General features: G+C 35.8%; 44 protein-coding genes. 15 read left to right on the forward strand and 29 right to left on the reverse strand.

What is annotated here, in order from left to right; genetic code table 11:
• From C9E89_RS16925 to C9E89_RS16940, 4 genes are all read left to right on the forward strand, one after another.
• Positions 1-261, forward strand: a 261-nt coding sequence (locus C9E89_RS16925; protein WP_213069649.1) for a hypothetical protein, incomplete at its 5' end; no start/stop codon positions are given.
• Positions 261-863, forward strand: coding sequence for a DUF551 domain-containing protein (locus tag C9E89_RS16930; RefSeq protein WP_107009512.1), 603 nt, complete (start codon positions 261-263; stop codon positions 861-863). The genes C9E89_RS16925 and C9E89_RS16930, both read left to right, overlap by 1 nt.
• Positions 863-1,207, forward strand: a complete 345-nt coding sequence (locus C9E89_RS23850) for a hypothetical protein (RefSeq protein WP_228199057.1) — start codon at positions 863-865, stop codon at positions 1,205-1,207. Before C9E89_RS16930 ends, C9E89_RS23850 begins: the two co-directional genes overlap by 1 nt.
• Positions 1,207-1,491, forward strand: coding sequence for a pyocin activator PrtN family protein (locus C9E89_RS16940; protein ID WP_107009513.1), 285 nt, complete (start codon positions 1,207-1,209; stop codon positions 1,489-1,491). The genes C9E89_RS23850 and C9E89_RS16940 overlap by 1 nt, the downstream gene beginning before the upstream one ends.
• Before the next feature lie 997 nt (positions 1,492-2,488).
• Here C9E89_RS16940 and C9E89_RS16945 read toward each other — a convergent pair.
• The gene (locus tag C9E89_RS16945; RefSeq protein WP_107009514.1) at positions 2,489-2,722 is read right to left on the reverse strand and encodes a hypothetical protein; all 234 of its coding nucleotides are present in this window, start codon (positions 2,720-2,722) and stop codon (positions 2,489-2,491) included.
• A 677-nt stretch (positions 2,723-3,399) separates the two neighbouring features.
• On the opposite strand from C9E89_RS16945, the gene C9E89_RS16950 reads away from it, so the two are divergent.
• The 3 genes from C9E89_RS16950 to mutS all read left to right on the forward strand — a co-directional run bounded on the left by C9E89_RS16950 (position 3,400) and on the right by mutS (position 8,188).
• Positions 3,400-4,560, forward strand: coding sequence for a DUF1615 family protein (locus tag C9E89_RS16950; RefSeq protein ID WP_228199058.1), 1,161 nt, complete (start codon positions 3,400-3,402; stop codon positions 4,558-4,560).
• Positions 4,527-5,174, forward strand: coding sequence for an HAD-IB family hydrolase (locus C9E89_RS16955; protein ID WP_107009516.1), 648 nt, complete (start codon positions 4,527-4,529; stop codon positions 5,172-5,174). The genes C9E89_RS16950 and C9E89_RS16955 overlap by 34 nt, the downstream gene beginning before the upstream one ends.
• A gap of 383 nt (positions 5,175-5,557) precedes the next feature.
• On the forward strand, positions 5,558-8,188 hold the full coding sequence (mutS, locus tag C9E89_RS16960; protein WP_107009517.1) for a DNA mismatch repair protein MutS: 2,631 nt from the start codon (positions 5,558-5,560) through the stop codon (positions 8,186-8,188).
• A 59-nt stretch (positions 8,189-8,247) separates the two neighbouring features.
• Here mutS and C9E89_RS16965 read toward each other — a convergent pair whose 3' ends face one another.
• Both C9E89_RS16965 and C9E89_RS16970 read right to left on the reverse strand, forming a co-directional pair.
• Positions 8,248-9,813, reverse strand: a complete 1,566-nt coding sequence (locus C9E89_RS16965) for a fatty acyl-CoA synthetase (protein WP_107009518.1) — start codon at positions 9,811-9,813, stop codon at positions 8,248-8,250.
• A gap of 287 nt (positions 9,814-10,100) precedes the next feature.
• Positions 10,101-10,661 carry a hypothetical protein gene (locus tag C9E89_RS16970; RefSeq protein ID WP_107009519.1) on the reverse strand — a complete coding sequence of 187 codons (561 nt, stop codon included), beginning with the start codon at positions 10,659-10,661 and terminating at the stop codon, positions 10,101-10,103.
• 412 nt (positions 10,662-11,073) lie between these two features.
• Between C9E89_RS16970 and fdxA the strand changes: the two genes are divergently transcribed.
• The 3 genes from fdxA (at position 11,074) to C9E89_RS16985 (ending at position 13,075) form a co-directional block, all read left to right on the forward strand.
• Positions 11,074-11,397, forward strand: coding sequence for a ferredoxin FdxA (gene fdxA / locus C9E89_RS16975; protein ID WP_107009520.1), 324 nt, complete (start codon positions 11,074-11,076; stop codon positions 11,395-11,397).
• A gap of 134 nt (positions 11,398-11,531) precedes the next feature.
• A complete protein-coding gene (locus C9E89_RS16980) occupies positions 11,532-12,254 on the forward strand; it encodes a M15 family metallopeptidase domain-containing protein (protein ID WP_107009521.1) in 723 nt (240 codons plus the stop codon).
• Positions 12,255-12,409: 155 nt separating this feature from the next.
• Positions 12,410-13,075, forward strand: coding sequence for an O-methyltransferase (locus tag C9E89_RS16985; RefSeq protein ID WP_107009522.1), 666 nt, complete (start codon positions 12,410-12,412; stop codon positions 13,073-13,075).
• 333 nt (positions 13,076-13,408) lie between these two features.
• On the opposite strand, the gene C9E89_RS16990 is transcribed toward C9E89_RS16985, so the two are convergent.
• The 9 genes from C9E89_RS16990 to C9E89_RS17030 form a co-directional block, all read right to left on the reverse strand.
• Positions 13,409-14,251 carry a universal stress protein gene (locus tag C9E89_RS16990; protein WP_107009523.1) on the reverse strand — a complete coding sequence of 281 codons (843 nt, stop codon included), beginning with the start codon at positions 14,249-14,251 and terminating at the stop codon, positions 13,409-13,411.
• Positions 14,252-14,384: 133 nt separating this feature from the next.
• On the reverse strand, positions 14,385-14,999 hold the full coding sequence (locus tag C9E89_RS16995; RefSeq protein ID WP_107009524.1) for an acyltransferase: 615 nt from the start codon (positions 14,997-14,999) through the stop codon (positions 14,385-14,387).
• Positions 14,992-15,588, reverse strand: a complete 597-nt coding sequence (locus C9E89_RS17000) for an IMPACT family protein (protein WP_107009525.1) — start codon at positions 15,586-15,588, stop codon at positions 14,992-14,994. The genes C9E89_RS16995 and C9E89_RS17000 overlap by 8 nt, the downstream gene beginning before the upstream one ends.
• 147 nt (positions 15,589-15,735) lie before the next feature.
• Positions 15,736-16,482, reverse strand: a complete 747-nt coding sequence (gene lptB / locus C9E89_RS17005) for an LPS export ABC transporter ATP-binding protein (RefSeq protein ID WP_107009526.1) — start codon at positions 16,480-16,482, stop codon at positions 15,736-15,738.
• Entirely contained in the window at positions 16,482-17,048 is a 567-nt protein-coding gene (lptA, locus tag C9E89_RS17010) for a lipopolysaccharide transport periplasmic protein LptA (protein ID WP_107009527.1), read from the reverse strand. The genes lptB and lptA overlap by 1 nt, the downstream gene beginning before the upstream one ends.
• Positions 17,035-17,580 (reverse strand): LPS export ABC transporter periplasmic protein LptC, encoded by a 546-nt coding sequence (gene lptC, locus C9E89_RS17015; protein ID WP_107009528.1) that lies wholly within the window; start codon positions 17,578-17,580, stop codon positions 17,035-17,037. Before lptC ends, lptA begins: the two co-directional genes overlap by 14 nt.
• Positions 17,581-17,623: 43 nt before the next feature.
• A complete protein-coding gene (locus C9E89_RS17020) occupies positions 17,624-18,163 on the reverse strand; it encodes a KdsC family phosphatase (RefSeq protein ID WP_107009529.1) in 540 nt (179 codons plus the stop codon).
• A gap of 3 nt (positions 18,164-18,166) precedes the next feature.
• On the reverse strand, positions 18,167-19,144 hold the full coding sequence (locus tag C9E89_RS17025; RefSeq protein WP_107009530.1) for a KpsF/GutQ family sugar-phosphate isomerase: 978 nt from the start codon (positions 19,142-19,144) through the stop codon (positions 18,167-18,169).
• A 202-nt stretch (positions 19,145-19,346) separates the two neighbouring features.
• Positions 19,347-20,210 (reverse strand): Hint domain-containing protein, encoded by an 864-nt coding sequence (locus C9E89_RS17030; RefSeq protein ID WP_107009531.1) that lies wholly within the window; start codon positions 20,208-20,210, stop codon positions 19,347-19,349.
• Between the two features lie 185 nt (positions 20,211-20,395).
• Between C9E89_RS17030 and cysS the strand changes: the two genes are divergently transcribed.
• Positions 20,396-21,817, forward strand: coding sequence for a cysteine--tRNA ligase (gene cysS, locus C9E89_RS17035; RefSeq protein ID WP_107009532.1), 1,422 nt, complete (start codon positions 20,396-20,398; stop codon positions 21,815-21,817).
• Positions 21,818-21,910: 93 nt separating this feature from the next.
• On the opposite strand, the gene tauD is transcribed toward cysS, so the two are convergent.
• From tauD to C9E89_RS17075, 8 genes are all read right to left on the reverse strand, one after another.
• On the reverse strand, positions 21,911-22,765 hold the full coding sequence (gene tauD, locus C9E89_RS17040; protein ID WP_107009533.1) for a taurine dioxygenase: 855 nt from the start codon (positions 22,763-22,765) through the stop codon (positions 21,911-21,913).
• A gap of 63 nt (positions 22,766-22,828) precedes the next feature.
• A complete protein-coding gene (gene tauC / locus C9E89_RS17045) occupies positions 22,829-23,713 on the reverse strand; it encodes a taurine ABC transporter permease TauC (protein WP_107009534.1) in 885 nt (294 codons plus the stop codon).
• Positions 23,710-24,498 (reverse strand): taurine ABC transporter ATP-binding protein, encoded by a 789-nt coding sequence (locus C9E89_RS17050; protein ID WP_107009535.1) that lies wholly within the window; start codon positions 24,496-24,498, stop codon positions 23,710-23,712. The genes tauC and C9E89_RS17050 overlap by 4 nt, the downstream gene beginning before the upstream one ends.
• A gap of 12 nt (positions 24,499-24,510) precedes the next feature.
• Positions 24,511-25,539, reverse strand: coding sequence for a taurine ABC transporter substrate-binding protein (gene tauA, locus C9E89_RS17055; protein WP_107009536.1), 1,029 nt, complete (start codon positions 25,537-25,539; stop codon positions 24,511-24,513).
• A 300-nt stretch (positions 25,540-25,839) separates the two neighbouring features.
• Complete coding sequence (locus tag C9E89_RS17060; protein ID WP_107009537.1) at positions 25,840-27,075, reverse strand: dihydroorotase; 1,236 nt, start codon at positions 27,073-27,075, stop codon at positions 25,840-25,842.
• Between the two features lie 16 nt (positions 27,076-27,091).
• Positions 27,092-28,108, reverse strand: a complete 1,017-nt coding sequence (locus C9E89_RS17065) for an aspartate carbamoyltransferase catalytic subunit (RefSeq protein ID WP_107009538.1) — start codon at positions 28,106-28,108, stop codon at positions 27,092-27,094.
• A 262-nt stretch (positions 28,109-28,370) separates the two neighbouring features.
• Positions 28,371-28,637 carry a YeaC family protein gene (locus C9E89_RS17070; protein ID WP_107009539.1) on the reverse strand — a complete coding sequence of 89 codons (267 nt, stop codon included), beginning with the start codon at positions 28,635-28,637 and terminating at the stop codon, positions 28,371-28,373.
• Between the two features lie 2 nt (positions 28,638-28,639).
• Positions 28,640-29,554 carry an NAD(+) kinase gene (locus tag C9E89_RS17075; RefSeq protein WP_107009540.1) on the reverse strand — a complete coding sequence of 305 codons (915 nt, stop codon included), beginning with the start codon at positions 29,552-29,554 and terminating at the stop codon, positions 28,640-28,642.
• A gap of 554 nt (positions 29,555-30,108) precedes the next feature.
• Between C9E89_RS17075 and mrcB the strand changes: the two genes are divergently transcribed.
• Both mrcB and C9E89_RS17085 read left to right on the forward strand, forming a co-directional pair.
• Positions 30,109-32,508 (forward strand): penicillin-binding protein 1B, encoded by a 2,400-nt coding sequence (gene mrcB / locus C9E89_RS17080; RefSeq protein WP_107009541.1) that lies wholly within the window; start codon positions 30,109-30,111, stop codon positions 32,506-32,508.
• Between the two features lie 12 nt (positions 32,509-32,520).
• A complete protein-coding gene (locus C9E89_RS17085) occupies positions 32,521-33,078 on the forward strand; it encodes a tetratricopeptide repeat protein (RefSeq protein WP_107009542.1) in 558 nt (185 codons plus the stop codon).
• 27 nt (positions 33,079-33,105) lie between these two features.
• Here C9E89_RS17085 and C9E89_RS17090 read toward each other — a convergent pair whose 3' ends face one another.
• Entirely contained in the window at positions 33,106-34,008 is a 903-nt protein-coding gene (locus C9E89_RS17090) for an NUDIX domain-containing protein (protein WP_107009543.1), read from the reverse strand.
• A 137-nt stretch (positions 34,009-34,145) separates the two neighbouring features.
• On the opposite strand from C9E89_RS17090, the gene hemP reads away from it, so the two are divergent.
• Positions 34,146-34,313 carry a hemin uptake protein HemP gene (hemP, locus tag C9E89_RS17095; RefSeq protein ID WP_107009544.1) on the forward strand — a complete coding sequence of 56 codons (168 nt, stop codon included), beginning with the start codon at positions 34,146-34,148 and terminating at the stop codon, positions 34,311-34,313.
• Positions 34,314-34,382: 69 nt separating this feature from the next.
• Here hemP and C9E89_RS17100 read toward each other — a convergent pair whose 3' ends face one another.
• From C9E89_RS17100 to C9E89_RS17135, 8 genes are all read right to left on the reverse strand, one after another.
• The gene (locus C9E89_RS17100) at positions 34,383-34,784 is read right to left on the reverse strand and encodes a hypothetical protein (RefSeq protein WP_107009545.1); all 402 of its coding nucleotides are present in this window, start codon (positions 34,782-34,784) and stop codon (positions 34,383-34,385) included.
• 11 nt (positions 34,785-34,795) lie between these two features.
• Entirely contained in the window at positions 34,796-36,145 is a 1,350-nt protein-coding gene (locus C9E89_RS17105; protein ID WP_107009546.1) for a sensor histidine kinase, read from the reverse strand.
• Between the two features lie 13 nt (positions 36,146-36,158).
• A complete protein-coding gene (locus C9E89_RS17110; RefSeq protein WP_107009547.1) occupies positions 36,159-36,818 on the reverse strand; it encodes a response regulator transcription factor in 660 nt (219 codons plus the stop codon).
• Positions 36,819-36,969: 151 nt separating this feature from the next.
• Positions 36,970-37,359, reverse strand: coding sequence for a NirD/YgiW/YdeI family stress tolerance protein (locus tag C9E89_RS17115; protein ID WP_107009553.1), 390 nt, complete (start codon positions 37,357-37,359; stop codon positions 36,970-36,972).
• A gap of 137 nt (positions 37,360-37,496) precedes the next feature.
• Positions 37,497-38,474, reverse strand: coding sequence for a PIG-L family deacetylase (locus C9E89_RS17120; RefSeq protein ID WP_107009548.1), 978 nt, complete (start codon positions 38,472-38,474; stop codon positions 37,497-37,499).
• Between the two features lie 233 nt (positions 38,475-38,707).
• On the reverse strand, positions 38,708-40,465 hold the full coding sequence (locus C9E89_RS17125) for a GspE/PulE family protein (protein WP_107009549.1): 1,758 nt from the start codon (positions 40,463-40,465) through the stop codon (positions 38,708-38,710).
• A 184-nt stretch (positions 40,466-40,649) separates the two neighbouring features.
• Positions 40,650-40,973, reverse strand: coding sequence for a DUF4951 domain-containing protein (locus C9E89_RS17130; protein WP_378228125.1), 324 nt, complete (start codon positions 40,971-40,973; stop codon positions 40,650-40,652).
• 115 nt (positions 40,974-41,088) lie between these two features.
• A complete protein-coding gene (locus tag C9E89_RS17135) occupies positions 41,089-43,620 on the reverse strand; it encodes a TonB-dependent receptor plug domain-containing protein (protein ID WP_107009551.1) in 2,532 nt (843 codons plus the stop codon).
• Between the two features lie 220 nt (positions 43,621-43,840).
• Here C9E89_RS17135 and gloB point away from each other — a divergent pair, with 220 nt between their 5' ends.
• Complete coding sequence (gene gloB, locus C9E89_RS17140) at positions 43,841-44,572, forward strand: hydroxyacylglutathione hydrolase (RefSeq protein ID WP_107009552.1); 732 nt, start codon at positions 43,841-43,843, stop codon at positions 44,570-44,572.
• Positions 44,573-44,664: the final 92 nt, after the last annotated feature.

Here is a 44,664-nt window from a genome sequence, read left to right on the forward strand (position 1 = left end):
GTTTGGAGTTTGGAGTTGGTGATGGGATTAACAAACAAGCAGCGCGTTCAACGTAAAAAGAAACCTAGAACATGTGCCTTTTCTTCACATGTCAGCTTATCAACAGCGCGTTCTTATTTTGTGTCAAATGGTGTGGTTTATTACGATGATCATTACTCGTATGGCTTAAAAAAGGCTCATATGACTTTAGAGCAGTTTTTGGGGAATCCAAGTATTTTAACCAATGCTGAGTTTAAGCAACTTGATGGAAAGGTGGCGTAATGGATATTCAAAAAATTAAAGAATTGGCTCTGGCAAATGGTTTCTCATTAAAAGAGCAAGCTAGTGGCAATATAGATCTACACTCTTATGTGTATGAATTTGCTCAAGCAGTTAAAAATGAAGTCTTGGCGCAAGCTCGCAGTGTTTTTAATCAAGAAGCTGTAACTATAAATGATACTGAATTTTTGGATGCTGAAATCACTCAAATTTCAAATTCAATGTCTGAGAATCATTTTTTGGATTATGAAGAATCAGAAGAGTTGGAGATGCTTGTTGCTAAAGCAATGAAACTTGGTGAACTTTATGAGCGTAAAAAGTGGCAAGAAGCCCAAGCCATTCCTGAATGGATTGAAACTTCTGAACGTATGCCGAATGAGGGTGAAGAAGTACTAGTGCATCACTATGGGCATGTAGTCCAAGCAACTAAGGATAAAAAATACTCTGGCGGATTCAAGCAAAGAAATTGCTATGGGTGGGAAGCTGTTAGTTCATACATATCACACTGGATGCCTAGGAATATCGAACTACCTGAAAGCTGTCATTTTTATTATGAAAATGATGCAAAACAGAAAGCAATGATCGAAGCACAGGAGCAATTATGATGGATATTAAAAATACAGCTATTACAGCAGCAATGGTTATCCAATCTCTTGTGAAACTTCTTGAAAATGAAGATGTTGATATTTCTTCGGTGAAATTCAAAGTAGGCTCAGAAGGCAATGATTATGAAAGCCCTGAATTTGAGTTAGAAAAATTGATTGATCTAGCTGTTAATAGTTTGGATGAAATAAAGCAAGCAAATGGTGTGCCTGAAGGTTTTATTTTGGTGCCAATAGAATGTACTGACGAAATAGCTGAAGCTATAGCATTTGGTACACATGTTTGTGGAGGTGTTGCAAATGATGTTTATGAGTCAATTATTAAGGTAGTGAAGGAGCAAAAATAATGGGAGTAAAGCCAAATATTGAAGATCCATTTGACACTTTATGGTTACTTCAAATGAAATATCGTAAACCTGTTGTAGCTATAGAAGAACTCTTAGCTGACTACTTGCCACACTTATCACTCATTCAAGCTAATAAACGCGCATGCAAATGTGACTTACCCTTTCCTGTATTTAAGCCAGACGGTAAATACTCCCCTTGGTGTGCACATTTAAGTGATGTTGCTTTATGGTTGACAAGTGCTCGACAAGAAGCTAAAAAAGATTGGCATGCGATGAAAAGTTAAAGTTCATTTCTAATAAAACATGAGTGGTTGCACCTCCATTGCACCTTGCACCACTCAAATCAATATAAAATATTGTTTATTATAATTATTTATAAATAATCTATCCCACCTGCCATCGGGGCAACAAAAATTGGCGAATGCTTTGATCTATCAAACAATTCTTCAATTACTTTGTTTTTACTCAATTTTATGTTTCCCATATTCCAAAGGTTTTGTACAACATTTTTACGATTTTAACACCTCATTTGCGCCATCATTATCACTGTGGTGCAAATTATATCTGTGGCGTAAAATAGAAATCATCGCAGATAAACTACAGTAAATGATAAAACTCGCTACAAAGCTTAAATACGAATGACTCGTAAAGGATTACCACTATTGATTAAAACAAGAATATTTCCAAAAGAGCCATGAGCCAAAAAATAGCTTAAATGGCTTAAAGCAAAGATCCTTGTTAATCTGGCTATTCTAAATCCTGAAGCTGCCGTTGTGTCAAAAACTTTGGAGCAATTCATCATTCAATATTTAAATAAAATCAGTGATAAGTTTCTGAAACGACGGATTCAACTAAAACCGCAGCATTAAAAAAATATTTATCTATCACAACCAACAATCACTTTTCTTTCTTAAAATAGAATGAGTTACCACCAAATGCTCTAAAATCAACCAAATAAACATTCTTTTTAAGAATGATTACTTAATTAATTTATAAAAAATATTTATTTTACTTTGATATATAATTTAAAAATCAACACTCTAGCTAAAACCAACCAATTAACTATGTTTTATTTTATAAAACAATAGCTTACTTGAGTTTTATTTTATTATCGCTATACTCAAAACCAATAACTATGAAAAATAATAAACACACCTACAGGTTCTTTTATTGGGGAAATTTGGGGAAAAGAATTTGTAGGTGTGTTTTAAAATAAGAGACTTTGCCTCGCTAGAATAAAAAAAACTCCAAAATAGGAGGCTTAATCATCTTATGAAATTTTTATTCTAAAGCTTGCTTGACTTTGTCCAGATAAATTTTGATCTTTTCATTTGCTTCCAAATGACTTAGATCATCTGCGATCCAAAAAACATACATTTCTTCTCCAACTTTCAAAACTGCTCTCTCATATGTGGTTGGCTTACCAGTGACTTTATCCTTTGCAAGAAAATAGCCATTTTCCTCATCTTTGAGTAATTTACTACCATGCCAACAACCGCCTATACATATATTCATCTTACCGCCTTCAATAAATTATTATAAAGTATTAACCATATAGTAAAAAAAACCTGCAGCCAAAAGACGCAGGTATAAAAAGTTATGTAGATAATTGGGGATTATCTACATCAATGTTATAGTATTCTATTTTCCGACAAAACGGTTTAACAAAAAATACCAAGTTAAAATAGGTCGCATTTTAATCAATAAAAATTTACATTTGATCTATTTTTTTTAAAACGAATTTAAAATCCAGCAATAAAAACACACAAACATCTGATTATTAACATATTAATTCAAGACAAAAAATGATATTAATGTTTTATTCAAGAATAAAATACTAAAAAATTAAATACGACAATATTTAAATATACTAAACAAACAGTTTAATTCATCTATCAATAAAAAAACATCCGTTCATCTCTGATTTATTCTTTAATAAAACTAAAGAATAAATCATCTATATATTTTAAATTATTGTACCTTTTGAAATTATTTTATATTCATCATTCACTACGTGTTAGGGCTATAGCTCACTGTATTACTGCCAGATGCGTATACAATATATATTCATACATTTTAACTAAGACATAGTATAATTTGCTGCTTCACCCTGCTCATCCATTTCTAAGCGTGTTTTCGTTAGTATGAAAAAAATTGCTCGACAAAAAAACTTTCTTCGCTCTGCAAGTTTAATGGTCTTAGTACTGGGGCTCAGCGCTTGTGGCAATGGCTCTTGGTGGTCACATGATGATGAACCAGAACTCGAAAGTGAGCAAATTCGTAAATTGATTCCTAACCGAGTCAATGATCGAAAATCTTGGGCTCAAGACATTTTTGATATCACTGAAGAATTAAAAATTCCACGCAATAAGGAAAATATTTGTACAATTATTGCGGTTGTTGATCAAGAATCAAACTTTATTGCAAATCCGAATGTACCCGGTTTAGGTGATAAAGCCGTCAAAGAAGTCAGTACGCGTTTACAAGAAAAATTTGAGGACAAGCTAGGAACTACAATTGGTGGACCTATCGCTAATTATTTCCAAGATGTTCTAAAAAACCAACCGACACCTGAAGATAACTATCTTAAACAAATGAGTCGTGTCAAAAATGAAAAAGAGCTTGATGTTCTTTATCGTGAAATTTTTGACTATATGACAAAACATTATCATATCAGCGCTTTGACAGGGGCTGCAAAATTGGTTGGTCAGGATTTCGCTGAAAAATTAAATCCAATCACCACATTGGGTTCGATGCAAGTTCATATCAACTATGCCAAAGAACATAAACGCACAAGCATGAACACCAATGCTTTACGTGATAACCTTTATACTGAATTTGGTGGCTTATATTATGGTATACATCGATTAATGATTTACCCTACAAATTACGACAACCCAATTTATCGTTTTGCAGACTATAATTCGGGAATGTATTCAAGTCGTAATGCAGCTTTCCAAAAAATGATTGAAAAATCATCTGATATTAATTTAGATCTAGATGGTGACTTACTTTCTTATGATAAAAATGGTGATCCTCGTTCTACAATGACGACAACAGAAAAAGCCATTATCACTTTATTTTCAAAAAACAATATTTTAGTGACACCGCGCCAACTGCGTAGTGATCTGAAAAAGGAAAAAGAGAAAAGTTTTGAAAAAACACAAACTTATATTGCTGTTTCTAAACTTTATCAAGATAAAACAGGAAAAGAGCCAATCTATGCTATTATGCCTGAAGTAGTCATTTCTGGTCCAAAATTGAGCCGTGATTATAATACCAACTGGTATGCAAGCCGCGTAAACGGACGATATGAAACATGCATGCAACGAGCAAAACGCATAAAAACCTAGCCTTATTTGATTTTGATGGAACCTTGTGTAAAAAAGACAGTTTCACAGGGTTTATTTTCTATGCTTTATCAAAACGACATATTGTTAAACAAGGTATTAAGATTTTGCCTTGGATTCAAGCCTACTATTTAAAGGTTTATCCTGCCGATGCAATGCGCCCAAAACTCTTTAAAGCCATGTTTAAAGATGCCGATGCTGATGAAATTTTAGAATTAGCAGAAGAATATTCAACGCGTTTAATGGCTCAACTTGACCCTGCAATCTATCAACAATTATTAATCCACCAAGAAAATGGCGATGATGTTGTACTTGTTTCAGCATCCATTGATATTTATCTTGAGGCAATTTGTCAAATTTTAAATATCGATTTAATTTGTACAGGTACTGAGATTAAAAATGGTCTATTTACTGGATCATATTCGACACTGGACTGTAGTTGCGACCAAAAAAGACTTAGAGTTTTAGAAAAATATGATTTAAATCAATATAATAAAATTTATGCATATGGCAATAGTGATGAAGATTTAGACATGCTTAGTCTGGCAGATTTTAAATATATGGTGGGCGTAAATTCTAAATTACCCTATATTAAAGAAGAAAAAAAATTTGCTTAGAGATCATGTAAAACGATTTGAGTGAAAATATAATCAAAATAATATCTCTCAAAAGCCAAATTCGATCATTCACGGATCATTAGATTTTGAGTATTCACATCTAAAAAATTAGGCATATTTTATAAAGAATAAAAGTTTTCTTCACCCCACTTCGTACAAGTATTTTTTTCATCTTCTATCTGAATGCGCAAAGTCAACTTAATCCTTAGAGAAAGTCTGCATTGTTTGTTATCCTTTCAAGTTGCTCATTTTACAATATTGATCAAAAATGAGGGCTTGTTTAAAATTAGACAGGTCATACTTTCAAATCTCCTCTTAACTCTTGGATTATCTATTTATGCTAAATATTTTTAAAGACATTGAAAATAAAGGAATTAATAACAATGATTGATAATAATATCATAGCGAATATCCAATCCCATACTCCAATGATGCAGCAATATCTAAATTTAAAAGTACAGCATCCACACGCATTAATGTTTTATCGTATGGGTGATTTTTACGAGTTATTTTTTGATGATGCCAAAAAAGCTGCAAAAATATTAGGCATCACCCTCACCCATCGTGGAAAAACCAATGGTGACCCCATTCCAATGGCAGGTGTACCTTATCATGCTGCTGAAGGTTATTTAGCACGCTTAGTTAAAAAAGGTGAAACGGTTGTTATTTGTGAACAAGTCGGTGAAGTTACAGGAAAAGCACCTGTTGAACGTGCCGTCGTGCGTATTATTACCCCGGGAACTTTAACAGATGATGCCCTGTTAACTGCACATCAAAGCTCAAATTTACTGGCTTTGTGTGTTCAACAAAATCAAATGGGAATTGCCCTGCTCGACTTAAGCGCAGGTATTTTTAAAGTTCAACAACAAGAATATAAACCTGAAACCCTACCTTTAGAATTAGCACGTTTAATGCCAAGCGAAATTTTAATTGATGAGGATTTAGTTGACACACAAATTATTGAATCAATAAAAAAACAAATCGAATGCCCAATCACCAAGCGTCCAAACGTAGATTTTAATCTGAATAATGCACAGAAAACATTATGTGATCAGTTTGCCGTTTCTACCTTATCAGGTTTTGGAATTGATCATTTACCACTTGCAAAAGCTGCTGCTGCATCTTTAATTCATTATGCCAAAGAAACACAAAAAACAGCTTTACCTCATATCCGTTCAATAAAGCTTGAACAAAGTACTGATTTTATTGCTTTAGACCCTGTAACTCGCCGTAACTTAGAAATAATTGATCCATTATTTGAACATGGTACTTCATTATTTTCCTTAATTAATGATACCCAAACGGCAATGGGTGGGCGTTTGCTCAGTCGTACGTTAATGCAACCTCTGCGTGATACAGCAGTTTTAGATGCGCGCTTAGATGCAATAGAAATACTCATCAAAGGTTATCATGAGTCACCAGTACGTTTAGTTCTCAAAGACATTGGCGATATCGAGCGAGTTTTAAGTCGTGTTGCTTTAGGCAGTGCTCGCCCACGTGATTTAGTACAATTACGTCAAGCTTGTGCACAAATCCCATTGTTAAGACATGCACTTCAACCCATTTTAACAGCACCTCAAACATCTCTTATTCAACAACTTAATGAAGAATTGGGGGATTTTAATGGCTTACATCAACACTTAATGTCTGCAATTGTTGAACATCCACCTGTTTTATTACGTGATGGCAATGTTATTGCTGAAGGTTTCGATCCTGAATTAGATGAACTACGTCAAATTCGAGATCATGCAGGTCAATTCTTGATTGATCTTGAAATCCAAGAGCGAGAAGCCACAGGGATTAATACTTTAAAAATTGGTTATAACCGTGTAAGTGGTTATTATATCGAACTTTCTCGTGCCCAAGCAGAACAAGCACCTGAGCATTATATTCGCCGACAAACCTTAAAAAATGCTGAACGCTACATTACCCCTGAACTAAAAGCATTTGAAGATAAAGTCTTATCAAGCGAATCACGCGCACTTGCTCGTGAAAAAATGCTATTTGAAATGTTACTTGAACAATTACGTGATGATATTGCTAACTTACAAATGATGAGCAGCGCTATTGCTCAAATTGATTTATTAGCAAATTTTGCTCATCAAGCACGTTTAAATCATTGGAATCGCCCAGAATATAGCCCTGAAATTGGGGTAAATATTATTGCGGGTCGCCATCCTGTTGTAGAGTCGTTGAGTAAAACACCATTTACACCGAATGATACACATTTAGACTTTAATCATCGTATGGCAATTATTACGGGTCCAAATATGGGTGGTAAATCGACTTTTATGCGCCAAACTGCCTTAATTAGCCTACTCGCCTATTGCGGTAGTTTTGTACCTGCAAAGTCAGCACAACTCGGACCGATTGACCGTATTTTTACCCGTATTGGTTCAGCCGATGATTTATCTTCAGGGAAATCAACTTTTATGGTTGAAATGACTGAAACATCTCAAATTTTACATCATGCGACCAATCAATCTTTGGTTCTGATGGATGAGGTTGGGCGTGGTACGAGCACCTATGATGGTTTGTCATTGGCATGGGCATGTGTGCTTGATTTAACTAAGCGTATCAAATGTTTATGTTTATTTGCGACGCATTATTTTGAACTCACAGAATTGGCACAAGAAAATGCTATTGATAATTATCACGTGACTGCAAAAGAGCTTAATGGAAATTTAATTTTACTGCATAAAGTTCAAAAAGGTCCTGCAAGTCAAAGTCATGGTTTACAGGTTGCCAAACTGGCAGGCATTCCTGAGAGTGTCATCAAAGATGCACAAAAACGCTTAAAAATCTTGGAAAAACAGCAGCAACAGCACAATAGCAGTGTCCAAAATGATTTATTTAGTGATATGAATACTGAACCTGATGTGATTGAGAAAGTCATTGAAATCGAAAAATCATCTCCTGCTTTAGATGCTTTGGCACATTTAGATGTCGATAATCTCACACCACGTGAAGCACTTGCTCAACTCTATCAATTAAAAGAGTTACTCAATACTTAATAGACCAATAAACAAAACAGACCTTATCTAAGGTCTGTTTTTTATGCAAAAAATTATTGTTAGGATTGAAATTGTTGTTTTAGCTCTCTTTTCAAAATTTTACCACTGGCATTTTTTGGTAAAACATCATCAAAATAAATCATTTTAGGCATCTTATAAGCAGATAAATGTTGCGCACAAAATTTCATAATCATTTTTTCATCTAATTGAACATTTTGATGTGGAATAACGACAGCAGTCACAGCCTCAATCCAACGTGGATGTGCCGTTCCAAATACAGCCACCTCTTTTACGCCTTCAATACGATAAATGACTTCTTCTACTTCACGTGTTGATACATTTTCACCACCTGATTTGACCATATCTTTAATACGATCAACAACATATAAATAACCTTGCTCATTAAAATAACCTAAATCTCCACTATGAAACCAACCATATTTAAAGCTTTCAGCATTTTTCTCATCATTTTGGTCATATCCTACGGTTAAATGAACACTACGATGTACGATCTCTCCAATTTCACCTTGTGGAAGAATCACGCCATGTTCATCCATAATTTGTGTTTCAACATTAAATGCAGGTTTTCCAACAGAATCAGCGTATTCAAAATGATCTTCTGGATGTAATACTGTAGCGACAGGTGCCATTTCAGTTTGACCATAAAACTGCCAAAAACCAATATGTGGTAATTTTTCAAGTAATGTTTCAATCACAGCTTTCGGCATTGCTGAAGCACCATAATAAGCTTTACTTAATGATGTTAACTCAACAGGATTAAATTTTTCAGCATTTAAGAGTGCAATCCAAGCGGTTGGAGGACAAAATAATTTGGTAATTTTTTCTTTTGAAATCATTTCCAATACAGCATCTGGCTCAAAACGTCTAAAAATATAACTGGTTGCACCTAAAATCAGATCTACATTTAAAAAAGCATCGAGCTGCGCACAGTGATACATTGGAAAAGCATGAATTTCTCGATCATTTGAACTCATTTTCCCTTCAACCATACAACTGGTATATTGTGACATTAAAGCCTCACTACTCAGTAAAACACCTTTCGGTAAAGACTCTGTACCACTGGTATACATCATACGAATTGCATCATCAGCATGTAGTTCAACATCAGGTAATTTAATTTCAGTTTGAACCAAATATTCCTCAAAATTTTTCCATTGAGCAGATATAGTGCGTTGATTTAAATCAAGAACCACTTGCTTTGGTCGTGTAAAGTCAATTTTTTCTAAAGCCTGTTCCATCACCTCACACAAATCATCTTCAACAACCAACATTTTAGGTTGGGCATGTTGCAACAGATAATGTACTTCTTTTACATTCAACATAAAGTTAATGGGCACTCCAATGACACCGAGTCGTGCCGCTGCATATAAAATTGCAGGAAATTGCCAACAATTATGCGAAAAAAGCATGATTTTATCGCCTTTGCATAAGCCTTGTGCATGCATATGCATGGCAATTTGTTCAACATAGCGATCAAACTCGCTAAAGCTGATACGCTGACCTTGATCAACTAAAGCCGTTTTATGACCAAAACGCTGAGCGCTTCGAGTAGGAATATCGGCAATATGCATACGACGGGCGCGTTGAATATCATTTTTAATCATGTTGCAAATCCTTTGCAGCTTTAAATTTAAATATTGATTATTACCAAAACTTATACTTTTAACTTATTGAAAACATGAGCTAACTCATCTCATTTTTTTGAACAAAAAGAAAACTTATCTAAGTTCCTTACTCGAATTTAACATTGTTGTATTTTTAATCAAGAGAACGACTGATGATTTTTCAATAAAAAATTTAACCTCTTGAGTTCATATTCTTCAAATTTAACTAGTTGAATAATCAATCAAATTCCAAATATTTAAACTCAAAAGGTTTGATGGTTATTTTATTATTTAGGTATATAAGCACATGAAATTTCAACAAATGCCCAAGGATTATGCTGCTCATCTGGCAACCATGCATTATTCATTGTCAGTTGGCGTTTGTATTTCTCTGTTTGAGTTTCACTTAAATGATACATACGAATATTTAAGCCTTGTTCTTTAAACATCTGATGAGATTCTTGGTCTGGCACTGCTTGGTATTTTTTTGCTAATGTTTCAATCAACTGAAGAGAATTTTGATGTGGAATATACAAACTAAATGTCATAAATTGATGATTTTTATCTACTTCGACCTTATTCACTGCATAATATTGAGCTGTCATACCTAAAATACGAACAGGCTGTTTAAGCACTGCATATTTTTCAGGAAAATCGAGTTTTTTCACTTCATGATCCGTCATTTCTTGCTTATGCCGATTTAAATAGTTTAAAACATTTGTACTCTCTTTTTCATTCGCTACACATGTGAAACTATCAGTGATCATTTGCTCAGTAGGTTCAAGCGCCTGAGCATGCGTTTGGCAAAATCCTAACAAGGTGAGGATGAAAATATAATATTTATTCATTTTAAGAATATACCCTTTTGAGTTTATTTATGCTGTATCTCGCTTTTAATATACAACATAACCAAATTTTAAAAACCGTGATGTTCCTCACACTTTAAAAATTATTTTTTATTTTTTAAATTGAGTACCGAAATATAGGTTATCCCACTTTATAACCACAATATGATGACCAAGCCATGCACCTCACTTACTTCCAATAAAATCAGCTAAACTATTCTAAATAAATGCTATATATGCCATTTGACATGATATCAGGTCACTTAGCACAAATAATAACCAATTTATTGATTTTACCTTGAATTTAACAGCCATTTATATAACAAATATCAATAAAAGGAATTGTTAGTTGCATCAGTTTTTGCCTAAAATACACCATTATTAATTAGAACCATATTTTTAGGTAGCTGACGCCATGACCTTTGTTGTCACTGAAAATTGTATTAAGTGTAAATATCAAGACTGCGTAGAAGTATGCCCTGTTGACTGCTTCTATGAAGGACCTAACTTTCTTGTCATCAACCCTGATGAATGTATTGATTGTGCATTGTGTGAACCAGAATGCCCTGCAAATGCAATTTTTTCTGAAGATGAGTTACCAGAAGGTCAGGAAGTCTTTATTGAGCTTAATGCTGAACTTGCTGAAAAATGGCCAAACATCACACAAATTGGCGATCAGCCAGAAGACCGTGAAGAATGGAATGGTAAACCAGATAAACTTCAATATTTAGAGAAGTAATCAAGAAAAAGATCAGCCTAGCTGGTCTTTTTTTATAAATCCAACTGAAATTGTACATTTGTTTGCAATTTATACAGATTCGCTGCTAAAAATTAGCATAAAATAGCTCGTTAACTCACAAGCACATATATAAAATGAAAGATATTTTGAAGGGCTTATTTGCAATCAGCATAGTTCCAATGATGATGATCGGATGCTCATCCACCCCTCAAAAAGGTCAGACCATCGGAACACCAACCCAAAGCCAACGTATTTATATACCTCAAGAAAAAGTCGTGATTCAGCATACGGTACCGCAAAAGGTATTGCCTGCTTCTTATCGCTATTGGTTAATGCAAGATGATAACCAAGCTCGTGCTCGTGAATATGAACGCTTTTTAGAACAAAATAATGTCGCGAATATTATTCCAAGTTTTGAACTGTTTAGAACAGCACGTGATTGGCAAAAATGTGGTCGCTCTGAGTATATGATTCCAAGCCGTGAAGTTTGGTCTAATCAAATTCAAACTTTACGTGTTTTTAAATACTTAGTTGCATCTAAAGTATTAACAGACTTTGAAGTTACTTCAGTTTATCGTGATTTACCTTTGAATCAATGTGCTGGTGGTGCTGGTTCTTCACGTCATTTATTTAACTCTGCAATCGACTTTCGTATAGGTTCTGCTTATCCACAACCGCAAGATTATGCTTATATTGAAAATACCAAATTTAAGCTCTGTCAATTTTGGTCACAGTATGGGCAAAACTTCAATATGGGCTTAGGTCTATATGCTTCAGGTCAAATCCATATTGATACACAAGGTTATCGAACTTGGGGACCAGACCTCAGTCGCAATAGTTCAATGTGTAATTTTTAAAAATATGCTGTATTTAAAATGAGGTCTACTGACCTCTTTTTTTTATATTTGTAAGATAAATCGAGCCGAAAAATATCAACATGAATTGCACTCTGCTTTTAAAAGTTTAAAATGCACCTAGCTCTATAGTGACGATTCAATTCAGGTGACATAATATGCAACAAATGTGGTCAGACATCGATGCTTATATCGAATCACATTTAATTCCAGATGATCCAATTCTGACTCAAACTTTAAAACATACAGATGAACGTGGTTTTCCTGATCATCTCGCTGTCGCACCCAATCAAGGCATGCTGTTGCAAATGTTGATTCAGATGAACAAATGCAAACGAGTTTTAGAATTAGGAACGTTTGCAGCATACAGTACAATGTGGCTTGCACGTGCCTTGCCTGAAGATGGTTATATTTTGACAATTGAAGGTCGAGATACCCATGCTGCTTTAGGACAAGAAAATATTGATAATGCGCAACTACCTCAAAAAGTTGACTTAAAAGTTGGGCGTGCTGCGGACATTTTAAAAGCATTACCTGCCGATACTGAACCCTTTGATTTTATTTTTGTCGATGCAGATAAACAAAGTTATCCTGAATATTTGGAATTAAGTCTGAATTTATCACACGCTGGAACGATTATTGTTTTAGACAATGTGATTCGTTCAGGCGATATTTTAAATCCTGACAACCATAAACCAAGCATTGAAGGCATTCGTGAAATGTATAAAGCAATGCAAAATCACCCTAAAATTTTATCATGTACAGCGTTGCAAACCGTAGGCAGCAAAGGACATGATGGTTTTGCGATTGCAATTGTCAAATAATTGTTATATACATAATATGTATATATATTCGTGATATTGTACTTTTAAATCAAAATTAAAGAGATGATCATTTTTCGTCTCATTTCTTTCAAAAAAGTTATCCACCTAACTTGTTTGTAGAGTTGTGGATAACTTTTTTATTTTAAAATAAACCATTGAAATATAATTAATATTCAACAAAGATCATTTTTTACACAACGCATATTTAGCCAAAATTATTTTTAAACATTTTTTAAAAATAAAGTAGAATCTCATCATCAATTGAGCCAAAACAATGTGCCTGATCATTCAGCAAAGCCATTTTTTAACGTCTAATAAGACCCCTGTAGAGCTTTATTTCACGACCAATAAAGGCACATTGGCATTACGGAATATTGTTGTGGTTACACTACCTAAGAAAAATTGATGAATTTTACTATGGCTAAATGCGCCTAAGACAATCAGTTGAATTTGATGCTGATTTTGATAGTCCAAAATATTTTCAGCGACATCACCATAACGATATTCAACTACAACATCTAAGCCTGCTTCTTTTAAACGTTTTGCAGGTTCATTTAAAATCTCAGGGTGATCACCGACATAGACTAAATGACATTGTAACTGCCGTAGTAAATCACTTTTTTCCACACGCTCTAACATTTTTTGACAAGTTTCAGAGTATTCATAGGCAAAAATAAATCGTGTAGGTGCTTTAAAGTTTTCACCAACCGTTAATACGGTACATTTAGCACCTCTGATAAAGTTTTCGACATTACTCCCAATACTTTTATTTTTCTCTGCCGAACGCTCACCTACACGCCCGATCACAACAAAATCATCTTCGCGAAGAACATTAAAACCTTGCTCTAAGAAATCACCTTTTTCTTGTATATGACTTGGAACAATGCCATATTTTTGCTGAATCATCGTTGAAATGTGTTGTAATAAATTATTACTATAATCAAGTGCTAATTCACTTTGTTTTTGCTCTAGCTCAGCAAGCTCTTTGAGTAGCATTGCATTACTTTCAAAGCCAATCACACCACTAATTTCACCTAGATGATAACTTGCAGGATAATAATCAAGCACTTGAAGAAGTACCAACTCTCGATTCGTTTTTTGTGCAATCCATGCTGCTGCCTCTGCTAAAGCATTGATACAAGGTGAAGAATCAATACATGCAATCACTCGTTTCATCTTAGCCTCTCTTTGGCATTTTCGCCCTAGGTCTATTTCTCTATCCTAAAAGTAACATAACTTTTTGATTGGTTGGAACGCGTTCATGTAATTAATTGAATGAATAAATGATTAATTTGTACAAAATGTTAAGCTAATCACGATATCGAATAAAACGTGCTGGATTACCTGCAACAATTTCTTTTTCAGCTACATCTTTTGTGACCATACTATTCATCCCTACAACTGCATGTGCGCCAATTTTTATACCATCTTTAATTCCAACATGTGCGCCAAGCCAGACATCACGTCCTATTTCAATCCCTTGTGAAGTGACGGCTTGCTGATAAATAGGCTGTGCCAAATCCATACCATGATCAAAAGCATATAAATGACAATAAGCTGCAATCCGTACTTGATCATGCAATTTAATTCCAACACGCCCACCATCTAAAATGCAATGATGATTAATCGCGACTTCATTGCCGATCTCTAAAGGACCATGCAAAGTACAATCAGCTGCAATAAAAGTATTGTCACCTATTTTTATCGTTCGTCCAGGTTCTGCAAAAATATGTGCCAAAGGCGAAATAAAACAATTTTCTCCAATTTCTACCGTTTCCATTTCCATTAAGTAAGTTTGATATTCCTTTTGCCAAGCTTCTGCCCAGACTTTATTTTTTGGCTTGAGTGAATAATATAACCACGGCATATAATTCAAACGATGCTTATGCTGATCACGGTATTTTAATAAGCGGTCTTCAGTCATTTGCATCATCCATAAGCTTTAAACTTTCTCGTCCACGTGTAACATATTGAATTTTATCTGCTAAGGGTTCAATCTGATGCAACTGTAAACGCGCGATAATTTCTACACCCTCTGCGCTATATTGTTCTGTATATTCTATCTGTTGTTGATTTAGCTCATATTGAAAAATTGCCCACTCATTAAAAATGCAGTTAAATTTTACATTTTTCTTTTCAATTAATTCAATTTTCTCAGCCAATAGCAGGCATTGTCCAGCACATCCTCCATAAGCACGGACTAAGCCCCCTGTACCGAGTTTAATCCCACCATACCAACGGTTAACCAATACAATCACATTGGTCAGTTCATTTCCTTCAATTGTTGCTAAAATTGGGCGACCTGCTGTTCCTGAAGGTTCACCATCATCGTTAAAACGAACATTATGCCCAATTTTCCATGCCCAGCATTGATGTGTTGTCGTCAAATCTAAATATTTTTCTAAAAAGGCTTTGATCTCTTGTTCATTTTCAACAGGTGCAGCAATCGCCTGAAAGCGACTCTTTTTAATGTCTTCTTCAAAAAAAACTTCGGATACAAGAGTAAATGGCATAAAACTAAAATTAACAATAATCAATCAGCAAACTTAGTATAACGTGTTTTTTTTAAATTTCAGCAATAAAAAAAGAGAGTCATAATGCTCTCTTTTTCAATTATTTAAATTGCAAATTAAGTCACAAATTAAATTAGAAATACTATACTAGACTGTAAAATCATCACCTAAATAAACTTCACGTACAGTTTCATTGGCGAGTACATCACTTGGCGAACCTTCTGCGATAACAGCACCCTCACTCACAATATAGGCATGTTCACAAATGGCTAATGTTTCACGCACATTATGATCAGTAATGAGTACACCAATGCCACGATCTTTCAGCTGACGAATAATATCTTTAATATCACCAACAGAAATTGGATCGACGCCCGCAAATGGTTCATCAAGTAACATAAATTTTGGGTCGGCTGCTAAAGCACGTGCAATTTCAGCACGACGGCGCTCACCACCAGACACACTCATTCCCAAAGAGTCTTTGATATGTGTGATTTTAAAGTCCTCCAACAGCTCTTGCAGTCTTTGTTGGCGCTGTTGTTTGTTGAGGTCTTTACGTGTTTCTAAAATCGCCATAATATTTTCAGAAATACTTAACTTTCTAAAAATAGAGGCTTCTTGTGGTAGATAGCCAATGCCTTTTCTTGCACGTTGGTGCATAGCAAGGTCTGAAATATCTTCATTATCTAAATGAATTTCACCCTTATCCATACGCACTAAACCAACCACCATATAGAAACTTGTGGTTTTCCCTGCACCGTTTGGTCCAAGTAAGCCAACAATTTGACCACTTTGCATGCTAAAAGAAACGTCCTTTACCACCCAACGTTTATTATAAACTTTCGCCAAATGCTTAATACATAAGGTTTGTGGTTGGTTTAATGCCTGACTCATTAATCACGTGCCCCTGGGAAAGATTTACTGCCATTTGGCGGAATGATAATTTGAACTCGACTTTTTGGTGTTCCTGTAGAACCAGTACCACCGTTGGCTTCAATATCACCCTTATTCATACTGTACTTTAAAGTACCACTACGAATACTCGCGCCATCTTGGTAAAGATAGGCATTACCAATCAAGTTAATCAAACCTGTTTCAGCATCATAGATAATCTTTTGTGCTTCACCACGTGCCACGCCTTTTGCAGTATCGACCTGTTGCTGAAATTTTGCGGGTGAGCCTGTTGCAGTAATGGTACTAATTTGTTTACTTTTATTAAGCTGCGCCACAATAGAAGCCGCTTGTAACTTCATTGTTCCTTGCTCAATCACAACATTACCTGAATAAGTTGTGACACCCGTTTTTTCATTATAGGTTGCTCGGTCAGCCAATAACGAAATCGGTTGATTACGGTCAGATGGCAAGGCAAAAGAACTTGCTGAAACACAGAGTAAACCTGCAAGCCACAAAGACTGTTTTAGGAAAGTTTGTGGTTGGGATAAATATTTAGTTAGGTACATACTTTCCTCGAATATGTGTAAATTCGTATTCGCCTGTGCTTAAATTTGCATTTAAACCTTGGCTAATAAATGATGCATTAGGCGCAGTTACAGTGACTTGATGAGTTGTTTCTAAAACCTGTCGTTTTGGATAACTTGTTAACTCATCTGTTAAAAACACCATTTGCCCCTGTTCACCTAGTTTGGTTGCTTTTACCTGCCCTTTTAAAACCACTTTTTCATTATCATCATAACCATTGGCTTGTTTGGCATAAAATGTCGAATTCACTTGGTTATTTTCATACATTGATGCATTCAGGTTGACTAACGTTGCAGTTTCTTTTTTCAGATCTTGCTCTAAATGATCTACAGTCGCTCGAAGATGCAAATCACCTTTTTCATCAGTTTGTAAGACATGAATACCTTCAGCAGAATAGGTCATGCTCTGTGCAGCATTGGCATCTAACTTATTGCCTTTTCCACTGTAATAGTAATAACCACCACTGACAGCAGCGATCAGTACAGCAGTGACATACAAAACTTTAGTATCCATAAATAATAATCAACATATTGAATTTAAATGCAGGACTTCTCTATTAATGTGGGATTGTTGTATATTTTTCAAGTAGTGCTTGGTAAACACCTTTAGACATCAGTAACATATCACAAACCTCACGTACCGCACCGCGCCCACCCATTGCCTGTGTGACCAAGTCTGCGCGACGACGAACTTCAACATGACCATTTGGTACAGTCACTTTCATACCTGCGATTGCAAATGCAGAAAGATCAGGCCAATCATCACCCATATATAAACAATCTTCAGGATCAAGTCCGAACTGCGCACAGGCTTCACGTAAAGCAACACCTTTGTCTTCACGACCTTGAAAAACCAAATCTACGCCCAAGTCAGACATACGTTTTTCAACAATATTACTTTTTCGACCCGTAATAATGATGACTTTGATCCCTGCTTGCTGCACCAATTTCATGCCCAAACCATCACGGATATCAAAAGATTTAATTTCGTCACCTGTATTGGTCAAAGTCACAAAACCATCACTTAAAATACCATCTACATCTAAAACCAAAGCTTCAATATGACGTGCTTGCTCTAATAAAACATAAGAAGCCATGGTTTAGTTTACTCCTGCTTGGATTAGGTCATGCATACTGATTACACCAATGACTTTATTGGCATCATCAACCACAATAAATTGGTTAATTTTCTTTTCGTTCATCTTTTCTAAAGCTTCAACTGCACGTGCTTCTTGCGAAATGGTAGATGGATGTTGAATCATCACTTCAGACACCGCCAAGTTCACATCAAAACCTTGTTGTTTATCAATTAAACGACGTAAATCACCATCGGTAAAAATCCCGAGCAAAGTATCATTTTCATCGACGATGGTGGTTAAACCTAAACGTTTATTGGAAATTTCATACAATACTTTATTCATTGGTGTATCAGGTGATACTTTTGGTAGTTCTTCGCCTGTATGCATTAAATGTTTGACATGCAATAACAGACGTTTCCCCAACGCCCCTGCTGGATGTGAACGTGCAAAATCGTCCGAAGTAAAACCACGAGCTTCTAATAGCGCAACTGCAAGTGCATCACCTAAAACTAAAGTTGCTGTGGTACTTGAAGTCGGTGCAAGCCCTAGTGGACATGCCTCTTGAATATCACCCAAAGTCAAAGCAACATCTGCATTTTGTGGCATAGGACCTTTGTCATGACCGCTAATGGTAATTAAAGGCACACCCACATGTTTGATCAATGGCATCAACATCATGATTTCATCGCTTTTTCCTGAGTAAGAAATCGCGATCAGCACATCCCCTTTGACCAACATACCCAAGTCGCCATGCCCTGCTTCACCAGGATGCATAAAGAAGGATGGTGTTCCTGTCGACGCAAAAGTCGCTGCCATTTTACGTCCAATATGACCTGACTTACCCATTCCCGTGATCACTAAACGTCCTTTACACTGTAAAATAATTTCACAGGCTTGGCTAAAGCGTTCATCAATTTGAGATGCTAGGACTTCTAAAGCATGCTCTTCGATGCTTAGGGTTTCGAGTGCAACTTTTTGAAAATCAATCTGATTCGGCATGTTTGTAGGATTCAAAGTCGATTTACCTGATCTTTGCAGAGAGGATCACTCGCTGCAAGCAAAAAATAATTTTGGCAATTTTATCATAGCTATGCAGCGAAGGTATTTTCTAAATGTATAAATTTCATTTTCTTAGCAATGAATGTACATAATTTATGTAGAGTGACAGATTTAACTATTTTTAAAATTCATTCTATTTAGGTTATTGGTGTACCCAATAACCATATTTTCCTACAAAATACGTGTGATAATCTTCAACTTCAATATTATAAACATAATCTGAAAAAGCACCTTCAAATCGTTTTGCTATGTCCTGCAATAGTTCAACATTAATTGGATTTCCACATAATACATAATTACGATCATGTAAATCTAAATCAAAATCTTGTAATATTCTAGAATACTCTGCAATTTCGATATCATCTCGTCCTTTCCTTAGGACAACGTACTGATCCTTTTCTTGCTCTAGTTGATCCAGATCAAAGCTAAAGTAACATTGATTTTTCCAATAGCCCAAAAGACTGTCATTATCATCTGTTAAAATATACTGAGCAGGATATTTTCTAAAATCGATAAGTAAATATCCACCATCTTTTGCTCGATAGTCATATTTATTATTACTGAAATAAGCTACTGCAACACCTTCTGTACCCGAACGTGCCAGATAAAAACCACCTAAGTTAAATACATCATGTGTACCTTCATCTACTTCAAAAACCTGTAATGCTCCCCTAATATTATTATCCAGTGGTGATTCATTTCTATTTAAATTATAAAAAGAAAAAATACCTTTTCCATCCAAATACATATCTTTCAATGAAACCCAACCTCTGCCAATTTCCCAAAATAAATGGTCATCCGTACAGAAAATACCAAACAAACCTCCCATTAACTCTTTTTTCTCAGCAGATTTAAAAGTATTCACTACACGCTTATAAGCTGTCTCTCCTTCGCCATTTTCGGACAAGGATAAAACCCTATCCCCAACTTTTATATCCTGAATTGGCACTAAACCTTTATCTGTATGCACCAATGTACCTTTAGCAAAACCACTATTTTTATTCATTTTATTTCCCCAAGCATTTAAAGCATTCTTTTATAGAAATTTGTTATTTTGCAAAACAAGCATTATTTAAAATCATTCAACAAAAAATGCAATCAAAACCCTATCTTTATTTTCATTTTAACTTTATGAAAAAAAACGCATAGGTTAAGATGAAGCACCATTTTAATGAAGCATTTAGAAGACCTATGCAACCTTTTGTTCTTTACAATTCTGAGCAACGTAAAAAAGTTGAATTTGTACCCCGTAAAGAAGGACAAATCGACATGTATGTCTGTGGTATGACGGTTTATGATTACTGTCATATTGGGCATGCACGTGTGATGGTTGCATTTGACTACATTATTCGTTTTTTGCGTAGTCAAGGTTGGCAAGTTAAATATGTACGTAACATTACCGACATTGACGACAAAATCATTGCCCGTGCCAATGAAAATGGCGAAAGTATTACGGCTTTGACCGATCGTTTTATTACCGCAATGAATGATGATGCAGCACGCTTGGGCTGTGCTGAGCCTGATGAAGCACCTCGTGCAACAGACTACATCGACCAAATGCAAAACATGATTGGTGCTTTGGTGGACAATGGCACGGCATATCCTTCAAATAATGGCGATGTCTATTTTGAAGTTGAAAAATTTGCCAAATACGGTCATCTTTCAGGTCGTAAACTTGAAGATATGCAAGCAGGCGCTTCTGAACGGGTCGATGTTGAAGTCGAGAAAAAACATCCGTTTGACTTTGTCCTTTGGAAACATGCCAAAGAAAATGAACCGTCTTGGGCTTCACCTTGGGGCAATGGTCGTCCGGGTTGGCATATTGAATGTTCGGCAATGTCGACTTGCTGTTTAGGCAATCATTTCGATATTCACGGTGGTGGTTCAGACTTAACTTTCCCTCATCATGAAAATGAAATCGCACAATCTGAAGCTTCAACAGGCGAACAATATGTAAACTATTGGATGCATGTGGGGTTCATCAATGTCGATGGCGAGAAAATGTCGAAGTCTTTGGGCAATTTCTTTACCATTCGTGATGTAATGGAAAAATTCCACCCTGAAGTGATTCGCTACTTTATTGTGTCTTCGCACTATCGTAGCCCTGTTAACTTCTCTGACTTTGCACTTAAAGAAGCCAAAAATGCATTAACGCGTTTTTATCATGCTTTTAAAGCCTATGAGCAAGTGTATGGCAATACCGTTGTTGAAACTTTGGAAACAACCTTAGTTGAACGCTTTAATACAGCCATGCGTGATGACTTTAATACTTCAGAAGCACTTGCAGTGTTATTTGAAGTGATTAAAGAATTAAACCGTGCCGTAAAAGAAGAAAACGCTGAGCAATCTGCGATTTACTACTCGACTTTACGTCACTTGACCAATATTTTAGGTCTAGGACAACATGATGTGGATGACTTCTTAAAATCAGACATTGGTCAGGAAGCATTGGCATTATCTGAAGAGCAAATTGCTGATTTTATTCAACAACGTGTCGATGCAAAAAAAGCCAAAGACTTTGCTAAAGCAGATGGCATTCGTCAGTCATTGTTAGATCAAGGTGTGGTACTTGAAGATACTCGTCAAGGTACAATTTGGCGTCGTGCAGATTAATTTTATCAGTCTATTATAATTTACTTGGCTTTTGAATCTGCCTTAAGAAAAACCTGATCATTTGATCAGGTTTTTTTATGTGAAAAATAACGTTTAAGATGCTGCTTGTTGATAATAAGGCACATCACCTAAAACCGTTGCACGACGCATAATACGATGCGCATCGCCATAATCAAATAATGCTTTATGTTGTGTACAGCGATTATCCCAAATTGCGACATCACCCTCTTTCCACTGCCATCTCACATGAAAATCTGCTTGAGTGGTATATTTAAATAAAAATTCCAATAACTCATGGCTTTCCGCTTCATCTAGCTCATGAATTTTTGTCGTAAATCCTTCACTCACAAATAGCGATTCTTCACCAGTTTCAGGATGTGTACGAATAACAGGATGTGTCACAGGTGGATTTTTGCGAAATGTTGCTTCTAGTTTTTCTTTTTCTTCTGGTGTTGAAGCAAAACGTTCTAATGGAAAAGACTTGCGAATATCATGTTCTGCGGTCAAATTTCTGAGTTTTTCTTTTAATTTTTCATCTAATAAACGAAATGCAGATACACCACTTGCCCACAATGTATCTCCACCCACTTCAGGAATTTTAATCGCTTGCAATACACAGCCTAACGGTGGTGTTTGGCTAAAAGTCACATCTGTATGCCAAAGTTCATTATCGCGCAAATCTTGACGATGACTATCCAACACAATAATTTCTTTGACGCCTTCAACTGTCGGATAAATGGGATGAATATGTAAATCGCCAAAACTACGTGCTAACTCTGCTTGAGCCTGAGGTTCAAGCTTTTGATTTCTAAAAAAGATTACCTGATGTTTGAGCAATGCTTGATGGATCAAGCCTACTTGTTCCTCAGATAACTGGTTTAAATCCACACCTGAAATAATTGCGCCAATATTCGGTTGAATGGATTGAATTTCAAAGCTCACGGTCATTCTCTTTTAAATCATTAATTAAATAAAATCTATACTTTCAATTTATTAGCTGATCATTACCAACTAAATCTGTTGCCCATACCAAGGTGAAATTTCTTTTTGCAACCAACGTAAAAAGAGTTCAAAGCTCACAGCCACTACAGCAATCACGATAATGCCAAGTACCACTGTATCTGTAATCAGGAACTGCGCTGCGGATTGCACCATAAAACCAATACCACGGTCAGCTGCAACAAGCTCAGATGCCACTAAAGTTGACCAACCTACACCTAGCCCAATACGAATACCTGTCAAGATATGTGGTAAAGCTGTTGGTAAAATGACATATTTTAAAACTTGCAAATTTGTTGCACCAAGTGACTGAGCTGCTCGTTCACGGTTGATTTGATGGCTAAGTACGCCATGCGCGCTGCTAATAATGACTGGAGCAAGAATCGAGAAAAAAATCAAAAGAACTTTTGTTCCCTCTCCAATACCAAACCAAATCACCAATAGCGGCAAATAAGCCAAGGGTGGAATGGGTCTTAATAGTTCAACCAATGGGTCTAATACAGCACGTACCCATTTATTCATGCCCATCCATAAACCCAGCGGCACACCTACCACAATTGCTGCAATGAGTGCCAACAATACTCGAGTAATACTTGCTGCTAAATGTTGCCAAAGTGTTGCTTGCATAAATCCTTGTTGAGAAACCGTCAAAAATTTTTGCCAAACTGCATAAGGACTCGGTAAAAATAGTGCTGGAACGAGTTGTAGTGCTGTGATCACATACCACAACAATAAAAGACTCAATACACTCAAGGTGCTAATAAAAATATTTTTATGCTGTAAAAAAATATTTTTAAATCCACCACGATAAGTTGACTCAGTTGTTTTTGCGTTCTGGCTTAAATCTTGATGTTCTGCAAGAACATTTAAATTTTCTGATTTGCTTTGCGTATTCATATCACTTGCTCCAACGCTTGATTTTGCTGTTTTAAACGATTGAAGAGTTGTTCACGTAAAGCAATAAAATCAGGATCTGATTTGATAAAACGAATATCCTCACCTTGACGATAACGTTCGGCAAAATTTAAAGTGAGTGTTTCTTGAATACGACCAGGTCGTGCTGTCATGAGTACCAATTTTTGACTCAATAAAAGTGCTTCTTCAATATCATGCGTAATTAAGAAAAAACTTTTTTGCTGATCTTTCCAAAGATCTAAAACCAATTGCTGCATATTTTCACGTGTAAACGCATCCAATGCAGCAAAAGGTTCATCTAACAAAATATACGGTGCATGGCTGACTAAAGCACGTGCAATACCAACGCGCTGCTTCATCCCACCTGACAACTGCCAGATATTGGCATGAGCAACATGTGCCAAACCAACTGTTTGTAAAATATGTTCAACTTGTTCAGTAATCTGCTGTGGTTTTAAACCTTTTAACTTAAGTGCAAAGCCGACATTTTCAGCGACATTTAACCATGGCAATAAAGCATGTTCTTGAAATACGACCGCACGTTCTGCATCAGGTTGTGTAACAACTTTGCCATTTAAAATGACTTGCCCAGTTGACGGTTGTTGAAAGCCCGCCAAAATATTGAGCAATGTTGTTTTACCACAGCCTGATTCGCCCAAAATAACAGTCAAACTGCCTTCAGCAATCTCTAACTGAATATTTTCCAACACAGCATGTGACTGTTGCGGAAATGTCAGTCCTATATCACTTAAAATCAACTGTCCCATTTTCCTCTCCCATTAAGGTTGAATAAAGTGAGCATTGACATTTTCTTTATAGTCCGCTTTCACTTGATCAACCTTGCCTTGTGTCTTTAAAAAAGTTGCTGTATCAAAAATATTCTTTGCAAACTCTCCAGATAAAACTAGAGTTTGTTGTTGCGCATTTAAATAGTCATTTCCTGCAAGTAATAAAGGAATGTCTTTCTGGTCTGAACCTGTTAATTGCGCAATTTTTTCAATATTATTTTGATTTTCAACAAAGGCTTTAGGGTCAGCATTGTAAGCGTCGATTTGCTTTAAGGTTGTTTGAACAAAAGATTTTAAAAACTCAGGATTTTTCTCAGCAAAATCTTTACGAACGACCCACAAGTCATATGTAGGCGCGCCCCATTCACCGACTTGTTTAGAGTCAACTAAAACATGTCCTGTTGCTTTGGCTTTACTTAATGCAGGTTCCCAAACATAAGCCGCATCAATATCACCACGTTCCCAAGCTGCGGTAATTTCTGGTGGTCGCAAATTCACTATCTTGAGTTGATTTTCTGTAATATTCCAATGTTTCAAAGCTGAAAGTAAGCTGTAATGTGTTGTAGATACAAAAGGAACAGCAATGGTTTTGCCAATCAAATCTGATGCTTGATTAATTTTAGCGGCATTACGCACCACCAACGCTTCTGAACCGCCCAACTTCGCAGTAATCAAAAATGCTTCGATTGGTAAGTTACGGCTTGCTGCTGCGGCAAAAGGGCTAGAACCAATATTTCCAATAACAACATCACCAGAGGCTAATGCATTGACAACATCTGAACCTGAGTCAAACTTTTTCCAATTGATATTGTGCTGGCTGTCTTTTTCGTAGTCACCATTTACCTGTGCGACCTTACTTGGGTCAACACCTGTTTGATAAGCGATCACGACATCTGCTTGATTCGTCTGTAAATTGGCTTTTTGTGGCTGTACAGAGCGATTTTGATAAACAAGAAAAGTAGCTAAAGCTGCTATAACAATGATCGTGATTAAGAAAGTTTTGCGATTTCGCGTACTCATGTTCGTCTTTCATCTTGATTTAAATTGCAGATTAAATCAGTGCACTTATAAATCAAAATAAGAAAATGTGCTTTGCTTATATCAAATTTAAATGAAGAAAATCAGATTTATACTTTTACTATTTTTTATAAAACCAAAAATATGAGTATTATTTTTATATTGAAAAGTGGATTGTTTTGAATCAATCGAATTTCAGATAAAGATCATCCTAAAAACAACACAACATGTACACAATATGAAGAGCATATTGAAAAGAAAAAAGAGCCTGTGAACAGACTCTTTAATTCATTAAAATCTTAGTTAAATTGCAAATGTTTTAAGCACTTTACCTGTCACTTTCTGACCGATTAAAGGTGTGTTTTTACCATGAGAAAGAACGTTATTTTTATCTACAGTCCATTCTAAATTTGGATCAACCAATACCCAACCAGACTCTTTTGCCCAACGCTCTGTCATATTGGCAACTTGTGCAGGTGCTAAAGTTACTTTTTCAACCCATTGTAAAGGTTCAAATAAACCTTCTTTTACCAACTGAACACCAAAAGAAACATAAGTATCAAATGCTGTAATACCCGGCAAAGTTTCTGCAAATGGTGCAAGTTTTGCAGAAGCACTGAGTGGCTCATGATGTGTACAAATCGCATCAATCACACCATCTTTTAAGCCTTGGCGTAATAACTCTTTATCTTGTTCAGCACGTAGCGGTGGACGAACATGCGCCAAAGCATTAAAACCATCAATCAATTGATCGGTTAAATGCAGTTGATGCATTGCAACATCAGCCGTAATTGGCAAGCCTTTCGCTTTTGCTGCTTTGATTAGTTCAATAGAAGCACCACATGACAATAAACCAAAGTGTGCTTTTACCCCAGTCGCTTCAATCATGAGTAAATATTTTGCAATGGCAATCGTCTCAGCCAAAGCTGGAATCATTGGTAAGCCCTGACGTGATGCAGTGAAACCTTCATGCACACAGCCATCTTTGGCAATTTGATGTTCTTCTGGATAGAACACAACCGTCATTCCTAAGCCAGCAGCATATTCCAAAGTACGAATGACCACATCATCGTCTTCAAAAGTCGCATAGGCATTGGACACTGAAGTACAACCACCCTTTTTAAGCCCTGCCATATTTGCAGGTTGTTTGCCATTTAAACCTTGAGTTTGCGCACCAATGACTTGTAAATAAATACCACCATCGAGTTTGGCTTTTTCTACTAGCCCTTGGACTAGAGCACCATTATCTTGCACAATTGGTTGAGAGTCAGGTGGTGTAAATACATGCAAAATACCATTTTCACGTGCAGCACGACCTTCAGACTTGAGCGTTCCATGCTGCTGCTGACCTGGCTCACGTAAACGTGCACACAAATCCACCATCGTTGGCATTAACCATTTACCTTGACCATCAATGGTTTCATCAACATGATCTGTTGCTTCAACAAGTTTACCTTGAGCAACAAATACTGTTTTTACTGTATCAGTTTGCTGAATGGGATCAAGGACACGTACATTTTCAATTTTTACAATACTCATGACTTTAATACCTGCCTTAAACCGCAATCGCTTCTAACAAACCTTTTTCTTGTAACTGACCTTGCATAGACAAGGCAAGTACTGCCATACGTACCGCAATACCATTGGTCACTTGATGCAAAATCACAGATTGGTCACCATCTGCAATACTTGAATCAATTTCCACACCACGGTTCATTGGACCAGGATGCATGACGATACAATCAGGTTTTGCCAAAGCCAAACGCTCTTGGTTTAAACCATACATTTTGTAAAATTCAGCTTGCGAAGAAAGTGCAGGAGAATCAATACGCTCATTTTGAATACGTAAAGTAATAATTACATCACAATCTTGAATTGCTTCGTCCATTTTATTAAATAAACGAACACCTTCACCATAATGTTCAAAACCATGCGGCAACAAAGTATTTGGTGCAACCACACGAATATCTTGACAACCCAAAGTTTGCAAAGCTGCGATATCTGAACGTGCAACACGTGAATGTTTAATATCACCAATAATCGCAATGGAAATATCTTCAAACTTTTTCTTGGTTTCACGGCGAATCGTCAACATATCCAACATCGCTTGTGTTGGATGAGCATGGCGACCATCACCTGCATTAATGATTGCAACATGCGGACATACAGTTTCTGCAATAAAATGGGCAGCACCTGAAGAAGAATGACGCACCACAAAAACATCAGCCGCCATCGCTTCAAGGTTCCACAAGGTATCACGCAGTGTTTCACCTTTAGATGTACTTGAACGTGCGATGTCAATATTTAAAACATTGGCAGATAAACGCTTTGCAGCAGCTTCAAATGTAGTACGCGTTCGAGTTGAATTTTCAAAGAACAAGTTCATCACGGTACGACCTTCAAGTAGGTTGTTCGTCACGAGTTGATTTTGATCATTGATAAAAGAATGGGCTGTATCAAGAATTTTAGTGAGGGTTTCTTTAGAAAGCCCTTCGATGGTGATGAAATGTTTTAAATTTCCATCTTTATTAAGTTGAATCTGGCTCGGTGTATGCAATGCCGCCAAGTGCATGAGAGATTCCTTAGAGGTTAAGTTAACGCATTATACAGAAATGCCTAGACTTTAGCAGTTGAAGTTTTATCCTATTAAACTGAAAAATTTATCTTCAATTAAAAATATTGATGCAGCCTCTGTATTTATAAATTTATTATTTGATGTCGCTAAAGTGATGTGAATGACCCACACTAACTGAGTATAAGGCGAGAAAAATAAAATACTTGAAACAACAGTCTAAAATCAAAAAAGGCAAGTAAATCACTTGCCTTCATACAGCTTATACAAAACGAATCGGTTTAAATTCAGGTTCAGGAACATGCGAATCACATTCGTCACCTTCATCTTTATGACCTTTATCAATATAACCTGAACGCTCAGTTTCAGCTAAATTTTGATGCTCCCATGCAATAACTGCTTGCATACAAATTTGGCGCTGCTCCTGTGTCAATGCCACGCCATTTGCCCATTTGCCAATTTCAACGGCTGTTCTTAAACGCGCCACTACATCTGCATCTAATACAGAAAGCATTTGTTCAATATTCATGATTAATCCTGCTGTTGAAACGAATCAAAATCTTGATTCCAACCAAGTTTCGTACGACATGCCATATAAAAGTCGTAACCTGGTGGATGTATTAAAGTTAATTTAAAAGGATGCTTACGAATATGTACGCTATCCCCTACATTTAATGAAACACTGTGTTGACCATCAGCACTGACCATCGGCAATACTCGATTTTCACGAATTTCAATTTTAATTTCACTTTGCCCACCGACCACAATTGGGCGTGAAGATAAAGTATGTGGGTGCATTGGAACCAAAGCGATTGCATCCATACTCGGATGTAAAATAGGTCCTCCACCCGATAATGCGTATGCCGTTGAACCTGTTGGTGTAGATACAATCAAACCATCACTATGCTGACGATACACATATTGACCATCAATTTTAAGCTCAAAGTCGATCATATGTACAGATTTGCCTGAATGTAAGACAATATCATTCAATGCAATTGCTTCATAAATGATTTGATTTTGGCTGCGAACTTCCATTTCCAACAAGAAACGACGATCAATTTGCAGCTCACCTTTTAAGACTTGATCTAATTTAAAAATGACTTCTGTAGGTTTAATATCGGTCAAAAAACCTAAGCGTCCTCTATTTACACCCAAAACTGGCGTATTGTATTTCACCAATGAACGTGCTGCATGTAATAAAGAACCATCACCGCCAACAACAATCACCAAATCCACCACTTCACCCAGTAAATGGCGACTGACTGTTTGTGTGTTTGTATAAGGAACCAACTCAGCTGTTTCTGAATCAAAAACTGGATGCAAACCTAAACCCAGTAAATGATCGTGGATCAAGCAAAGAGTATCAACCACAGAAGATTTATCAGGTCGTCCTATGAGACCAATATTTCTAAATGTTTTGGGTGAAATAAGCGTCGGATTCATCAATTTCCTTTTAACAACAATTCAAAATATGCTGCAAAACTCTGCTTTAAAATAACGCAATTTATTTTGCCTTCAAGCACATACAAAGTTGTATTGTAATTTTAAACTACACAATGAATTATACATATTAAACAGCATTGCTTAAACTTTTATTGCAACTATTGCAATACATCACTTAATTTATAGCTTATAAATATCATATTGAAATATCTTCATTTTTAAACCTGACTACAACAAACTTAAACATCAAAGCTGAGAAAAAATATATAAAAAAACAATCCTAAATCAGCACATACAATCATCGTACATAAAAAATTGGGATCAATTATTTGGCTTTATTTAACTTAAAAATTTTGAAAATTCATATAAATACACAAGATTAAAACTCTCAATTTAAATTTACTTTTAATCTTATAAAATTGATTTATTTCACTCATTTATTTTTTTTCGTCTACTTTGACCGATAAATTGCTTAATTTCACAGTTTAATTATTGCAAATTCCTCAAAAGCTTCGCATGATTAGCCAAATTTCTCAGGTTTTTTGCATATTTTTATGAAGTCAGAACGTGGACTAGGCTTAATCGCACTGATTTTCTGTGTGCTCATTATTGCTGCTTTTTTAGCTTTTAGTATTTACTTGGTTCGATTAGACACCATTATTCGAGATAAGTTTGAAGGTAACCGCTGGGATATTCCAGCTAAGGTTTTTGCACGTCCTTTAGAATTATATGCAAATGCGCCTGTTGCAGCCAGTGATTTTGAACAAGAACTAAAATTATTAGGCTATAGTAAAAAAGATAGTTATGCAAAATCAGGAAGTTATGTTGTACAAGATAATCATTATTATGTACATACACGTGGTTTTGACTTCGGTGATAGTGTTGATCCTGAGCAAGTTTTACAAGTTTCATTTACAGATAATATCGTTGCCGATATTAAAGCGACTAAACCATCAAGCACAGGGATTGCACGTTTAGAACCCATGTTGATTGGCGGAATTTTCCCTCAGCATAATGAAGATCGTGTACTGATTAAGCTCGATAAAGTCCCTAAAACCTTAATTGAAGCCTTAGTTGCAACTGAAGATCGTAACTTTTATCATCATCATGGGATTTCATTCCGTGGCACAGCACGTGCAGTTGTCAGTAATGTCACTGGTGGTAAACGTCAAGGTGGTTCTACCCTCACTCAACAGCTCATTAAGAATTTTTATCTTTCACCTGAAAAAACGCTTAAACGTAAAGTGAATGAAGCTTTCATGTCACTACTTTTAGAACTACATTATGATAAAGATGAAATTTTAGAAGCTTATTTAAACGAAGTAAATTTAGGGCAAAATGGTAACTATTCAATCAATGGTTATGGTCTAGCATCTCAGTTTTATTTTGGTTTGCCATTACGTGAGCTTAATATTGCTCAACAAGCATATTTAGTCGGTTTAGTACAAGGACCAACGCTATATAACCCTTGGAAAAATCCTGAAGGCGCTAAAAAACGTCGTGATATTGTTTTAAATAATATGCTCGTGATGGGCTATTTAACACAAGAAGAATATGAACGTGAAACAGCTCGCCCATTAAATGTCGTTAAAAAACCAACCACAGGTCCAGCAAAGTTCCCTGATTTTCTAGATATTGTACGTCGACAATTGAAAAAGGAATATCAAGAATCTGATTTAACCAATCAAGGCTTACGTATTTTCACAACACTTGATCCGATCTCACAAACCAAAGTACAAAATAGTTTCCGTGAAACAGTTGGACGCTTAGCACGAGCAAATCCATCTCGTTTAAAAGATTTACAGGGGGCTGTCTTAGTCACACAACCTGAAAATGGCGAATTAATTGCAGCAGTGGGTTCAACACAAGACTTTACTGGCTTTAACCGTACTATTGATGCAAAACGTCAGGTGGGTTCATTACTCAAACCGATTATTTATTTAAGTGCATTGGAATCTGGACGTTATACTTGGGCAAGCCAAATTGAAGACAGCCCGATTAGCATTCCAATTGAAGGTAATAAATCATGGATGCCTAAAAACTATAGTGGTGGTGGTCATGGTTATGTGCCTATGGTACAAGCATTAGCAAATTCTTATAATTTATCTGCGGTTCGTTTGGGGCAAGAGTTTGGTTTATCTACTTTTAAAAACCAACTGAGTAAATTTGGCGTTGAATCTTCGATCCCTAATTATCCTTCTATTTTCTTAGGTGCTGTTGATATGTCACCGATGGAAGTGATGAATATCTATGGTAACTTTGCAACAGGTGGCTTCAAATATCCTGTCAAAGCCATTCGTACAGTAGTCGATGCAAATGGTCGTGTTTTAGAACGTTTTAGTTTAAATGTACAGCCAACCATCGACCCATCCGCTGCTTATATTTTAAATTATGGCTTACAACAAGTCATGGCTTCAGGTACAGGAAAATCTGCTTATGCAAGTCTTTCTCCTGAACTAAAACTTGCAGGAAAATCAGGCACAACCAATGACACACGTGACTCATGGTTTGCAGGTTATTCAGGCAACCATCTTGCTGTCGTTTGGTTAGGTTTGGACGATAACAAAATCACAGGCTTAACAGGCTCATCAGGTGCACTACCTGTTTGGACGAGTGTCATGAAACAATTACGCCAAAAACCTGTCAATTTACGTCAAACTGACAATGTACAATGGCAGTGGATTGATGGTGAGCGAGGTTTATTATCTGCTCAAGGTTGTGACAATAGCTTATACATTCCTCTGTTACGCAATTCGGTGCCACGTCAAGCAACAGCTTGTGGGATGCCACATTATGAAGTTGAACCAACTTATATTCCTGACACACAAAGCAACTCATCAAATGACAATAACAGCGATAATATGGAAAATTATATTCGTGAAAGTGAAAATAGCATGGAACAAGATTTAAACAATCAAGGACGTGTTATTTCGAGTGGTAGTTATCAAAATTAAGAGTACTTTTTTATGCAAATAAAATTTCTAGGTATTTTAGCACTTGTTTTGGGGCTAGCTGCTTGCCAATCTACCCCAATACAGTCAGGTTCAGGCAAAAAGCCTGAGCCACCAGTAACACAAAAACCGCATGTCGAAACACCTGATGGTGTAAAAATTATTCCTTATGAACGCCCTGAAATCAAACGTGAACCGATGCAAGTCATAGTACCTGAGCAAAAAGCCAACGTACAAAAATTTGATGATGGACGTAACATTCCTGCATTTAACCAACTCATACAAAAAACCCAAACCGCATTTCGACAAACAAAATGGGATGAGGCTGAAAAGTATGCCTTACAAGCGCAACGCTTAGCACCACAATCTGCGGAAACTTATTTATGGTTAGCAATGATTGCAAATCATAAAAAGCAAGCACGTAATGCTGACGCTTTAGCACGTCGTGGGCTAAGTTTTGCACAAAGCAATGCCATGCGAAAACAGTTGTGGAATACCATTTTACAAGCCGCACAACAACAAAGAGACAGCAAAACCATTGCTGAAGCTCAAGCACAACTCAAAGGGCTTTAATACGCCCTTTGCATCCATCACACCATCCTAAAACGCGCGTATACCAGCAACACCATAAGCATGATGCTGCTGTGCAAATGTCAGATCATTGGGTTTAAGCCCACCTAAAGCAAATACAGGAATTGTAGAGTGTGCTGCCCAATCAGAAAATTGTGTCCAACCTAGTGTTGCTGTGTCAGGATGACTTTCTGTTGCTAAAACAGGACTCAGAAAAACCGCTTCGCAACCCACTTGCTGCGCTTTTTGCAAAGCAGCTAAATCATGACAGGCTGCAAGACAACGCACGCCATGAGGTAATTTTTGAGTGTTTAACTGCATCACCTGATATTGCTTGAAATGTAATGTGAATATTTGTTTTTTAATTTCACTCGGAAGCCCTTCCCAAATCTCAATATTAATTATTAACTTTGCCAATTGTGCAGAAGTTAACTGTGCTAATTGCTGTAGTTGACTCGTTTGTAATTCATCAATACGCCAATACAGTAAAGTTTCTGGTGCAATGTGCTGTATTTCATGCAAATTTTCACTAATCTTAATATAAGGTGACCAATACAAACGCTCAATAATCGCTTGGTTTGCTTTAGGAAAATTTAAATTTCTTAATTGATCTCGACGATACCATGCCCAAGGTTGCTGTATATCTTGCAACTGAGCTGTAGTCACACTTGCATAAAACAGGTGTAAATTCACCACAATATCATCATATTCATGCTGAATAATATCAAAGCTATGCCATTGCTCTAAGTCAACGCCAACCTCTTCAAACACTTCTCTACGACATGCCTGTTCTGCTGTTTCACTTTGCTCAACCTTTCCTCCAGGAAATTCATACTTATTTCCTTGATGCTGCTTTGCAGTACGCCACCCGACTAAAACCTTAGCTTGATGAAACAATAATGCAATCGCGACATTTACAACTGGTTTAGACATATTTATCCCGTCACATGTTTTACAAAATGTAAGTAAATTGATTTTTTTTGAAAATGCTAAAAATTATCGTTGACAGTCTTATTCGATAATGATTATCATTTAAAACACTAAATGACGCCCCACACGGAGTAATAACAATGAACGCACCTTTTAGCCTATTCACACGCAACGAATCAACTCATGCTTTACCAATGCTGCACTCAAACAACCTATTTGCATTAGGACGTGAAATTCGCATTATGCATGCAGGTGAAGAATATCGCCTACGCTTAACACGTAATAATCGTCTTATTTTAACTAAATAATCAAAAAAAATAATGAATTAAAACAAGAATTGTGGGAGCAAGCAGTATGAATCAGCGCATACTGCTTTTTTAACTCAAAGAATAATGACAATCCTCTAAACCTCTTAAAGGAATATTAAGTTTAAAAACACCCATAAAACGTAACATATACTGAAACTGACTGCTTCTTAAACCATAAGCAATATGCAAGCCTTGTTTAATCTCATACATAAAATCTGGAAATGAATGAGCAGCCACATAAACACCATGTTCAATATTTAAGACAGCACTGATCTTTTCTATTTTCATAAAACAAACCGCAGGGGTCGAATGTTCTGAAAATGTTGAATAAAATGAAATATAAGGTAATTTAAACTCAATAACTCGCTCTAGCTCATCATGATAAATAGATAAAATAATCACATGATCAATCACACGACATGACAATAATTCACTTTCTGCACTCGTCGCCAATATTTCCTCTAAAGTCATCTCCTTTCTACTCACTTCATAAAAATCAGTTGGACTTTTAAACCACCTAATTTTGAAATAGACAAGAGGATTTGCCCTTGATGTAATGCCATAATTTTCTTACAAATAGATAAACCTAAACCAGAGCCTTGTGTTTTATTCCCTAAAATACGATAAAAGCGCTCACCTAAACGCTCAACCAAATCTTGTGTCAATCCACTGCCCTGATTTTCAATTCGCCATTCCACATTATTTTGATTTTCTTGCATCTCCAACTCAATTGTCCCACCAAAAGGTGTGTAACGAATGGCATTATCAAGAAGATTTCTAAAACAAATAAAAAAGAGTTCTTCATTTACATTCAACTCAATATCATGATATTGCACGTGAAGTTGCACATTTTTCTGCTGCAAACTTTCAGTGAATGATGCAATAACAGTATCAACAATCGTTCTGACATTTATCTTTTTACTTGGTAATTGAGTCGCTTGTGTTGGATCAAGCCGTGCCAATAATAATAAGTTTTCTAAAACTTGTGTCCCTCGATAAACATCTTGCTGAATACTTGCCAAATCAGGCTGTAGCTCAGCAAGATCATGATACTTTCGTTTAAGCACCTGTAAACGCATTTGAATTGCTGACAAGGGCGACCTCAATTCATGTGATGCATCTGCGGTAAAACGCTGTTCTGCAAGTAATGAATGATCCAAACGTGCCAATAAAAAATTGAGCTGCTCAAGCAAAGGCTGTAATTCTTTAAATTGTTGAATTTCTGCATGCACAGGTGTTAAGTCATTGATATTTTTTACTGAAATTTCTTGTGATAAAGACTTAAATAATCGAAATTGTTTTTGAAGAAGAATATATAAAATTAAGCCTTGTATTAACCATAAAACCAGTAAAATTCCACCATAGAGCAATAAACTATTTCCAGTATCTTTAAAACGAGCTTGCAAAGGTTGCATCACTAAAACATGCAGATGATCTTCCGTTTTTTCAGCTTGATAAATACGCCAAATTTCACCATTGAGCCAAGTAAAACCATAACTTGAATGGCTTAACCAAAAAGGTTTTATGGTTGAATATTCCGTTTTAAATGTTGCAGACTGAGTTAAAGTTTGCTGTTGTAATGCCAAGCGATATTCAATATCAAATTCATCACTCAGTTCATCAAGTTGTTGCCCTGCCTGATGACGAATATCCGAAATCAATAACATGTCTGAGATTTCATCCATAATTTCGTCTTGTACAGACATTGCCTGATAAATGGAAAAACCTAACAAAGCGATCAGTGCAATTAGACCAGCCAAAATCGAACTCATCATTGCAGTTTTGATCAGTTTATTTTGTAATGACACCACTTTTTTTGAGGATTTTTTCATTTAATTCAAGCCATTATTCATCATTCATTCGATATCCCAAACCTCGTATGGTTTTAATACGTGAACTTCCTATTTTTTTTCTTAGTTGGTAAATATAGACTTCTATCGCATTACTCTCAATTTCATCACCCCATGCATACATGGACTCTTCTAACTGCTCACGTGTCACAATATGTTCAGGTTTTTGCATCAATTTATATAAAATTTGAAACTCTTTTGCTGTCAAATTCACATTTTCGTCATGCTGTAATACCCTTTTTCCTTGTAAATCTAAAACTAAATCAGCATATTTTAACTGGTCTTGTCCTGTGCTATGTTTTTGTCTTAATTGAGTTCTTACACGTGCAGATAACTCTTCTAAACTAAAGGGTTTAACTAGATAATCATTTGCACCCAAATCTAGCCCTTCGACACGATCTTGTATAGTATCTCTTGCTGTAATAAAAATAACGGGAGGAGATTGTTTTAGTTGTTGAATAACATGAATAATTTGATCACCACTTGCTTGAGGTAACCCTCGATCCAGTAAAACACAATCATATTGATGTTGTTTTACTGCCAAAATGGCATGATCACCACGCTCTACCCAATCAACGGTATAACCATCCATTTCTAACCATGTTTGAATACTTTCAGCCTGTGATGCATCATCTTCAGCCAATAAAATTCGCATGAACTTTTACCTAGTTTTATTTTCAACCCAATGAATTTAACACGAATTTTTACATCATATTTTCATAAAAAACCACATCCTTATTGATGTGGTTTTATCATGATGTCTAATCAGACATGAAAATCATGTGTCATCATCTCACTGATCTGATTTAGAATTTAACAGCATCAACCTCAATTTCCACACGTTTTGTAGGTTTATAATCCACATCAACCTCACCACTCAAAGTCACCAAAGTACTTGCAGAAACAGCTTTACCTTTCCAAAGATCATCATCAATATCAACGGTAATTGCTCCCGTTTTATCTCGGAACTGATATTTTTCATCACCAATCGCTTTTACAACATATCCTTGAAGCTGAACCTTAGCATCATGTTTTAATGTCAATGCTTGCTTGACTGTTGTCGCGGTATATAAAGCTGTTTGATTAACCACTTGCGTTTGAGTCGCTGCTTGATTGACGATGGTATTATTTGCAACAGTAATAGAAGTCACAGTAACTAAAGTGGAAAATAATACTGCTTTTGTCATAAGTTTCATGTTAAACATCTCACTCTGTTCATTTTCGATAAAGTCATTAAAACAAAGTAAGATGAGGTGAATCTTAGGAATTCCTAATTTTTGATGATTATTTCATGGTTTTTACAAAATCAATTGGGTGAATTTTAAAATAAGTTTTAAGGTAAACTTTGTGCTAATTTTTCTTGCACATTTTTACAGTTTACGACTGTATTTGAGCTGATATATTGCTTACCTAACCATACTAAATGTGGATCACGTGCATATGGATTTACATATTTATATTCAACTAAAACGGAATTAAGCACATTCCACATTTTTTGGTGTTGATCATATTCGCTTGATGACATATTAATCGGCTTTGCTCTATTTACATACTCTGTATATTTATTGGTTAACATACAATTATTGAGTTTTTGACTCACGTCTTGTACAAGCAATGAGGTCATAATATGATCAGAATGGTCTTTTTGGTTAATATAAAGATTATCTTCAGCAATATTAAAACTAATCTCCTTTTCACCTGCTTCATATTTAATAATTTGCGCTAAAGTTTCTATAAAATCTTGTTTGGTATATTTATTTTTCTGATCAATACTAGAAATCATCTTAATATTGCCATGATACAATTTTTCTAAACTTTGAAAATTTGTAGTAGGAAAACCATTTCCTTGCATATTGCCATCAGGCAATAAAAAATTATACATCACAATATTTTCACCAAACTGTCGACGTGGCAAAAGATGTTGATTAAATTCTAAAGTTTTTTCTTGAATATTATTTTGATTATTATTCCAATAATGAATAGATTTTTCATAGGCAAGAAGTCGTGTTGCCCAAAATGTTTTACTAAAAGGTGAATAGCGAGAAAGATTGATTTCATGTCCACCATCCCCCGCCGTAGTCAAAATAAATACATTTTTATTTTTATGCTGAATATAAAATTGAGCATTTTTTGCCATAAACAATTGAATATCATCAGGATGGGCTGCAATAAAAAATTGTACACTCTGATTTTTTTGTGGAGACACTTGAGGTTTGATCTGAGGTGCAGGGTTATCTGAAGAACCACCACCACATGCAGATAAAGCAATAAAACTACTAACAACAATTAATTTAAAAATTCTTTTCATCATCTGCAAATAAAAGTTTATTTTATAAACACAATTATACTGAAAATGTGTCGTAGTTCTAGCTATTTCCCATAACAAGGATTGAACAAAAGTTTGAAAAAGCTTAGAAATGATTTTTTTGATAAAATAAGTTTTTGTTATTGAAGCAAAAATTTATCACTAAACCTTTGCTTCTTCTCAAATGACGATTTAATTTTCAATAAATTTAAAAAATGGTCAATTATTTTTAAACAGATTTAATTTAACGGTACGACTCTTAATACTTCTTCTAAAGTGGTCACGCCCTCTATGACTTTATGCGCACCAGCAATACGAAGTGGGTCTATTCCTTCTTGTTTTGCTTGAGCACGTAATTCGTCCAAAGTTGCATGCGCCGAAATTTTTTGCTTTGAGCTTAGGCTAATTGGCATAAACTCATAAATTCCAACTCGACCTTGATAGCCTGTTTGACGACATTCTTCACAGCCAACAGCTTTAAATACAAAATCAGGCATTTGTATTTGATAACCAAAAGTTAAATGTTTCCATTCTTGATCATTAATAAACGTTTCTTGTTTACAGTGTGGGCAAAGCTGACGAACCAAACGCTGTGCCAATACACCTAAAATTGTTGCTGCTGTCAAAAATGGTTGTACGCCTAAATCATGTAAACGCGTTAAACTCGAAGGCGCATCATTCGTATGTAAAGTTGAAAGCACCAAATGCCCTGTCAATGCAGCTTGAATTGCCATATTGGCTGTATCTGAGTCTCGAATTTCCCCAACCATAATAATATCAGGGTCTTGGCGCATTAAAGCTCGAATCCCGTCGGCAAAACCTAACTCAATGCCATGATTAACTTGCATCTGATTGAAACTTGGCTCTAACATTTCAATTGGATCTTCAATGGTACAAACATTGACTTGTTCTGTTGCTAATTGCTTAAGTGATGAATATAAAGTCGTTGTTTTTCCTGAACCTGTAGGTCCTGTCACCAAAATAATGCCATGACTATGTTGGGTAATGGCTTGCCAATCTTGTAATAATTTTCCATCAAATCCCAATTGTTTAAAGCTACGCACCAAAACTTCAGGATCAAAAATACGCATCACCAACTTTTCACCAAAGGCTGTTGGCAACGTTGCTAAACGGAGTTCTGTTTCTTGTCCTTTTGGTGTTCGTGTTTTTAAACGTCCATCTTGTGGTTTACGTTTTTCTGCAACATTCATACGCCCTAAAATTTTGATACGAGAAATGACAGCGGTTAAAGTGTTTGCTGGCATGTTGTAAATGGTATGTAAAACCCCATCAATACGAAAGCGAATTTTCCCATTGTCCTTACGTGGTTCTAAATGAATATCGCTTGCGCGTTGCTCAAAAGCAAATTGTAAAACCCAATCAACAAGTTTCACAATATGCTGATCATTTGCATCAGGGTTTTGGGTATCACCTAATTGCAATAAGGCTTCAACACCTTTATTTTCCTTATGATGTGCACCTGCTTTTTGCGAGGAAATAACAGCACGACTGACTTGGTAATATTCCACCAAATAACGTTGCAGTTGTTCAGGATTTAAAAGTACACGCTGAATTTTTTTAGGCTTTAAACTACTTTCTAAATTTTGTACCCAATCTTGGATAAATGGCTGATCAACACCAATCAAAACTTGATCGTCTTGTATCTCAACAGCCAATATTCGATTACGTAAAGCAAATTCTTGTGACATCACATTGGTTAAACTTGCCACATCTGCTTTTAAAGGATCAATCACATATAAAGGTAGTTGTGTTTTTTCAGACAACCACTGACATAAAACACTTAATGTCAGTCTTTTTTGTGGTGCAGTTTGGTCAGATAAATTAAAACTCGCAATCCATTGTAATGGATGCCATTTTAGTTGATCTCGTTGCCGATGCGTGGTTTGTACTAAAACTTTGTCGCGTTCGGTAATTCGTTGATCTTTTAATAATTGTTCTAAACACCATGTCGTGTCAATTTCAAAATTAAATTGCATTATTGTTTCCCCAATCGTATAGCCACTATAACAAATTATGTTTTATTATGAAGATCATTCAGTTTTATTTTATTTTAAATGCCTAAATTTTAAGAATTATTTAGCATAAATCTTTGCTTTTAAAATACTTTTAAATCGTCAAATTTAACCATTTAAAAGTACTTAAATACATAACTTTAACTTACTATTGGCTTGTCGTAGACCATAACATCGCGATTTTTTTCATGAGCGCAGCACGATAAGGTGCAGTAGGATTACAAGAATTTCGCTGTACTTCATTTTCATAAAAAGCTTGCCACTCTTGTACCATGTCGAGTGTCACACCTTGAGCTTGAATTTTTTGCACATCTTGCTGTTGAATTGTATTTAAACGCTGCTTAGCCCCTTCCTCACCCGTTTCCCAGCCAATGATTCCTTGCCCAAATGCAGGTAAACTGATGTTATTAGGCGTCTGAGGAATAGCATTACGCTGAATATCGGGATTTACTCGACATTCTGCATTGAGCATTTTTTGAGTTTGATTGTGTTGCTTGAGTTCTGTAGACGTACATGCTGTTAATACACATATTGTCATCACAGATACGATAAATACTTTCATTTTTGATTCAACTTACCTAACTTAGTTAAAATTTAAACTGCACATCTGCCACAAATTGACGACCTGTTTCTGACAAAATGCGACTTGCTGATTGTTCATAGTATTTATTATGACGGTTGAAGACGTTGTTCACAGTCAAACCTAAATTAAGTGCATAATCTCGACCAATTTTCATTGCATAAGTTGCGCGAGTGTCCCATGTAAACGCAGCAGATAAGCGTTCAGGGTTATATCGACTTTGTATAATTTCTCCGTTGTATTCATAGCGATCATTTTTAGCTATGGTACTTTTTTCCATCATATCATAAGCAGATCGATAACGTAAAAAATGAGTGAGTGTTAAAGGCGTATGATCAAACTTCATATTCCACACCGCACGAACGGTTAAAGGTCGGGCAAAATTATCAGCAGGCATATCCAGTTGTGAAATTATTTTTCCATCATATTCAACATAGTGCTGTTCATTGTACATAGAATCATCATAGTCATTAAAATTACGTTTAATTTGACTATAATCTACGGCTAAACTAAAGCTGTTTTTAGCCTGCAAAGCATTGATTGGTATAATGTTATCAATCTGTAATGTATAGGTTTTCGCTGAGCTTTGTCCATTATTGGTGTATTGATAATCACTGGCTGTATCAGCAATTTTATCTTTTCGTATTTGGTCTTTATAATCACGATTTACAAATTTCAATTGTGAACGCCAATTTCCAAGTACCGAGCTGATCGCAAAAAGAGATTCATCACTATAAGCGACATCTAATTGTGTACGTTGAATATTGCTACTGGCTGCATTTGCATTGCTGACTTTCCAAGCATCTTCTAAACTATTGCGACGTTCTTCACTCGTTAAGGCATTTTTCCCATCTTGTAATGCATAGCTAAAAGCATTATTAGAATAATAACGATTCCAGCCCACACTCAAATTCAAACGCTCATTCGAAAATGGTAAAATTTGTAGCAAACTTCGTGGCGCGACATTATTTTTCTTAGATAAACTATCATAATCTTGTCTTAGTCCAAGTCGTAACTTCAACCATTGATCTAACTGCATTTCATCTTCAAGATAACTAAACCAACGATCTTGCTGTACCTCTATTTCCCCTTCAGCATAATGACGACGACGTGCCAAATATTGCCCCGACACCGTACCATTGCTATAACTTAAATCACAATAAGGATCGAGACTTCCATCTGCTAAAGTACATGTATTTGTACCTAAACCACCATTTGACTTTGAAGGTAAATAATACATATAGGCATCCTCTAAACGCTTCCAATCTGCCTGATAATGCCCATAACCCACACCTGCTTTAAAATGATGTATAAATCCACCAAGTTCAAAATCCTTAAAATTTGATTTTAAATTATATTCCCAGTTGTCTTGACTCATTTCCAAATCACCATACCCCCCTTCAGTGCTTGAAAGTTGAGTCGACCAGTTTTTATCAGGTGATGTATTCCATGCCAGCATGGATGTACTCGCCGAGTCACGTGCGCGGTTTTGGCTTTGTAAAACAAGATTTTGTGTTAATACGGCATACTCTAAGTCATGCTTTAATTCAAAATCTAATGCCAGATTTTCACTTTGCGACTGAAATGAGCTATTGGCTAAACTTGGATTATGCTTATTATTACTTTCTTCTTGATAATACAAACCAAGCTTTAATTGATTTTTATCATCAAAATCATAAGATAAATTTCCTGAAAAATTATCAATTTGACGTGTTTGATTAGCAGGCTCTTGAGCAGCATAACTAGAAACCAAGCCAATTTCCGACCAACGTCGTGATGCAGACAAACTCAAACCTAAGCGTTCTGTCGGCTTGCCATAGACCGTACTACTTAAACCTTGTTTAACAAAGTTTTTTTGATATTTTGCGTTATCATTATCGGCAAAAGCATCAAATTCTTCAGCATCAACAAAATGGTACTTTGTCCAATCACTACTACTATAATCATAAGCAAGCGAGCCATGCACTTTACCGACTGCTGTATTGGGTATACAGGTTTTTGCCTGAATAACGCCACCCGTAAACTCGCCATATTCAGCACTTACACTACTATCTAATACCTCAATACCACATAACAAATCTGTATTAACAGTTGCTGTTAATGAACCACCATCAATAGATTCTATCCCTGTTCCATCTTTATCATCTGCTGGATTCAAAGCATTACCGATATTCACATTATTGAGTAAAAATTTATTGTCATAAAATAATGCACCATGAATACTGACATCCGATGCTGCCAAATCGCCAAGTTTTCCTGCAGCAAGCGCATTATTGTTAAACTGCACATTTGGATTCACTTTTAAAAAGTCAGTGATATTTTTTTGCGTATTTGGAATATTTTCTAAATCTTCTTTCGTATACTTACTTTGTCCGACTTGTATATTGGACTTCGCCTGTAAAATAACAGGGTTTAATGTCCTAATTTCTACGTTTTCATGAGATTGCACTTTTTCATTAGACAGCATTTCTGCCTGTGTACCTGAAGCACATAGCGCCATAGCAACAGCACAATAAATACGTGAATAAGAAAATAACATAGCAACAATTTACAAATATAAATAAGAATCAGTATTATTTACATTTACAATATTATTACAACAAAATTTATCTTTATTTGTTCAAAAAACTAACACTTAAAACAATTTAAAAATGCTTTAACTTAAATTAATGCTTTTTATCATCTTGCATAGAGTAACTATCATTCACGCTGTATTTTCTCTACAATAAAATGTGATGAATACAGCAAGGAAGTGAAAAATGTCTTTCAAAATTCATGTGATAGATGTAAAAAATCAATTACAAAATTACATTTGGCTCATTGAACATACCTCAAGTAAAAATGTGGTTGTTATTGACCCTACAGAAGCACATTTAGTTGAAGAATACTGTCAGACACATCAACTCACTTTAAGTCAAATTTGGCTGACACATTGGCATAAAGACCATGTGGGTGGTGTCCCCGCTCTAATAACTGAAAAAAATATTCCTGTCTATGGACCTCGCGAAGAACTAAGTCATCTTCCTTTTGTCACTCATCCTTTACAACATGATGATCAAATTACTTTTCATGATTTAAAAGTCGAGATCATTGCTGTTCCTGGTCATACACTTGGGCATATTGTTTATTTTATTGATGAAATTGATAGCGTTTTTTGTGGTGATACACTATTTGCTATGGGATGTGGACGCATGTTCGAAGGAACTGCTGAACAATTTTACCACTCACTTAATCGACTCGCAGCTTTACCACCACGTACACACGTATACTGCACACATGAATATACATTATCTAATGCAAAATTTGCCTTACATGTAGAACCCGACAATATTGCTTTGCAACAACGCGCTGAACACGTTCAGCAACTACGTGCTGAAGGAAAAATTACTTTACCTAGTACTATTGAACTCGAACTTGAGACTAATCCATTTTTAAGAGTGGAAAGTGTAGAAGAATTTGCTCGTATTCGTGCGATGAAAGACAACTTTTAAAATGATTTACCATGCATGATTTAAACAAATGCATGGTATTTTTAGAAAATAATTGATAAAACCTATTTATGTCATATTTTCTTACAGATTGA

The organism is Acinetobacter sichuanensis (assembly GCF_003024515.2).
Taxonomy (GTDB): domain Bacteria; phylum Pseudomonadota; class Gammaproteobacteria; order Pseudomonadales; family Moraxellaceae; genus Acinetobacter; species Acinetobacter sichuanensis.

Bases quoted from the DNA above. Each gene is read 5' to 3' on its own strand.
- C9E89_RS17110 (WP_107009547.1), bottom strand. From the start codon at position 36,818: ATGCGAATTTTATTGGCTGAAGATGATGCATCACAGGCTGAAAGTATT.
- cysS (WP_107009532.1), top strand. From the start codon at position 20,396: ATGCAACCTTTTGTTCTTTACAATTCTGAGCAACGTAAAAAAGTTGAA.
- C9E89_RS17115 (WP_107009553.1), bottom strand. From the start codon at position 37,359: ATGAAACTTATGACAAAAGCAGTATTATTTTCCACTTTAGTTACTGTG.
- C9E89_RS16945 (WP_107009514.1), bottom strand. From the start codon at position 2,722: ATGAATATATGTATAGGCGGTTGTTGGCATGGTAGTAAATTACTCAAA.
- C9E89_RS16940 (WP_107009513.1), top strand. From the start codon at position 1,207: ATGGGAGTAAAGCCAAATATTGAAGATCCATTTGACACTTTATGGTTA.
- C9E89_RS17130 (WP_378228125.1), bottom strand. From the start codon at position 40,973: ATGCTCAATGCAGAATGTCGAGTAAATCCCGATATTCAGCGTAATGCT.
- mrcB (WP_107009541.1), top strand. From the start codon at position 30,109: ATGAAGTCAGAACGTGGACTAGGCTTAATCGCACTGATTTTCTGTGTG.
- C9E89_RS17050 (WP_107009535.1), bottom strand. From the start codon at position 24,498: ATGGGACAGTTGATTTTAAGTGATATAGGACTGACATTTCCGCAACAG.
- hemP (WP_107009544.1), top strand. From the start codon at position 34,146: ATGAACGCACCTTTTAGCCTATTCACACGCAACGAATCAACTCATGCT.
- fdxA (WP_107009520.1), top strand. From the start codon at position 11,074: ATGACCTTTGTTGTCACTGAAAATTGTATTAAGTGTAAATATCAAGAC.
- C9E89_RS17100 (WP_107009545.1), bottom strand. From the start codon at position 34,784: ATGACTTTAGAGGAAATATTGGCGACGAGTGCAGAAAGTGAATTATTG.
- lptA (WP_107009527.1), bottom strand. From the start codon at position 17,048: ATGTACCTAACTAAATATTTATCCCAACCACAAACTTTCCTAAAACAG.
- C9E89_RS17125 (WP_107009549.1), bottom strand. From the start codon at position 40,465: ATGCAATTTAATTTTGAAATTGACACGACATGGTGTTTAGAACAATTA.
- C9E89_RS17030 (WP_107009531.1), bottom strand. From the start codon at position 20,210: ATGAATAAAAATAGTGGTTTTGCTAAAGGTACATTGGTGCATACAGAT.
- lptC (WP_107009528.1), bottom strand. From the start codon at position 17,580: ATGGATACTAAAGTTTTGTATGTCACTGCTGTACTGATCGCTGCTGTC.
- C9E89_RS16930 (WP_107009512.1), top strand. From the start codon at position 261: ATGGATATTCAAAAAATTAAAGAATTGGCTCTGGCAAATGGTTTCTCA.
- C9E89_RS17075 (WP_107009540.1), bottom strand. From the start codon at position 29,554: ATGAATCCGACGCTTATTTCACCCAAAACATTTAGAAATATTGGTCTC.
- C9E89_RS16990 (WP_107009523.1), bottom strand. From the start codon at position 14,251: ATGAAACGAGTGATTGCATGTATTGATTCTTCACCTTGTATCAATGCT.
- tauD (WP_107009533.1), bottom strand. From the start codon at position 22,765: ATGACCGTGAGCTTTGAAATTCAATCCATTCAACCGAATATTGGCGCA.
- C9E89_RS16980 (WP_107009521.1), top strand. From the start codon at position 11,532: ATGAAAGATATTTTGAAGGGCTTATTTGCAATCAGCATAGTTCCAATG.
- mutS (WP_107009517.1), top strand. From the start codon at position 5,558: ATGATTGATAATAATATCATAGCGAATATCCAATCCCATACTCCAATG.
- C9E89_RS17060 (WP_107009537.1), bottom strand. From the start codon at position 27,075: ATGAGTATTGTAAAAATTGAAAATGTACGTGTCCTTGATCCCATTCAG.
- C9E89_RS16955 (WP_107009516.1), top strand. From the start codon at position 4,527: ATGCATGCAACGAGCAAAACGCATAAAAACCTAGCCTTATTTGATTTT.
- C9E89_RS17070 (WP_107009539.1), bottom strand. From the start codon at position 28,637: ATGAATATTGAACAAATGCTTTCTGTATTAGATGCAGATGTAGTGGCG.
- C9E89_RS17105 (WP_107009546.1), bottom strand. From the start codon at position 36,145: ATGAAAAAATCCTCAAAAAAAGTGGTGTCATTACAAAATAAACTGATC.
- C9E89_RS16985 (WP_107009522.1), top strand. From the start codon at position 12,410: ATGCAACAAATGTGGTCAGACATCGATGCTTATATCGAATCACATTTA.
- C9E89_RS17090 (WP_107009543.1), bottom strand. From the start codon at position 34,008: ATGTCTAAACCAGTTGTAAATGTCGCGATTGCATTATTGTTTCATCAA.
- lptB (WP_107009526.1), bottom strand. From the start codon at position 16,482: ATGAGTCAGGCATTAAACCAACCACAAACCTTATGTATTAAGCATTTG.
- C9E89_RS17065 (WP_107009538.1), bottom strand. From the start codon at position 28,108: ATGCACTTGGCGGCATTGCATACACCGAGCCAGATTCAACTTAATAAA.
- C9E89_RS16995 (WP_107009524.1), bottom strand. From the start codon at position 14,999: ATGACTGAAGACCGCTTATTAAAATACCGTGATCAGCATAAGCATCGT.
- C9E89_RS16950 (WP_228199058.1), top strand. From the start codon at position 3,400: ATGGTCTTAGTACTGGGGCTCAGCGCTTGTGGCAATGGCTCTTGGTGG.
- C9E89_RS17120 (WP_107009548.1), bottom strand. From the start codon at position 38,474: ATGATGAAAAGAATTTTTAAATTAATTGTTGTTAGTAGTTTTATTGCT.
- C9E89_RS17135 (WP_107009551.1), bottom strand. From the start codon at position 43,620: ATGTTATTTTCTTATTCACGTATTTATTGTGCTGTTGCTATGGCGCTA.
- tauC (WP_107009534.1), bottom strand. From the start codon at position 23,713: ATGAATACGCAAAGCAAATCAGAAAATTTAAATGTTCTTGCAGAACAT.
- tauA (WP_107009536.1), bottom strand. From the start codon at position 25,539: ATGAGTACGCGAAATCGCAAAACTTTCTTAATCACGATCATTGTTATA.
- C9E89_RS16965 (WP_107009518.1), bottom strand. From the start codon at position 9,813: ATGATTAAAAATGATATTCAACGCGCCCGTCGTATGCATATTGCCGAT.
- C9E89_RS23850 (WP_228199057.1), top strand. From the start codon at position 863: ATGGATATTAAAAATACAGCTATTACAGCAGCAATGGTTATCCAATCT.
- gloB (WP_107009552.1), top strand. From the start codon at position 43,841: ATGTCTTTCAAAATTCATGTGATAGATGTAAAAAATCAATTACAAAAT.
- C9E89_RS17000 (WP_107009525.1), bottom strand. From the start codon at position 15,588: ATGCCATTTACTCTTGTATCCGAAGTTTTTTTTGAAGAAGACATTAAA.
- C9E89_RS16970 (WP_107009519.1), bottom strand. From the start codon at position 10,661: ATGAATAAATATTATATTTTCATCCTCACCTTGTTAGGATTTTGCCAA.
- C9E89_RS17025 (WP_107009530.1), bottom strand. From the start codon at position 19,144: ATGCCGAATCAGATTGATTTTCAAAAAGTTGCACTCGAAACCCTAAGC.
- C9E89_RS17020 (WP_107009529.1), bottom strand. From the start codon at position 18,163: ATGGCTTCTTATGTTTTATTAGAGCAAGCACGTCATATTGAAGCTTTG.
- C9E89_RS17085 (WP_107009542.1), top strand. From the start codon at position 32,521: ATGCAAATAAAATTTCTAGGTATTTTAGCACTTGTTTTGGGGCTAGCT.